Source organism: Dokdonia sp. PRO95, assembly GCF_000355805.1.
Classification (GTDB): domain Bacteria; phylum Bacteroidota; class Bacteroidia; order Flavobacteriales; family Flavobacteriaceae; genus Dokdonia.
In genome coordinates, this window is sequence record NZ_CM001837.1 from 1451127 (window position 1) to 1508797 (window position 57671).

The 57671-nt window shown below is 38.2% G+C and carries 42 protein-coding genes and 1 tRNA gene (1 of these 43 only partly in view); 19 read left to right on the forward strand and 24 right to left on the reverse strand.

Annotation, left to right across the window (positions count from 1 at the left end; genetic code table 11):
- The 7 genes from D017_RS15365 to D017_RS06500 all read left to right on the forward strand — a co-directional run.
- Window positions 1-1442: gliding motility-associated C-terminal domain-containing protein (locus tag D017_RS15365; protein ID WP_035335450.1), on the forward strand; the 1442-nt coding region annotated here is incomplete at its 5' end.
- Between the two features lie 55 nt (window positions 1443-1497).
- Window positions 1498-2445, forward strand: a complete 948-nt coding sequence (locus D017_RS06475; protein WP_035335452.1) for a type IX secretion system membrane protein PorP/SprF — start codon at window positions 1498-1500, stop codon at window positions 2443-2445.
- 35 nt (window positions 2446-2480) lie between these two features.
- Window positions 2481-4430, forward strand: coding sequence for an OmpA family protein (locus tag D017_RS06480; protein WP_035335453.1), 1950 nt, complete (start codon window positions 2481-2483; stop codon window positions 4428-4430).
- 437 nt (window positions 4431-4867) lie between these two features.
- Window positions 4868-5227: a BlaI/MecI/CopY family transcriptional regulator gene (locus D017_RS06485; protein WP_035335455.1), complete on the forward strand. Its 360-nt coding sequence runs from the start codon at window positions 4868-4870 to the stop codon at window positions 5225-5227.
- 2 nt (window positions 5228-5229) lie between these two features.
- Window positions 5230-6618: a M56 family metallopeptidase gene (locus D017_RS06490; RefSeq protein ID WP_051583823.1), complete on the forward strand. Its 1389-nt coding sequence runs from the start codon at window positions 5230-5232 to the stop codon at window positions 6616-6618.
- A gap of 47 nt (window positions 6619-6665) precedes the next feature.
- Entirely contained in the window at window positions 6666-7868 is a 1203-nt protein-coding gene (locus D017_RS06495) for a tetratricopeptide repeat protein (protein WP_035335456.1), read from the forward strand.
- Between the two features lie 53 nt (window positions 7869-7921).
- Complete coding sequence (locus D017_RS06500; RefSeq protein WP_035335458.1) at window positions 7922-8413, forward strand: hypothetical protein; 492 nt, start codon at window positions 7922-7924, stop codon at window positions 8411-8413.
- Window positions 8414-8439: 26 nt separating this feature from the next.
- On the opposite strand, the gene D017_RS06505 is transcribed toward D017_RS06500, so the two are convergent.
- Entirely contained in the window at window positions 8440-9576 is a 1137-nt protein-coding gene (locus tag D017_RS06505) for a glycosyltransferase (RefSeq protein WP_035335459.1), read from the reverse strand.
- Window positions 9576-10538: a lysylphosphatidylglycerol synthase domain-containing protein gene (locus D017_RS06510; RefSeq protein ID WP_035335460.1), complete on the reverse strand. Its 963-nt coding sequence runs from the start codon at window positions 10536-10538 to the stop codon at window positions 9576-9578. Before D017_RS06510 ends, D017_RS06505 begins: the two co-directional genes overlap by 1 nt.
- Before the next feature lie 43 nt (window positions 10539-10581).
- On the opposite strand from D017_RS06510, the gene ruvC reads away from it, so the two are divergent.
- The 6 genes from ruvC (at window position 10582) to pbpC (ending at window position 21647) form a co-directional block, all read left to right on the forward strand.
- Window positions 10582-11136: a crossover junction endodeoxyribonuclease RuvC gene (gene ruvC, locus D017_RS06515; RefSeq protein WP_035335461.1), complete on the forward strand. Its 555-nt coding sequence runs from the start codon at window positions 10582-10584 to the stop codon at window positions 11134-11136.
- A 16-nt stretch (window positions 11137-11152) separates the two neighbouring features.
- Window positions 11153-12286 (forward strand): radical SAM family heme chaperone HemW, encoded by a 1134-nt coding sequence (hemW, locus tag D017_RS06520; RefSeq protein WP_035338058.1) that lies wholly within the window; start codon window positions 11153-11155, stop codon window positions 12284-12286.
- 81 nt (window positions 12287-12367) lie between these two features.
- A complete protein-coding gene (locus tag D017_RS06525; RefSeq protein WP_035338059.1) occupies window positions 12368-13126 on the forward strand; it encodes a cyclase family protein in 759 nt (252 codons plus the stop codon).
- Window positions 13126-13440 (forward strand): antibiotic biosynthesis monooxygenase, encoded by a 315-nt coding sequence (locus tag D017_RS06530; RefSeq protein WP_035335463.1) that lies wholly within the window; start codon window positions 13126-13128, stop codon window positions 13438-13440. The genes D017_RS06525 and D017_RS06530 overlap by 1 nt, the downstream gene beginning before the upstream one ends.
- 216 nt (window positions 13441-13656) lie before the next feature.
- Window positions 13657-19272, forward strand: a complete 5616-nt coding sequence (locus D017_RS06535) for an MG2 domain-containing protein (RefSeq protein WP_081804649.1) — start codon at window positions 13657-13659, stop codon at window positions 19270-19272.
- Window positions 19273-19277: 5 nt separating this feature from the next.
- Window positions 19278-21647, forward strand: a complete 2370-nt coding sequence (gene pbpC, locus D017_RS06540; protein WP_035335464.1) for a penicillin-binding protein 1C — start codon at window positions 19278-19280, stop codon at window positions 21645-21647.
- A 12-nt stretch (window positions 21648-21659) separates the two neighbouring features.
- On the opposite strand, the gene D017_RS06545 is transcribed toward pbpC, so the two are convergent.
- The 4 genes from D017_RS06545 to D017_RS06560 are packed head-to-tail and all read right to left on the reverse strand — an operon-like array spanning window position 21660 to window position 23554.
- Window positions 21660-22127 (reverse strand): CYTH domain-containing protein, encoded by a 468-nt coding sequence (locus D017_RS06545; protein ID WP_035335465.1) that lies wholly within the window; start codon window positions 22125-22127, stop codon window positions 21660-21662.
- Window positions 22128-22150: 23 nt separating this feature from the next.
- The gene (locus tag D017_RS06550; RefSeq protein ID WP_035335466.1) at window positions 22151-22528 is read right to left on the reverse strand and encodes a VOC family protein; all 378 of its coding nucleotides are present in this window, start codon (window positions 22526-22528) and stop codon (window positions 22151-22153) included.
- A gap of 5 nt (window positions 22529-22533) precedes the next feature.
- Window positions 22534-22902 (reverse strand): VOC family protein, encoded by a 369-nt coding sequence (locus D017_RS06555; protein WP_051583824.1) that lies wholly within the window; start codon window positions 22900-22902, stop codon window positions 22534-22536.
- Window positions 22886-23554 (reverse strand): NAD(P)H-binding protein, encoded by a 669-nt coding sequence (locus D017_RS06560; RefSeq protein WP_035335467.1) that lies wholly within the window; start codon window positions 23552-23554, stop codon window positions 22886-22888. The genes D017_RS06555 and D017_RS06560 overlap by 17 nt, the downstream gene beginning before the upstream one ends.
- Window positions 23555-23611: 57 nt before the next feature.
- Here D017_RS06560 and dinB point away from each other — a divergent pair, with 57 nt between their 5' ends.
- Window positions 23612-24724 (forward strand): DNA polymerase IV, encoded by a 1113-nt coding sequence (gene dinB, locus D017_RS06565; RefSeq protein ID WP_035335468.1) that lies wholly within the window; start codon window positions 23612-23614, stop codon window positions 24722-24724.
- Here dinB and D017_RS06570 read toward each other — a convergent pair.
- The 7 genes from D017_RS06570 to D017_RS06600 all read right to left on the reverse strand — a co-directional run bounded on the left by D017_RS06570 (window position 24721) and on the right by D017_RS06600 (window position 33305).
- Window positions 24721-25155 carry a nuclear transport factor 2 family protein gene (locus D017_RS06570; RefSeq protein ID WP_035335470.1) on the reverse strand — a complete coding sequence of 145 codons (435 nt, stop codon included), beginning with the start codon at window positions 25153-25155 and terminating at the stop codon, window positions 24721-24723. The genes dinB and D017_RS06570 overlap by 4 nt on opposite strands.
- Before the next feature lie 52 nt (window positions 25156-25207).
- A complete protein-coding gene (locus tag D017_RS06575) occupies window positions 25208-26311 on the reverse strand; it encodes a DUF4407 domain-containing protein (RefSeq protein WP_035335472.1) in 1104 nt (367 codons plus the stop codon).
- 214 nt (window positions 26312-26525) lie between these two features.
- On the reverse strand, window positions 26526-27797 hold the full coding sequence (locus tag D017_RS06580) for a mechanosensitive ion channel domain-containing protein (protein ID WP_035335473.1): 1272 nt from the start codon (window positions 27795-27797) through the stop codon (window positions 26526-26528).
- A gap of 85 nt (window positions 27798-27882) precedes the next feature.
- A complete protein-coding gene (locus tag D017_RS06585; RefSeq protein WP_035335475.1) occupies window positions 27883-30501 on the reverse strand; it encodes a M56 family metallopeptidase in 2619 nt (872 codons plus the stop codon).
- Window positions 30498-30869 carry a BlaI/MecI/CopY family transcriptional regulator gene (locus D017_RS06590; RefSeq protein ID WP_035335476.1) on the reverse strand — a complete coding sequence of 124 codons (372 nt, stop codon included), beginning with the start codon at window positions 30867-30869 and terminating at the stop codon, window positions 30498-30500. The genes D017_RS06585 and D017_RS06590 overlap by 4 nt, the downstream gene beginning before the upstream one ends.
- A gap of 263 nt (window positions 30870-31132) precedes the next feature.
- Window positions 31133-31813: a hypothetical protein gene (locus D017_RS06595; protein WP_035335478.1), complete on the reverse strand. Its 681-nt coding sequence runs from the start codon at window positions 31811-31813 to the stop codon at window positions 31133-31135.
- Between the two features lie 103 nt (window positions 31814-31916).
- A complete protein-coding gene (locus tag D017_RS06600; RefSeq protein WP_035335480.1) occupies window positions 31917-33305 on the reverse strand; it encodes a dipeptidase in 1389 nt (462 codons plus the stop codon).
- A gap of 290 nt (window positions 33306-33595) precedes the next feature.
- Between D017_RS06600 and D017_RS06605 the strand changes: the two genes are divergently transcribed.
- Window positions 33596-34981, forward strand: coding sequence for a cell wall anchor protein (locus tag D017_RS06605; protein ID WP_225969337.1), 1386 nt, complete (start codon window positions 33596-33598; stop codon window positions 34979-34981).
- Window positions 34982-35158: 177 nt separating this feature from the next.
- Window positions 35159-35240 (forward strand) — tRNA-Leu (locus tag D017_RS06610).
- A 145-nt stretch (window positions 35241-35385) separates the two neighbouring features.
- On the opposite strand, the gene D017_RS06615 is transcribed toward D017_RS06610, so the two are convergent.
- Both D017_RS06615 and D017_RS06620 read right to left on the reverse strand, forming a co-directional pair.
- On the reverse strand, window positions 35386-36330 hold the full coding sequence (locus D017_RS06615; protein WP_035335483.1) for a carbohydrate kinase: 945 nt from the start codon (window positions 36328-36330) through the stop codon (window positions 35386-35388).
- Window positions 36323-37669: a sugar porter family MFS transporter gene (locus D017_RS06620; protein WP_035335485.1), complete on the reverse strand. Its 1347-nt coding sequence runs from the start codon at window positions 37667-37669 to the stop codon at window positions 36323-36325. The genes D017_RS06615 and D017_RS06620 overlap by 8 nt, the downstream gene beginning before the upstream one ends.
- 190 nt (window positions 37670-37859) lie before the next feature.
- Between D017_RS06620 and D017_RS06625 the strand changes: the two genes are divergently transcribed.
- The 3 genes from D017_RS06625 (at window position 37860) to D017_RS06635 (ending at window position 41992) form a co-directional block, all read left to right on the forward strand.
- The gene (locus D017_RS06625; protein WP_035335487.1) at window positions 37860-38900 is read left to right on the forward strand and encodes a LacI family DNA-binding transcriptional regulator; all 1041 of its coding nucleotides are present in this window, start codon (window positions 37860-37862) and stop codon (window positions 38898-38900) included.
- A gap of 57 nt (window positions 38901-38957) precedes the next feature.
- On the forward strand, window positions 38958-39635 hold the full coding sequence (gene pgmB / locus D017_RS06630) for a beta-phosphoglucomutase (protein ID WP_051583825.1): 678 nt from the start codon (window positions 38958-38960) through the stop codon (window positions 39633-39635).
- A 62-nt stretch (window positions 39636-39697) separates the two neighbouring features.
- On the forward strand, window positions 39698-41992 hold the full coding sequence (locus tag D017_RS06635) for a glycoside hydrolase family 65 protein (RefSeq protein WP_035335489.1): 2295 nt from the start codon (window positions 39698-39700) through the stop codon (window positions 41990-41992).
- A 13-nt stretch (window positions 41993-42005) separates the two neighbouring features.
- On the opposite strand, the gene D017_RS06640 is transcribed toward D017_RS06635, so the two are convergent.
- The 9 genes from D017_RS06640 to D017_RS06680 form a co-directional block, all read right to left on the reverse strand.
- Complete coding sequence (locus D017_RS06640) at window positions 42006-42611, reverse strand: DUF4230 domain-containing protein (protein WP_035335490.1); 606 nt, start codon at window positions 42609-42611, stop codon at window positions 42006-42008.
- Between the two features lie 170 nt (window positions 42612-42781).
- The gene (locus tag D017_RS06645) at window positions 42782-43351 is read right to left on the reverse strand and encodes a pentapeptide repeat-containing protein (protein ID WP_035335491.1); all 570 of its coding nucleotides are present in this window, start codon (window positions 43349-43351) and stop codon (window positions 42782-42784) included.
- Between the two features lie 7 nt (window positions 43352-43358).
- Complete coding sequence (locus D017_RS06650; protein ID WP_035335492.1) at window positions 43359-44252, reverse strand: GyrI-like domain-containing protein; 894 nt, start codon at window positions 44250-44252, stop codon at window positions 43359-43361.
- An 11-nt stretch (window positions 44253-44263) separates the two neighbouring features.
- Window positions 44264-45619, reverse strand: coding sequence for a vanadium-dependent haloperoxidase (locus D017_RS06655; protein ID WP_035335493.1), 1356 nt, complete (start codon window positions 45617-45619; stop codon window positions 44264-44266).
- Window positions 45619-48858, reverse strand: coding sequence for a VCBS repeat-containing protein (locus tag D017_RS06660; RefSeq protein WP_035335494.1), 3240 nt, complete (start codon window positions 48856-48858; stop codon window positions 45619-45621). The genes D017_RS06655 and D017_RS06660 overlap by 1 nt, the downstream gene beginning before the upstream one ends.
- Before the next feature lie 3 nt (window positions 48859-48861).
- Window positions 48862-52200 (reverse strand): VCBS repeat-containing protein, encoded by a 3339-nt coding sequence (locus D017_RS06665; protein ID WP_035335495.1) that lies wholly within the window; start codon window positions 52198-52200, stop codon window positions 48862-48864.
- A gap of 5 nt (window positions 52201-52205) precedes the next feature.
- A complete protein-coding gene (locus D017_RS06670; protein ID WP_225969338.1) occupies window positions 52206-55490 on the reverse strand; it encodes a VCBS repeat-containing protein in 3285 nt (1094 codons plus the stop codon).
- 82 nt (window positions 55491-55572) lie between these two features.
- A complete protein-coding gene (locus tag D017_RS06675; protein ID WP_035335496.1) occupies window positions 55573-57201 on the reverse strand; it encodes a RagB/SusD family nutrient uptake outer membrane protein in 1629 nt (542 codons plus the stop codon).
- Window positions 57202-57219: 18 nt separating this feature from the next.
- Window positions 57220-57671, reverse strand: partial view of a SusC/RagA family TonB-linked outer membrane protein gene (locus D017_RS06680; RefSeq protein WP_035335497.1) — the 3' end only. The gene runs 2671 nt beyond the window's last position; the window shows 452 of its 3123 coding nt (coding positions 2672-3123); the start codon falls outside the window, past its right edge; the stop codon is at window positions 57220-57222.

The following is a 57671-nucleotide window of genomic DNA, read 5'->3' on the forward strand; positions in this document are numbered from 1 at the left end:
GAACAGTAACAGTTACAGATAACGATGGTGCACCAACAGTGACAATCGAAGATGTAGTTGTAGATGAAGATGCTGGAGAAGTAACAGTTCCTGTAACCTTAAGTAACCCAAGTGATGAGGATACAGTTATTGAGATTGTAACAACAACTGGTACAGCTGGTGAGGATGATTACACAGAGACTATTGTAACGGTAACAATTCCTGCTGGAGAGACTACTGGTGAAGTTGTGATTCCAATTACGGATGATATGCTTGATGAAGAAGATGAGATCTTCACAGTAGACGGAACAGTAACAAGTGGTAACACTGATAACACAGATCCAAGCGGAGATGTAACGATTATTGATAACGATGATGCTCCGGTTACAACACCTAATTTAGATCTTGTTAAAGTGGGCGTTTTAAATGACTCAAATGGTAATAACGTAGTTGATGCTGGTGATACTATCACTTACACTTTAACAGTTGTAAATAATGGAAACGAGGAGCTTACTAATGTAATCGTAGTAGATCCATTAATCGTTATCAATGAAGGTCCAGTCGCGGTATTAGCAATAAGTGAAAGTGCTACTTTTACTGGAACATATACAATCACTCAAGATGATATTGAAGCTGGAGGAGTTGTAAACGTTGCAACTGCAGAAGGAACTGATCAGGTAGGTAATACAATTACAGATCAATCTGATGATCCAACTGATACAACAAATGTAGACGTTGATGGTGATGGAGATTTTGAAGATCCTACGGTGACTATATTAGATCAGTCTCCAAATATCATGATTACTAAGGATGGAGTATTCCAAGATTTTAATCAAGATGGATTTGCAAATGCAGGTGACCAGATTCTTTACACATTTGATGTTGTTAATACGGGTAACGTAATTTTAAATGACGTTATAGTAACAGACGAGATGGTAGAAGTGATTGGTGATGCAGTTAGTTTACTACCTGGTGAATCAGTTACATTTACAGCAGTGTATATCATAACTCAGCAGGATGTTGACAATGGTGAAGTTGTAAATACTGCCTTAGCAATCGGATTAACTAATGATGGTCTAGAAATCACAGATATTTCTGATGACGTAACAGACACTACTAGTGATGATGATCCTACGGTTACTGTATTAAGTCAAAGTTCAGGACTTATCTTTAATAATGGTATCTCTATGAATGGAGATGGTCGTAATGATTCATTTAGAATACAAGGAATAGAGAATTTCCCAGAAAATAAACTGAGAATATTTAATAGATGGGGTGTAGAAGTATATAATGCAGAAGGATATGGATCTGATGGTAAAACTTTCATAGGATTATCAGAAGGTAGAACCACTATATCTCAAGATAAATTCTTACCTGTAGGAACGTATTACTGGATATTAGAATACGTGAATTCAGTTGGGGAGACTATCAATAACTCTGGATATTTATACCTTACTCGATAAATAATTTTAAATCGTTGAGTGCATTAAGCACTCAACGATTTTATTTGACCTACATATGAAAAATATAATATTAACAGTTGCTTTTTTTGGAATACTAGTACTAAATACATTTACGATAACTGCCCAGCAAGATCCGCAGTATACTCAGTATATGTATAATACAGTAGCTATTAATCCAGCCTATGCCGGAAATAGAGGTGTGACGAGTATTGTGGGGCTTCATAGAAGTCAGTGGGTAGGCCTAGAAGGTGCACCTAGAACACAGAGTTTAAGTATCCACTCACCCATAGGAGAAGGTAAAGTAGGATTGGGGTTATCTATCGTAAATGATGCCCTAGGTCCAGCTCAAGAAACATATATTGGTGCAGACTTTAGCTATACCATAAATACTTCTAATAGTGGGAGATTAAGTTTTGGATTGAAGGCGGGAGGTCATGTTTTAGATGTAGACTTTTCTAAGTTGACATTGTTTGATGTTTCTGATCCTAGATTTTCACAAAATATAGATAATAAAATTTCTCCAGTAATTGGTGCTGGTTTATATTATCATACTGACAGATTCTATGCTGGTCTGAGTGCTCCAAATTTAATTCAAACAGAGCATTTTGATGAAAGTAATAACAGTAACTCAGCTAGCTTTATTGCAGAGGAGCGTATCCATTATTATGGAATAATGGGATATACTTTTGATATAAGTGACCAACTCAAATTTAAGCCTAGTACGCTTGTCAAATTAGTTGGAGGTGCACCACTTCAAGTAGACCTAACAGCAAATTTTTTGGTAATGGAAAAATTACACCTAGGGGCAGCTTATAGATGGAGCGCAGCCTTAAGTGGTTTAGTAGGTTTTCAAGTGTCAGATAGTATGCTTATAGGCCTTGCTTATGATCGTGAGAGTACAGATCTTGGAGAAACTGTTTATAATGATGGGAGTTTCGAAGTGTTTCTTCGTTTTGAACTCTTCAATGAGTATGATAGAATGCTTACCCCTAGATTCTTTTAATACGTATACTTTAGCAGTATATCTAATTTGATTACATGATGAAAAATATAATTTGTTTTTGCCTGAGCATCCTATTCTTGGGAGTTCTTACCCTAAATGCTCAAGAAGGAAAAATTGATAAAGCAGATAAAAAGTTTGACCAGTATGCCTTTGTAGACGCTAGAAAGATTTATCTGGAAGTTGCGGATAAAGGATATAAGTCTGCAGATCTTTTTCAAAAAATAGCAGATAGTTATTATTTCAATGCAAAATATGTGGAGGCAGAAGTTTGGTATAATAAACTTGTAACGAACTATGCAGAGGAGATAAAGCCAGAATACTATTTTCGTTTCGCTCAAACACTACGTGCTTTAAAAAGCTATGACCGTGCAGATGAAATGATGGCTAAGTTCAACGATGTTAATAGCGATGATTTAAGAGCTGAACTTTTTACAGAAGAGCCAAATTACCTAAGCAAAATTGACTACAAAAAGAGTAAGTATACTATAGAAGATATACGCAGTATGAACTCGAGATATTCAGATTTTGCCCCTACAGAATATGAAGGTAAATTAATTTTTGCATCCTCACGTGATACTGGTGGAGCAACAAAGAAAATTCACAAATGGAATAATGAGCCTTTCTTAGATTTATATGAATCAAAGGTAGGTGAGAACTCAGGGTCTTATACTAAGCCAAAATCTTTTAGCAGAGAACTAAATTCTAAATTTCACGAGAGTACTACTGCATTTACAAAAGATGGTAACACAGTGTACTTCACTAGAAATAATTTCAACAAAGGAAATTACCGTAAGTCAAAAAACGGAACTAATAAGCTTAAAATCTATAAGTCTAAAAAAATAAATGGAAAGTGGTCTACTCCCGTAGAAATGCCATTTAACAGCGATGAGTACTCTACAGCGCATCCTACGCTTAATGCAGATGACAGTAAATTATATTTTGCCTCAGACATGCCTGGGACGGTAGGACTTTCAGATATATGGGTTGCCACTATAGATGAAACAGATTCAGTAGGAACCCCTGTGAATCTAGGACGACCAATAAACACAGAAGGAAGAGAGACTTTTCCTTTTATGAGTTCGAAAGGAGTGTTGTACTTTGGATCTGATGGCCATCCTGGTTTTGGAGGTCTGGATGTCTTTGCAACAACGCCGAGAACAAATAGTAATGAAAAAGAAGTTATTAGCAATATAGGTGAGCCTATTAATAGTTCTTTTGATGACTTTACATTTATATTAAATGAAGATACGCAAGTAGGTTACTTTGCTTCAAATCGTAAACGTGGTCAAGGAAGTGATGATATTTATAAGTTTTTAAAGGAAGAAATACCATGTGATATCAAACTTGTAGGTGTAGTAACAGATAAAGATAGCGGTAATCCTATTCCAGAAGCAACAGTGCAGCTTATAGATAGTGAAGGGACGGTTTTAGAGGCTGTTCAAGCGACAGCAGCTGGTGCTTATGCATTCGAGGCATCATGTGTAACGCAATACGTTATACGAGCTTCAAAAGAAGAGTACAGCACAGCAGAGGCTATCACTACAACACCAGATGTTACAGGCACACTAACCAATGATTTGGAGTTAAGCCTTCTCAAAAAACCAATCAATGTAGGTGATGATCTCGCAAAGGTTTTAGAACTTAATCCTATTTACTTTGATTTCGATCGATTCAATATTCGTCCAGATGCAGCACTTGAATTAGAAAAAGTAATCGCAGTAATGCGCGAGTATCCTAATATGGTATTAGATGCACGATCTCATACGGACAGCAGGGGTAAGGATTCTTATAACCTAAGTCTTTCAGATAAAAGAGCAAAGTCTACTGTTGCATATATAATTAATCAAGGTATAAGCTCATCTAGAATTACTGGACAAGGTTACGGAGAAAAGCAGCCTGTAAATTCTTGTTCTAATGGAGTTCAATGTTCAGAAGAAGAACATCAACTTAACAGACGTTCGGAGTTTATAGTAATAAGTAACTAGCACTTACCGTCTTTATAAAATATGAAGCCTCCTTTTCTATTGAAGAGGAGGCTTTTTTATTTGTTCGCTTTCGCGAAAGCGTTATTTTAATTTTTCATCTACCTCTCAGATTGTTTTACTCAATGCAAGAGCATTGGTATTAATACGCCTAAATTAAATGTAAAGCCATTTAAGGGTGTTTTGTGACGACTCTCTACATATTGAGCAAATACCGTTGGCAAGTCCTTAAAAACCATCTAGATTGTCATAGAGAAAGAAGTACTTAGACCACGGCCATAATTGCGCTTTCATATCTAATTTACTCCGAGTTGATGTAAAAGTCTCTTTAAAATATTCAAACTAAAACATTAGTTTAAACTAATGTTTTAGTTATATTTGGGTAATTAATACGAATAAGGATTATAATTTTGTAATTCAGAGGAATATAAAGCTCGACTATGAAACAACTTACAAAGGCAGAAGAAGAGGTGATGCAGCTATTATGGGTAGCCAAAAAAGCAAATGTAGCAACACTCATTGAGCAAATGCCTGAGCCTAAGCCAGCATACAACACCATCTCAACAATCATAAGGATATTGGAGAACAAAGGTTTTGTAGGCCATGAGAAAGAAGGAAGAGGATACCTCTACTATCCCTTAGTTACAAAAGAGGTGTATAGCAATGATTCTATGCACAAAATGATGGATAGCTATTTTAATGGAAGTTTTAAAAGCATGGTAAGCTTCTTTGTAAAAAAGAATGACGTAGGTGTGCAAGACCTAGAAGCCATACTTAAGGAAATTAATAAAAACGACTAGTCATGATAGCATATGTAATTCAAGTCATCTGTTTTCAAGCAATATTCTTAGCAGTGTATTATCTCCTATTAAGAAAGGAAACCTTCTTTGTATATAATAGAATTTACCTTCTATTGACACCTGTCATAGCACTCTTATTGCCATTTGTAAAAATTGCAAGTTTACAAACCGTAGTTCCCGTAGAGGTGATGTCTGTCATGTTACCAGAAGTAGTAATAGGTGAAGCAACTACGAGCCAATCAGAACAAACAAGCTCCTTTATCATTCCGTGGTTGAGTATTTACTTCGTAGGTGTTGCAGTAAGTGCATTACTTCTTGTGATAAAAATCAGAAGTTTCATTAACTATTTATCGTTTAAACGACGTGGTGAACACATCATTAACGTACCTAACAGTACAGAAGCTTTTACCTTTTTTAAGTACATATTTATTGGAGAGGATATAGATACGCTTTCGCGAAAGCAAATCCTTACCCACGAACAGATACACGCAAAACAGGGGCATACTTGGGATCTTATCTTTTTTGAGATTATGAAAATCATCTTTTGGTTCAACCCATTGATATATTTCAATCAAAAACTGATAAGTACAGTTCATGAATACTTAGCCGATCAAAAAGCAACAGCAGCCTCATCAAAAAAAGCATACTACGAAGAGTTATTAAATACTGCCTTTGGCACTAATAACCTTTCTTTTACAAATACATTTTTCAATCAATCATTAATCAAAAATCGAATTATTATGTTACAAAAATCAAAGTCAAAAAAGAGTGCGTTAATCAAGTATGCCTTTATTGTTCCATTAGTTTTAGGAATGTTAGTCTATGTTTCATGTAGTGAGGATAATGAGCTGGTAGAAAATCAATCACTAGAGGAAAAAATAAGTGAACTACAATTGCTAATAGAGCAAAAAGAGAACCTTTCAAAAACAGAATCTCAAATGATCAATGATCTAAGTATGACATCAGCCAAAAAAACAAAAGGAACATCTGTGCATACTTTTAATATGAGTAAAGATGACGACGAATTAATAGAGGTTGTAGAAGAAGAGGTTGTATATGATGTCGATGAGAACGGAAATATCCCATTTACAGTCATAGATGAAGTTCCAGTATTTCCTGGATGTGAGTCACTCACTTCAAATGAGCAACGTAGAGATTGTATGTCACAGAAAGTAGGTGTCTTGGTGAATTCTAACTTTAATGTTGCATTAGGCAAGGAGCTAAATCTCAAGGGTACTAACAGAATTTTTGCAAGTTTTAGAATTGATAAAAATGGATACGTCACAAATCTAAGAACTCGCTCACCACACCCAGATCTTGATGCAGAAGCACAGCGTGTAATTTCTATGTTGCCAAAAATGAAACCGGTAAACACAATGGTGAAGAAGTAGGAGTCCTTTATAGCTTACCTATTACGTTTAAAATAGCAGAGTAACCTATGAGAAAACTAATTATACTTTTAAGTATCATAGCATTTTCAAAAGCCGGTGCACAAGCTCCGGCTTTGGCTATTGCAGATAGTTTATATGCTGTGGGAGATTATACACAGGCAATTGCTCAGTATGAATCTATAAAAAATCCTTCGGCTAGAACATATTTGCAAATAGCAAGAGCCTATAACGGTAAAGGAGTGAAAACTGACGCGCTTTTGTATTATAAAAAGTCGTTAGAGCTTAATGACAGGCAACCCATAGCTCAAACAGAGTACGGTAGATTATTACTGTCAAAGTCAAAGCATCATCTTGCAGACTCAATTTTTTCTGATTTAGCAAAGAGATTCCCTACCAATCCTGAGTATTACTATCAATGGGGGCGAGCGCTTAAAAAGACTGCGGTCAAGGATACCTTAGTTTTAAATAGAAAAGTAGATAATGAAAAGATAGACACTTCAGAAAAAGCTTTTGCCAAGGCAGTGCAGCTAGATTCTACTCACCAAAATGCCATGTATGAACTTGCAAGGCATCATCTAGGATTAAAGGAATATGATATCGTAGAAAAGATATCAGAGAAAGCACTTGAGAGTTATCCAGAGAATATTAAGATAATTAATATTCTAGCTCAAAACTATTATTATAGAGGATGGTGGGTTGAGGCTATAGATTGGTTTAATAAACTTTTAGATTTAGGGCTGGATACTGCTTTTGTAAGAAATAAACTAGGGCGTGCCTATTACGAGAAAAGAATGTATCCAGAAGCTATAGAAGCTTATGAGGCAGTACTAGAATATGATGACGAAGACTGGGGTACCCTTATTACGCTCGCTAGGCTATATAACTTTAACAGAGAATACGATAAGGCCGTTAATTATTCGATTAAAGCGCTTAGGTATAAAGATTTGCCGCTTGATGATGTGTACTTTACATTAGGTAGAGCTTACGAGTTTAAGAAAGAGTTCACTAAGGCAATGAAGCATTATCAACTAGCAGTTAAAGAAGATCCATATAACCTTGATGCCGTATATGCCATTGCCGTAGCAGCCGATAATTATTATGAAGATAAGGAAGAGGTTGTCCAATTGTATGAGAAGTTTGTGGCTCAATCTGAAAAATCAAAATCAAAGCCATATTTGATAAGAATAGCTAAGGAGAGAATTGTAATCCTCAAAAGAGAAATTTTTGAATCAAAAAAAGCGCAGGACTAACCCATTTACAGCACTTTTAAACGAAATTTAAAAATCGTACTTTCGAAGTACGTATGAGAGGCTTATTATATCGTGGTTTAGTAATGATTACAGCAATAGCTGTAATGACTTCTTGCGACCGTATAGAAACAAAAAAGATCTCATCTTCAGAGTATCTTTCAGAAAGTTGGAAGGCCATAGATCTCCATAAAGTGGACGGCTATCCTACTTTTGATACATGTAGCTCACAAGCAGAAGGGGAGGCGTTGAGAGTTTGTTTTGAAGAGACAGTAACGAGTACGTTTTATGGGTCTTTTGGTAAACACACGATTGTTGTAAATAGGGAGCTCAACGATACGCTTGTAGTCAATTTTGTGGTAAATGAAAAAGGTAAATACTGTATTGATACACTCGCCATTACACCAGAAATACGCGCAGAAATCCCAAAACTAGAGCAGTGGATTCATGAAGCGGCCAAACAACTTCCTCAAGCTAAAGCAGCCACAAAACAAGGGGTTCCTGTAAAGACAAAATTTAAAATTCCCGTAGTACTTAAGGTGGAGTAAATAAGTTTAGATAGTGTTATAGGCTATTATTTCGTGTAGTTCCTACCTTTCCATTGGTAACTACTAGTAAGCGATCTTACGGCTATATAAGTACTTAAAAACGGGTAACAAATCATCACGATTGGATACCATTTTAAATAACTTTTTCGGTTATAAAAAAAAGCTTCGGTGGCAATGAGGATAACATCAACTACAAGTTTTATGACTAAGCCCATTAATATGATGGATTGGGTTTCCGCTTTCGCGAAAGCGTAATAAAGAACTCCCACAACACTTAAAAGATTAACACCCAAAACAAGAATCCCCATTAGTTTTGAGAACCAAAAGGTATAAGCACTAGACTTTGCCGCCCAGCGTGTGCGCTGTGCTATAAATATATTCCACTGCTCTTGAGGCTGTGTGGTTACAATCGCATATGGAGAGCGTAAATAGCTTATCCTATTTTTAAACTTCTCTTGAAATTTCTCGAGTAAAAAATGATCATCTCCACTAGCGATGTGATTATTATTTGCAAAGCCTTGAACGGCTGTAAAGGCTTCTTTATCATAAGCGAGATTTGCTCCGTTACATAAAAAGGGTAAGCCCATATAAAAGCTTCCGGCAGTAGCGCCCATAAGACTTAAAAAATCCAATTGCTCATAGGCAGTTAAAAATGAAGGCTGAACCGTGGAAGCGATGGCAACGGGCATAATCACCATAAGTGGTGATTGTTGCTGGATGATAGCGTCTAATGTGTTGAGCCAGTTTACGGGCACGGTACAGTCGGCATCTGTGGTCACAATCCACTGGTGTTTACTGGTATGGATGGCGGTCTGGAGTGCATCTTTTTTTGGTGAAGCAGAGGTGCGCACGTTGTCTATAACATCAATGTTTGTAAGCGCACAACGCGATATACACTTATTTATGACCTCGAGAGAGTTGTCTGTAGAGGCATCATTTACTAAGATGATTTGCCAGCTGTTTTGTGGATAGTCAACTTCGGCTAGAGATTGCAGCAAGTTAGTAAGATGCGCTTCTTCATTTCTAAAGGGTACAATAACGGTAAATGTGGTAGTTGTAGCGTCACAAGATTGTGAGAACGTACCAGCGCGATTGATCTCAAGCGCAAAGCCGAGGATGATAATTCCATAGAGTAAGAAAACAAAAAACAGCATCCAGATCATTATACTGTCTTTATGGTGCTAGTAGGCTTTTGCACGAGCAAAAAGTAGGCGCCAGGTAATAGCGGTACTACTACATTGAGCAGCCACATTAAAAGTACAGTACTTAATACAATCTCTTCGGGTACATTAAACCAGCCAAAAATGAGAACAGCCACACCACCGCGCACCACTACATCTAGTAACTGCATTACAGGTATAAGCGAGCTTACAAGGTAGGTAGCACAAATGCAAGCCATTACAAAAGGATAACTTGTGGTAGCTCCTAGCAGGTAGAGAATGAGGTAAAACTGATGTGCAAAAATGATATATCGTATAAAGGAAAACAGTCGCACCTTCTTTTTGATGGGTACAGCAATAGATTTCCAGTACTTCTTGATTTTATACCAAGGATTTCCCTTGAGTGTCCAGTGTACACTTCGTAGTATTTTAGGAAGTATCTGGTACAGCACGAGTGCCATAAATATGCTCAAACTCCAAAAGAATATCGCTGTCCCACTAGTGAAAAAGGCAATAACTCCTAAGCCAATGCTCCCAAAAATAAGCGTTGCCAGCAGCTGATACATATTGCCTATAAAGTTTAAGAAGAGTATCTGCTTGCGTTGCTCTTTTGGGTAATAGAGCGCCTTTGCACCATAGTCTCCAGCTTTTGCAGGAGTTACAAACCCTACGAGGTGAGCGGTGAGGGTTTGTATTGCGCTTTCGCTAAAGCGTACTAATCTGTATATACTCACTAGAGTTTGCCATTTCTTGATTTCAAAAAACCAGTTGGCAGTAGTAAATAATAGTATAATTATAATATAGAGATATAACGATGATGTACTAATTTCGGAAAGCTGAAATTGTAGCGACCGTAAATCACCGCGATCTAGTTTGTCATAAATAAAATAGCCAGCCAGTAGTACAATGAGAATCTTAAGAGTCGCCCAGAGTAATTGCGTAGCTTTGTGAGATAATCTAGGCATTCATTTCTTTGTTAAGGATGAGCACAAAGTAACAATAAAAGCATTGGCAGACGAAAAAATCATATTAGGTATTGATCCTGGAACCACAATTATGGGTTTTGGACTTATCAAGGTTGTGGGTAAAAAGATGGAGTTTATGCAACTCAATGAGTTATTGTTACAAAAGTATAATGACCCTTATGTGAAGCTCAAGCTCATTTTTGAGCGCACCATACATCTTATAGATACGTATCACCCAGATGAGATTGCGATAGAGGCACCGTTTTTTGGTAAGAATGTACAAAGTATGCTCAAGCTAGGTAGAGCACAAGGAGTGGCGATGGCAGCAGGTTTATCTCGAGAAATCCCTATCACAGAGTACCTCCCTAAAAAGATTAAAATGGCAGTTACTGGAAACGGTAATGCAAGTAAGGAGCAGGTGGCAAGAATGCTACAGTCTTTACTAAAACTTAAAACCTTGCCTAAAAACTTAGACTCCACAGATGGTCTTGCCGCAGCAGTGTGTCACTTTTATAATTCTGGAAAAGTAGAAATAGGTAAAAGCTACTCAGGCTGGGAGAGCTTTGTAAAGCAAAATGAAAAACGAGTTAAGAAGTGATATTTCTTTAGAACATATGGCATCCATCTACATCCACATACCATTTTGCAAGCAGGCGTGTCACTATTGTGATTTTCACTTTTCGACTACAATGGGTAAAAAGGAGGAAATGATAACGGCTATCATAAGCGAACTTGAGATGCGTAAAGCCGAGTTTGAAAATGAAGAGGTGTCTAATCTTTATTTTGGCGGTGGGACACCTTCTGTCTTAAACACTGCCGAGATTGAACAAATTATAGATGTTTGCTACGCGCATTACAAGATTCAAGAAGATCCGGAGATTACCCTAGAAGCAAATCCAGACGATCTTACTGAGCAAAAAATAAGAGAGCTCGCAGCATCGCCCATTAATAGATTGAGTATAGGCGTGCAATCATTTTATGAAGAAGATCTCAAATTAATGAACCGTGCTCATAATGCTCAAGAGGCAATAGATTGCCTGAGATTAATAAGAGCAACCTTTCCTAACAGTTCGCTAGATCTTATTTATGGAATCCCTGGGATGAGTAATGAGCGCTGGGAGCAGAATATAGATAAAGCGCTAGCGCTAGACCTCCCTCATATATCTGCCTACGCGCTTACGGTAGAGCCTAAGACGGCCCTAAAAAATTTAATTAAAAAAGGAATTGTACCTCCGGTAGAAGATGAGGTGGCACAAGAGCATCACGAGCTATTAATACGTAAGATGGAAGCTGCTGGTTATGAGAATTACGAGTTTTCAAACTTTGCAAAACCTGGTTATCATTCTAGAAATAATACGGCATACTGGCAAGGGAAAAAGTACATAGGGATAGGTCCCTCTGCACATAGCTATGACGGTAAGCGCCGCGCGTGGAATATAAATAACAACCCAAAGTACATAAAAGCAATCACGGCTGGAGAGCTACCTCAAGAGGTAGAAGAGCTCTCGCTCACAGACCAGTACAATGAGTATGTAATGACGAGATTGCGCACGCAGTATGGAGTTTCTTTACTCGAGATAAAAACACAATATGGCGAGCTTTTTTATAACTACTTTTTAGAACACGCTCAAAAACACATAGAGGAACATTTGCTTTTTATAGAAGAAGATAGAGTCTATGTAAGTAAAAAAGGAAAGTTTTTAAGCGATGGTATCGCAAGTGACTTATTTATACTCAACTTAAAGTAGCCTAACTCGTTGCAATGAGTTTAAGTACTCTAGGTAAATCAATAGAGTATTTTTATCTTTAGTTTTCTTTTGAATTACGCTATGCTTGCAACTATAACTCATAATAAAGAAACTTTTAAGGTCAATCTTTCAAAACCCATTGATCTCTCGATTCCCCTTACTTCTAAGAAGAATCCGCTGGCTTGGTATATTGACCCGCCTAAGTTTGAGACAGTCACAGATGGCGAGTGGGTAGGTAGTGTGCGCAAGGGAGGCGATGTAAATTTTACTACCATCACCTTTAACCCACATTCTCACGGCACGCATACAGAGACCGCTGGTCATATCACAGAAAAGGTGCATAGCATTAATAAAAATCTCAAAACATTTTTCTTTATCGCAGAGGTGGTGACGGTCATACCAGAGCCGCTTGATAATGAAGATGATGATTTTATACTAAGTGATAAGCAGTTTAAAAACCTACTTAAAGATAAATCACCAGAAGCTTTGGTGATACGTACATTGCCTAACGCACGCGAAAAGAAAACAATGAACTGGTCTAACACAAACTGGCCATTTGTAGATGAGAGGGCGATGGTACGCTTTCGCGAAAGCGGTATAAAACACCTTCTCATAGATTTACCTAGTGTAGATAAAGAAAAAGATGGTGGAGAGCTCAAGGGGCATCACGCGTTTTGGGATGTAAATGGTGAGATACGACTAGATGCAACTATTACAGAGATGATCTATGTACCGCATAAAATTCCAGACGGGACGTATCTTCTTAATCTCCAGATTGCCTCTTTTGAAAATGATGCCACACCTAGTAAACCCATTTTATATAAAATCGAAACAGAATAATGCAACCACCTTACTACGCTGTAATCTTTACGTCTACACAAACTAGTAGCACAAGAGGCTATAAACAAGCAGCAGATCTTATGGAGGAGCTGGCCGCAACAATGCCTGGTTTTCTGGGAGTAGAGGGAGCTAGAAATGATAGTGAGCACCTAGGGATTACGGTATCATACTGGCGCTCGCTAGAAGATATTGCAAGATGGAAAGCCCAGGCAGAGCATCAAGGCGCGCAACGTATGGGAAAGTCAGACTGGTACGATAACTATACTGTGAGAATATGCAAGGTGGAAAGAGAATATAGCTTTGATAAAAGTTAAATATCTGCCAAATGTTAAATAGAAACATACGATGTTTTTTAACATTTGCGTTGCAATTATAACCACACCTCCCAAGGTAATATTTCACGTTTATAAATCATCAATGTGTTTAAAATCAGCTATTTTTAGCTTGTCTGAGAACACCCTTATTTTAGATTTATTTTTAATGTCATACGCACATTGATCTAAAGTAAGCACCTAACACCATCACTCAAAATGCCTAACTATCATCTCTCATCCTCCTGTATCAAAAAAACGATTATAACTAGGTATGCATACGTCCTGCTGGCTTTGCTTACCATAACTATTTCTTGTAAAGAGAAGAGCACACCTACAGACAATCTTTTTAAGTTTAAAGATTACATTTCTTACACGACAGAGGGGCGACAGTCTGTTATGAGCCCTATACGTGTGGAGCTTGCACAGCCACTCACGCAGTTTGAGGTAGACCAAGTGCTACCTAATGACATTATCAAAGTGCGTCCTAAAGTTTCTGGAGTGTTTAGTCTTCATAACAGTAGACTCTTAGAGTTTATACCAGAAGAGCCTCTCAAACCAGACACGGCATACGAGGTCACTCTTATGCTTGATAAACTGTATGATGATCTTGACACAGGGAAGGAGCAATTTACTTTTGGCTTCAAGACCATTACTCCAGATTTTAAAGTAGCGATGGGAGCTTTGCAATCATATAGTAAGGATTATAATTATCTAGAAGGACAAATAGAAGCGAGTGATGATATCGCTTTCGCGAAAGCGCAACAACTCATAAACGCCTCTCAAAATGGTAATGCACTAGCTGTAAAATGGTTTGATAAAGATGGGGTGTCTAGATTTCATTCATTTAGAATAGATAGCATCTCCCGCACTAAGGCAGATTCACAAATTAGGGTTGCCTGGGATGGTAAAGCGATAGGGGCCAGAGACACAAATGGTAAGAACACCATACAAATACCGGGAAAAGATAATTTTAAAATCATAGGTATACATCAAGAGCGCGGCGCAAACGCCTCTGTGATTATAAATTTTTCTGACCCATTAAAGGATAACCAAAACTTTGCTGGACTCGTGACAATTGCGCGTGCAGGAAACCTTCGCTTTGAAGTAAATGGAAATGTACTACAGGTATATCCAGAAAATAAGATAGTAGGTAATGCACTGGTTGAGGTTTTTCAAGGAATAAAAAGTACTGATGACTATAAGTTGAAACAACCCTTTAAAGAGACCGTAAGTTTTGAGCAAATAAAACCTGCCATACGGGCTATCACAAATGGAGTTATTCTTCCAAAATCTACGAGTACTCCTTACTATTTTGAGGCAGTAAATCTTACACACGTAGACGTGAGAGTCATTAAGATTTATGAAGATAATGTACTCGAGTTTTTACAAGAGGGATCGCTTAATAATACGAGTAGTTATAACCTTAAAAAAGTGGGTAGGCGCATAGCAAAAAAAACGATTGAGATTGCAAAACAAGGTGATCTTAACACCGGCCAGTGGCAAGCTCACGGCGTAGATCTCTCAGCTATTTTTAAAGCAGACCCTGGAGCATTGTATAGAGTAGAGATAAGCTATAAACCTTCTTATGCTATTTATGAGTGTGATGATGCTGTTGCTGGTAGTGTAGAAGAAGATAGTTATGAGGACTATTATGAAGATGCATATACCGAGGCAGAAAGTCCAGATGAAGATGATAGAGAGGAGCAGTACTGGGATAACCGTATTTATAGATGGCGTAAGCAAGTGTACGACTGGAGACAAGAAGATAACCCTTGCCACCCTGCATACTATCAAGAGTCAAAATTTGTAAATAGTAATTTACTAGGGAGTAATCTAGGGGTGATTGTAAAAAAAGGAAAAGACAATTCTTACTTGTTTGCAACATCAGATATTGTGACTACTACGCCAGAGGCAAACACAAAAATCACATTATATAATTACCAAAAGCAACCCATTGCAACAGTCACTACAGATGCCACTGGAATAGCTCAAGTAACACCAGATGGCTACCCAGTATATGCTGTTGCAGTAAAAGATGGAAACTATGCTTACTTAAAACTGCAAGATGGGCATAGTCTCTCTATGAGTAAATTTGATATTGCGGGTAATCAACTTGAGAAAGGGCTTAAAGGTTTTACCTACTTAGATAGAGGTGTGCATCGCCCTGGTGACACCATCCATCTCACTTTTACACTTAATGATAAGGCAAACCCACTGCCAAAAGATCACCCAGTAAAGCTGGAAGTGACAGATGCACGAGGTAAACTTATGTATAGAAAGGTAGCGTCTGGATCAAAAGGAGGATCTCAAAATGGGAACCAAGCGCTTAATAACTTTTATTATTTCCCGGTTCCTACAGAGCAGGACGCTCCTACGGGTAACTATAATGCTACCATCTCTGTGGGAGGTGCCACATTTAACAAAACGCTCAAAGTAGAAACCATAAAACCTAATCGCCTCAAAGTAGATCTCACTTTTAAAGATGAGATACTACAAGCAAGCGGAAATCTATCGGGAGGTGCCACTGTAAAATGGTTACACGGAGCGCCTGCCAGAAATTTGAAAATTAAAACAGACGTGACTATACGCAAGTCAAGTAGCGGGTTTAGCAAGTTTCCTGGATATAATTTTTATGACCCAATTAGGGAGTTTGATGAGGTTAGTATGGATGTGCTAGACGGCACTCTGGATAATGAAGGCAACATAAAGATTAATAAAAAAATAGATTTGAGTAAGCGAGCACCGGGTATGCTCAAGGCAACGTTTGTTACAAAAGCCTATGAGGGAGGAGGTGACTTCTCTCTAGATGTGGTAAGTAAGGATGTCGCACCGTTTGATCACTTTGTAGGTCTGCGAGCTCCAAAAAGTCGTGCCTACGGTAGTTATTACACAGATCAAAATATCGAGTTTGACCTAGCTACTACAAATGCTCAAGGCACACCAGCTGCGGGCCGTAAGCTTCAAGTAAAAGTATTTAAAATGTCTTGGCGCTGGTGGTGGAACAGGAGTAGAGATAATTACTCTAGTTATGAAACAAGTACCGTACATACACCGGTACAAAACTTTACAGTCACTTCTGGTTCTAACGGAAAAACAAGTTTTAATATCAATATTCCGGAGAAGGAAAGCGGGCGTTATCTTATACGTGTTATAGACCCAGAAAGCGGTCACGCTACAGGCCGTATCGCATATTTTTATAGAAACTGGGGTGGTTTTCAAAGAGACTCAGAAAGTGCAAAGATGCTCGTGTTTTCGGCAGATAAAGATGAGTATAGTGTGGGAGATAATGCCACCATTACGTTCCCATCTTCGGCGGGAGGTAGAGCGCTAGTGAGTATTGAAAATGGTACAAAAGTACTCGAGAGTTATTGGGTAGAAACCCAGCAAGGTAAAACCAATTTTTCTTTACCTGTTACCTCCGCAATGGCGCCTAATGTGTATGTGAATATTTCGCTATTACAACCTCATAAACAATCTGTAAACGACCTTCCTATTAGGCTTTATGGTGTAATTCCTTTGATGGTAAAAGATAGGCAAACAGTGTTAGAGCCGGTAATCACTATGCCAGATGTATTAAAGCCAGAAGAGCCATATACTATCAAAATCACAGAAAAAAATAATAAACAGATGACCTATACTATCGCTGTGGTAGATGATGGTTTGCTGGATCTTACAAGATTTCAAACACCAAAAATCCATAAGCATTTTTATAGCAGAGAAGCACTAGGTGTGAAGTCTTTTGATATGTATGATTATGTGATAGGTGCATATTCTGGCAGTGTAGATAACATTTATGCAATAGGAGGTGGTGATGCTGCGAGCGCTGCCAAAAATAGAAAGGCAGAACGCTTTAAACCTGTAGTTACTTATTTGGGTCCTTTCGCTTTAAGCGAAAACGAAACAAAGTCACACACGGTAACAATGCCTAACTACGTAGGCTCTGTGAGAGCAATGGTAATTGCCGGAGATGCCACAAAAAGCGCCTATGGATCTGTAGAAAAGACAGTACCTGTGCGTAAACCGCTTATGGTTTTAGGTTCGCTTCCGCGAAAATTATCTCCGGGAGAACACGTGACTTTACCAGTAACAGTGTTTGCAATGGAAAAGAACATCAAGCAGGCTAAGATTACCGTCAAAACATCTGAAGCTTTTAAAGCATCTGAAGGGAATGTAAAAACGGTAAATTTCACGCAAGTGGGAGAAAAAATAGTTCCTTTTGAGTTTGATGTGCAAGCTGCTACAGGAGTGCAAACCGTACAAATTATTGTAGAAGGTCACGGGGAGCGTGCAACCTATGATGTTGAGATAGACGTAGAAAACCCAAATCCTATTACTCAAAAAGTAACCGATTACGAACTAGACCCTAGCAGTAACCTTACTATTGATTATGAGACGTTTGGTGTGGCAGGGACTAATGAAAGCGCTTTGGAGTTTTCGACACTGCCACCTATGGATTTTACTAAGCGTATGCAGTATTTAATACGTTACCCACACGGTTGTGTAGAGCAAACTACCTCTGGAGTTTTTCCGCAACTGTTTTTAGATGATGTTTTTGATCTTACCTATGAGCAAAAACGGGATGCACAACAGTATATTAAAGACGGTATTGCGAGGCTAGGCCGTTTCCAAAACACAGACGGAGGTCTAGGTTACTGGCAGGGAGAGATAGAAGCAGACCTATGGGGTACCACCTATGCTGGACACTTTATGATAGAAGCCCAGAAAAAGGGATATGCATTACCGCTCACTTTTATGAATAACTGGTTACGTTTTCAGAAAAAGGAGGCTCGTGAGTGGAGATCTGGACAACAAAGTTATAATGCAACGCTAGTACAAGCATATCGCTTATACACGCTCGCACTTGCGGGACAACCCGACCTTGCAGCGATGAACCGTCTTCGTGAGAATACAAATTTAAGTAATGAAGCAACCTGGAGGCTTGCGGGAGCTTATGCACTAGCAGGTCAAGACAAAGTAGCTGGCCAACTTACCGCTACGGCAAATATTGATTTTACTCCTAAAAAGTATGACTACCATACCTATGGCTCGGTATATCGCAACAGGGCAATGGCGCTAGAAACGATGGTGCTTCTTAATGATAGCAAGCAAAAAGAACTTGCTGTAAGTATAGCCAAAACGCTAGCTTCAGACAGGTGGTTAAGTACTCAAGAAACCAGTTATGCACTGCTGGCTATGGCAAAAATGGTTGTAAAGAACGGAGGTAAAGCAATGCAGTTCTCTTATACAAAAGATGGAAAAGAGTACAGTGTAGATACACAACAAGCTATCGCTCTACGTGACATAAAAACGCAAGACGGAGCAAATGAGATTATTATAAAAAATGCTAAAAATAGTACCGTGTTCATACGTCTTGTGCAAAGTGGTAAGTTACCATTAGGCAAAGAGCTTGTAGATCAAAAAAACCTACAGGTTAAAACAACCTTTTATAACCTCGCTGGTGAAGTGATGTCTATCAATAATCTCCAGCAGGGAGAAGAGTTTACCGCAAAAATTACGGTGAGTAATACGAGCAGAGATTATGTAGATAATGTCGCGCTTACACAAATCTTCCCAAGCGGTTGGGAGATTGTGAATACACGTTTTACAGATGCTCAGGGAGGTACAGCAGGAAGCGCCCGATATACAGATATAAGAGACGATCGTGTGCAGTTTTATTTTGATATGAGTAAGACCAGTACAAGAACATTTACGGTTCGTCTTAATGCAAGTTACTTAGGTGATTACTATTTGCCAGGTACTCAGGTAGAGGCTATGTATGATGCGACTTATTATGCCAGGTCAAAAGGAGCTTGGATAAAAGTTAAGAACTAACAGCGATGTACAGCCGCCTCCTACATATCATAAAGCGCCATAAATTCAAGTTTATACTTGTGGTGTTATTTATGTTGTACTGGGCTTTTTCTATACCGCAGCAGGTTTTTAAAGATCCTCACGCTACCGTGGTTGAGAGTGCGAGTGGTGAGTTGCTGGGCGCCCGCATTGCTAGTGACGGGCAATGGCGTTTTCCGGTACTAGATAGTGTTCCTCATAAGTTTGAAAAGTGTATTCTGTTATTTGAAGATGAGTATTTTTATACCCACCCAGGATTTAATCCCGTGGCGATGGGGAAGGCAATATGGGGTAATATCACTACAGATAAGCGTCGTGGTGGGAGCACCATTACACAACAAGTAATTAGACTTTCTAGAAAAGGAAAACAACGCTCCTATACAGAAAAAGTAGTCGAACTTATAAAAGCTACACGTCTCGAGGCAGGCTATTCAAAAGATGAAATTCTTGGTATGTATGCTACCTATGCGCCCTTTGGCGGTAACGTAGTAGGGTTAGAAACTGCCGCTTGGAGATATTTTGGACTCCCGGCGTCACAGTTAAGTTGGGGGCAAATGGCGGCACTGGCAGTATTACCTAACAATCCTAGTATGGTGCGACCGGGTAAAAATGAGATTACGCTTTCGCGAAAGCGTAATAACCTCCTTAAAAAACTTTGGGAAACAGGAGAGATAGACAAAACTACCTACGAGCTATCGCTGCTAGAAAAACTACCCGGAAAACCCTATCCATTACCACAAATTGCTCCTCATCTAGTTGATAGAATTACTAAAGAATCTCGTGGAAAAAGAGTTCAAACCACGGTACAACTTCCTATACAGCGAGACCTTAATAGACTTGCCAAAGAGCATTATGGCCTGTTAAAGCAAAATGAAATTTACAACCTAGCGATAGTGGTTATGGATGTAAATACAAAAGAGGTTTTAGGCTATGTAGGAAACGCACCAACAGATGCAGCACACCAAAAAGACGTAGATGTTATCACAAAATACCGCAGCACAGGAAGCACGTTAAAGCCATTGCTTTATGCGGGAATGCTAGATGAGGGACTCATACTGCCACAAACATTAGTCCCAGATATACCTACAAGTATCAATACGTATAGACCACAAAATTTTGACAACGAGTATCAAGGCGTAGTTCCGGCAGATGTGGCTCTTGCAAAATCGCTCAATGTACCTGCAGTGCGATTACTACGTGAGTACGGGCTAGATAAGTTTTATAAAAATGTGCAAGAGATGCATATGGGAGGTATAAATAAACCCGCCTCTCACTACGGACTTGCAATGATATTAGGAGGTGCAGAGAGCAGTCTTTTTGAGTTGACAAAAACCTATGCAGGGATGGCAAACACCCTTAACACATTTAATAGGTCTAGTAGTGAGTACACTTTGGAGTCTTTTAGCGATTATCACTATGTCAAAAGAGATAATCTGGCTTCTGTAAAAAAGAGTGTCACGTTGCAAAGCGAGTCCGAGATATTTTCGGCGGGAGCGATTTATAAAACGCTTGAGACACTGCAAACTGTAAATAGACCAAGCGGCGAAGAAAACTGGCAGTTTTATGAAGATGCCCAGCCTGTGGCTTGGAAAACAGGGACAAGTTTTGGTTTTAAAGATGCGTGGGCAGTAGGGGTTACGCCTCAATATGCAATAGGAGTGTGGGTAGGTAATGCAGATGGAGAAGGAAGACCAGGGATTACAGGAATACAAGCAGCAGCGCCATTGTTTTTTGATGTCTTGCGTAGCTTGCCAGTAAATGGCTCTTGGTTTGACACTCCATACGATGCACTCGTGGAGACCACGGTTTGCACAAAAAGCGGAATGAAAGCGAGTCCATATTGTGTAGAAACACGTAAAGAGCAAATACCTCACGCGGGAGAGCACACAGCTTCTTGCTCATATCACAAGCAAATGTACCTCTCTGCAAATAAGGAATATCTAGTAAACTCAGATTGTTATGAGCTTGATGAGATGACGGCTGTCACCTATTTTACGCTACCTGCTACAATGGAGTATTACTATGCAAGCAAGCATCCAGATTATAAAGAATTGCCACCATACCATCCAGATTGTAGCTTTTCTGGAGAAATGCCTATGGCATTTATGTATCCTAAAAATAATGAAGGTGTTATTCTTCCCAAGGATTTTGATGCAGCAGTAAACGATGTTGTGTTTAAAGTCTCTCACCGTAACCCTGAGACTAAGATTTTCTGGTATCTAGATAATGAGTTTATAGGAGCTACAGAAGATTTTCACGAGCTAGCTGTTACGCCAGAGGTGGGAAATTATACACTCACTGTAGTAGATGCAGCGGGTAATGAAATCAAGAAAAAAATTGAGGTTTCTAGGGGTTAAGAAAAACAACTTTTACCAATTTTTAAAAGGATTCTCAGATAGCTGCGAGTTGTAATATTTGTTATCTCCAGTCACTTCGCTGCCTATCCATTCTGGTGTTGTAAAATCTTCTTCTTCAGCGTTGAGTTCTATTTCGGCGATGGTTAGTCCTTCGTTTTCTCCATAAAATTCATCTATTTCCCAAGTGTGATTACCTGCGGTATACTCGTAACGCGTTTTATCTATGACTCCGGGAAGGCATAGTGATAGAAGCGTTTGCGCCTTATCTACTGCGATTTCTTCTTCTACTTCTACGCGCGTAGTACCGCTATCGTTTGATTTTCCTTTAATGGTAAGAAAGCCTTTCTCGCCTTTAATTCGCACTCTTACAGTTCGCTCAGGATCTGTGCTTAGATAGCCTTGGGTAATACGAGTTGCCTTTTGAGCAACTTCTTTAAAAGCCGCTGAGGTTACTAGGAATTTTCGTTCTATTTCTAACATAATGTTGCTGTTATATCTAGCCTTTAGTTAATGCGCCACGGCGGATTTTTGCGATTATCACCAGCATAGTAAAGAATTATTTGATTTCCATCTGGATCCTTAAGTCTTGCCTCTCGCCACAACCACGACTGGTCTGTGGGCAATAGGTCAAAAGTAACATTCTCCCCTTGTAATCGTGCCACTTCTTGCTCTAAACGCTCTGTTTCAAAATATACCGTAACTCCAGCTCCTGCAGGTAACTCATCTACAAGATGTATAGAAAACGTAGCATCTCCCTCTGGGCACTCAAAGCGTGCATAATGTGGCAAGGCTTTTACAATAAGACGCAATCCCAGTTGCTCATAAAAAGCAATGGAAGTTACAAGGTCTAGTGAAGGTACGGTGATTTGGTTGAGGTTCATAGCGTTTATTTTTGCCAGGGAGTTATGGTCGTAGGTGTGTTCTTTTGGTAAAGCACCACATTATTCCCATCGGGATCTTGTAGTGTTAAGTCCTTGCCACCCCAGTCTCTGTATATGGTGGGGATGAGTACGCTTTCGCGAAAGCGTAATTCAAACACCTCAATACCGTCTGTTTCAAAGTAAACGGTTACGGGTTGTTCTGGAAGTTTGAGATTATAATAAGCTGTAAAAATGACTTCGTGCTCTTTATTTTCAAAATGTGCGTGATGCTGAGGCTCGTGCTCAATAAGTTCCATACCAATGCCTGTATAAAACGCAATCGCCGCTTTAAGGTCTTGGGAGGGAACGGTGATGTGGTTAAACGTGGTAGGCACTGCTTAGTTCTTTAATCTCAATATTTGTGATGTCTGTGTGGGTTACTGTTTGTTTTGCAAGCTGTGCCATTGCTCCAGCAATATCTTTTGCTTGTGTAGACTTCCATTTTTTGAGCGGTCCCACCATAAAGAAGTCCATAACGGCCATCATCATTTTGAGAGCTTTCTCGCCTTTGCGAGCGTCATCTGGGCGACCATTTATAAAAGCAGGTTTAAGAATGTAGGTGTTCTCAATTCCCACCTTACTCAAGTCGCGCTCCATCTCACCTTTTGTACGCACATAGAAAAACGGACTCTTAGCCGAAGTTCCCGCAGAAGAAATGACCATATAACTTGCTATCCCTTGTTGCTTTGCTAGTTGTGCCGTTTCAACAGGAATGCCGTAGTCTATAGCGCGATACTTATCTCTATCTGGTGTTTGGGCCTTCGTTGTGCCTATGCAGCAAAAAATAACATCACCTGTAAATTGCTCCTTAAAGGTGCTTGTGTCTAGTAAATCACAAATAATCTCTTCCACTTTCTCGTGTGTAAAAGAGGTAGGCCGCCTTGTAAAAATTTTCACTTTAGAAAATGCTGGGTCTTTTATGAGTAACTCTGTTAAAAGTCCGCCAGTAAGACCTGTGGCGCCGAGTATGATTGCTGTTTTAGACATACTCAAAGTTACGATTTATAGTACAAAACCTTCTGAGTACTTTGTAACTTGCATACAATGTCTGAGCTGCCTATAAAAAAGATAATTCACGTAGATATGGATGCATTTTATGCATCTGTAGAGCAGCTGGACAACCCAGATTTACGAGGTAAAGCTATTGCTGTAGGTGGCGGAGGTGAGCGTGGTGTGGTAAGTGCAGCGAGTTATGAGGCTCGTAAGTATGGCGTGCGGTCTGCTATGGCGGGTGCGCTTGCGCGAAAACTGTGTCCCGACCTCATATTTGTAAAGACTAACTTTGAGCGATACCGAGAGGTCTCTGCTCAGATACGCTCCGTTTTTCACGAGTTCACAGATCTTGTAGAACCCTTATCACTAGATGAAGCCTACCTAGATGTCACCGAAAACAAAGTAGGAATGCCTAGTGCAACCGTTATTGCCTCTTGGATACGACAACGCATAAAAGAAAAAACAGGACTCAATGCCAGTGCAGGAATAAGCATCAATAAGTTTATTGCAAAAGTTGCCAGTGACATTAATAAACCCAACGGTCAGAAAACCATACCGCCAGAGGAGGTAATCACCTTTCTTGAGGAGCTAGACATCAGAAAGTTTTACGGCATAGGAAAAAAGACTGCCGAAAAAATGTATCTACACGGCATTTTTACAGGGATGGATCTCAAATTAAAATCAAAAGAATATCTGAGTGACAACTTTGGAAAGAGTGGAGCCTACTATTATGATATTGTGAGAGGCATACAACATAGCGAAGTGAAGCCTAACCGCATACGCAAGTCACTTGCAGCGGAGCGCACTTTTAGAGAAAACATCACTTCGGAGATTTTTATGCTTGAAAAGCTAGAACACATAGCCGAAGAAGTGGAGAGAAGATTAGAAAAAAGCAAAGTAGCAGGTAAGACTATTACTCTCAAAATAAAATACTCAGACTTTACACTCCAGACCCGCTCAAAAACGCTAGACTTATACGTGAGGTCTAAAGACATCATACTAGAAACCGCAAAGGATTTACTGTATCAAGAAAAAATGAAAAATAGCGTGCGTCTTTTAGGCATCTCACTATCTAACCTCAATACCGAAGACCGTAAAAAGAAGGATGCAGCAAAAGCTGTAAAAGAAGAAGAGATCGATGTACAGATGCGCTTTACCTTCTAGCAAGACATATCTGCTACAATTTTCCAGGCGCCGTTTATACGCTTAAAGATGATGATAAAAACACCGTCTGCATTTCCTACTTTACGTTTGAGATGATATTCTCCCATCACGTAATAAGCGTTTTCTTCTATGAGTGTCATATCATTTATTACGAATTGCAACTCACCTGTGTGATCTAGCGTAGGGTATCCTTTTTTATAATTTGCTAGTGTGTTTTCCCACCCATAGGTAAGGCCTTTACTTCCATAAAACTTTAAGGAATCACTCTTCCAGTAGCCTTGCATAAAAACTTCTAGATCTCCCTGTGACCAGGCTTGTTGTTGTGCTTTTAAGACAGCGGTAATGGCTGCCTTATCGTGAGCAACTGTAGGTTGTTGCTCACAGTTTATTAATAAGAAACTAGCAAGCAGGAGCGTGATAACGATTTTCATAATAGGCCTATTTCCTATAAAGATACATTATAGCACATAGGACTAAATGTGACTATCCTAAAATTTTAGTCTGCCGCCTGTAGAAGGCATCTTGCTGTCGTTTTAAAATCTCTTTTGCCATCTTCTTCTTGTAGTTGTATAGCTCTTCATCTTGAGCGATATCTGTATACACCCGATCATTTACTATATGATCTGTCTCGGTAAGTATCTTGCGTTGTAAGGCTTTTTGTGCACTCCATTCTTTTATGGTGAGCTCGTGGTCTGCAAGTTTTATATCATACTCACCCATAGGCGAGATGAGCTTAGAAAATATAGGTGCCGTCTCTATGGCAAGAAAGAGTAAGAAAATAAACAGCGAGGGTAGCCACGGGAGTTCTTTCATCGCATCTATGCGCGCCATTAATCCGTCAAAGTTATTTATAATGGGCTGACTCGTACTTACAGCAGTGTTGAACTCATCGCGCAGTTGTATTTTTTGCGCTTCGGCTTGAGCTATTTTTTCTGCGTTTGTGGCTTTGAGAGTAGTGAGTTCTGCAAGAGCGGCATCGTGTTTATCTCGCTTTTCTTGATAGACTGGGCCTTTGCCTAGTAGCTCAGTGCCAGCAGTACCTTCTGCCTCATCTATGTAGATTTCATATAAGTTATTTACTTCTGTCTCTTTGGTAACGACTTCTTGTTTTGCGGCAGCTATTTGGGCATCCAGTTTATTGATTTCTGGGGTGTATTGTGCGAGTATCTCGCCTTGATTTTGCACGGTAAACTCATTTTTTTGACTGAGCATCACGCGGTCTATCTCTTTCTCAAATATTTTAAGCTCTAAGGGTTTTGAAATCACCACAGCAATAATTACCGCAAGAATAAGGCGGGGAATTGCCATTCCAAATTCTTTCCACCAGTTGTTTCGCTTTTTGAGCGTAGAAACAATAAAACGGTCTAGATTAAAAATAACTAGTCCCCACAATAAACCAAAAAGTATGGCTCTATACACATTATCAAAAACGGTAAAAAGCGCATAGGTTGCTGCGATGGTGGCTAATACGGCTGTAAAAAATACGGTAGCTCCTATGCCAGCATATTTATTCTTTTCTCCGCGAGAGCAGGTGTCTAAAACGTCACGATCTGCACCAGAGCAGAGAATAAAAAAGGATTGAATCATAATACGGTTCGTTTAGTTAGTTTTTTGAGTGGGTGGTTGTTATGCAACCGTCTGATTGATGAGGGTGTGGAGTACTACAACGACGGTTTTCTGCTTTTTCGTATGTATTACACAACAAGGTACAGGCGTAGGTGAGTCTCTTGCTTTAAGAGACTCATAAAATATGAGATTGTTGCAGTTGTGTGTGTTACGCTTTCGCGAAAGCGTAAAAAACCTATTGAGAAACGTCTATAAAATTATCACGATTAGGGCTACTAGGGTACTCAAAGAGTTCAAGGTCAAAGTAAGGTACGGCGGCCAAAAAATGGTCAAAAAGATCTGCCATTATGTACTCGTAGTTTTCCCATTTTTTGTCTTTACTAAAGCAATACACCTCTAGTGGGATACCTTGCGCAGTAGGAGCCAGCTGGCGACACATAAGAAGCATTTCTTTGTGTATGGCGCTGTGGTTTTGAATATAGGTCTCCATATATTTTCTAAAAAGACCTACGTTAGTCAGGTTGCTACCATTAATCTGGATAGACTTATCAGAATCATCTCGCTCGTTAATGCGAGCCAGTTTTTCCTCCATATTTGTGAGGTAATCTGTGATGAGTCCTATCTTCTTAAAGCGTTGTATATCCTCGTCTGTAAGAAACTTTATGCTGTCTTGTTTTATGTATAAGGAACGTTTTATACGACGACCAGGACTGTCTGTCATACCACGCCAGTTCTTAAAAGAATCTGAGATAAGGGCGTAGGTAGGTATGGTGGTGATGGTCATATCAAAGTTTTGAACCTTTACCGTTGCGAGGTTAATCTCTACCACATCACCATCTGCTCCATACTTTTCAAAAGTGATCCAGTCGCCTATGCGCACCATATCATTAATAGCAACTTGAATGCTTGCTACAAACCCAAGAATAGTGTCTTTAAAAATGAGTAATATAATGGCTGAAGCGGCACCAAAAGTTCCCAAGGCTTGCCCTAGAGATACTGGTGTGAGAAGACTAATGGCATAGAATATAGTAAACACCCACGCAAAAATCATAAAGACCTGTATGTAGCTATCTATAGGTTTATCACGTAAACCTGGTACTGTTTTAAAGTAATCTCTAAGGGTGTGTAAAAGTGCTCTTATAATACGTAGCGCAAGAATGACTCCTATAAGATTGAGTATGACACTAAAGACGTGCTCAATTTCAAGAAAATCGTCTAGTACAAATGGAAGCGCTCCTATAAGTAAGTATAACGGGAGTATGTGTGCTAGTCTTCTAGGTACTCGGTTTTTGATGAGGAGATCATCAAAATTTGTTTTTGAACTTTTTGAAATATATGCAGCGAGGTTGCGCAGTACTTTACGCACGAGCATATCTGCCAGAAAAACCAACACTAGCACAATAATACCTAGTATAAAGGCATTGAGATACTTAGAGAAGGTTTCTGATAGTCCCCAATCAATAAAATGATCAAAGAAAAAACAGCTTATTTCCTTTTTATAATCCATTGCCGCAAAGCTACATATATCTGTATTAATGGCTTTGCTATTGGCTTTGTTTTAAGAAATAAGCTGTGTGAAGTGTAGCTTGTAATTATTCTTTGATTTTTACAAATTTGAAAGATGGTTTCTCTTTGTTAGAACCTTTTGAAATGAGCTGCATAGTATACAAAGGGTTTTCAAATAATTCAATCATCTCGTCGTCTGAGAGTAACTTGTCATTATAGTAATAAAGTACTTTTTGTTGAAGTAGATCCTTATGGATAATCATTTTATTATGTAAGGTAGAAGTCTGCGTGCTAATATTAGGTTCCTTAGATTTAAGTATCGCTTCTTCTTTTGAGATTTCTTTTCCTTCAAATTCAAAAGTACCGCCTTTTAGGGCGTGCTGTTCAACGTCTTTTGATAAAGAACCATCTTCATCATAACTTGCTTTAACTTCAAAATGTTTGCTTTTTGGGTTTATTGGATTAGGCTGATTTTTATCCTTCTGTTCATCATTCATATCATCATAAATAATTTGAATTGTTTTTAAATCAGCAGCAGGAATTTGTTCAATAGTTTTGTTTTTATATTTTGATGTGAGGCGATTGTAAATTTCTAATTGGCGTCCATCAACTCCTGCATTTTCAGGAAGCTTATCTATAATAACTCCATTCTTGTTATTATTCATCACAGCTAGTGCCTTTTGACCAGTTTCAGTTACAGTGATTGTTAGAGTATCACCTTTTTTAATTGCTGGTTTTTGTGGCACATTATTATCCTTGCTTCCTATGAAAGTTTTGGGCGGGTTGCTGTAAGGATACGGTGTTTTAATTTCTGTTACACCACCTTTTGCAAGACGCACAGCTTCTTCATAGGTTACTTCCTTTCCATTATGGATAAAGAGGCTACCCAGTTTGTGCATTTTAAGTAAATGTTCTTCTGGAGATGGCGGTGGTGGCGGTGGAGGAAGCTCTCCGCTAGGTGCTGGTGGAGCAGGAGGCGCTGGCGGAATAAGGCGTAAACTGTTATTTGCCTTATACAATTGCGTTTGTCTAAAAACAGCTTCGGCTTTATTTATAAACTCTTTTGAGTTGCCCTTAAAAATCATAGACCTCACAGGCGCTGCAAACTCCTCTTTTGTCCACTGTGCGGTGATGTTATCTACGCTTTCGCGAAAGCTGTCAAGCGGACTGTATTGTCCATTTATATAGATACTATCATTTCGCACCTCTATAACTAGTGCGTTTTTACCATTACGTGTTGCTCCTTCTATAAACTGTGTGGCGTAGGTTGAGGTTTGAGGTGCCTTGGTAGTTAGGTGTTTTTGACTTTGCCAGTACGGACTAGTCCATACATCTACTCTGTATCTACCATTTGTGCGATCGCCAATAGCGTAGTAAGGGAGATCATCTGGATGATAATCTAAAATTGTTTTATTTGAAATTTCCTCGTTGTCTAAAAATATGGCAAACAACGAAGTGTTTTGCCACTTAACAAGGTCTTCATAGTTTGGTTTTTTTGATTTTACAAAATTTGCTTTTACAAGTGCATTTGCCTCAGGATCAAAAATTGCATTTTGGTCATCAACTAAATTTGAGGTGCAAAAAGTAACTCTACTAAAGTTCCATAGCTCTGCTACGAGTAGTTGCTTTTCTCTCCCTAACTTGCTAGATATTCCTGGTCTACCTTGAATAGTTAAGTAGTCGTAAACCGTTTCCTTAATAAGGTTCTCGATGCCTTTTAAAGAGATAGGTTTTAGTTTGTAATAGAAATTACCTTCGGTGTCTAGTTCTAGCTCTAGAGTGTTTGTTGCACTATTCTCGTATGACATAATACCAGATACAGCATTTGGTCCCGATTGAGCAACAATAGCTTGATTAAAAAAGAGAACACACAAACCTATGATAGGAATGAGTAGTAATGCGCGCAGCACTACTTTTTTACGACTAAATGATTGTGATAACATAACGATTCGTTTTTTGGTTAATGAATAATTAAAAGGACTCTCGAGCGCAGTGTGATGAGTACTACTTGCATAACTTAAGAGTATGTTTTGATATATAGCAATATTACTTTTATCTGCTATAGCACCTTGATCTGCTAGAAATTCGTGGTTTAATTTTATAGAACTTTTAAAGAGCCACACCAGCGGATTAAACCAGAAAATGACCTGTATAAACTCTATCGCAATAATATCTAGGGAGTGCTTTTGGCGTACGTGAGTTGCCTCGTGAGCAAGTACTTCTGGAGCTATTTCCTGTTGTGTGTATGATTGTCTGTTTACAAAAATCCACTTAAGAAAAGAGTGTGGAACCATCACTTGCTCTAATAGGGCAAGCGTAAAGTGTGATGATGGGTGAAGCTCTGCCTGATGTATCTTTCGCTTTAAGCGCACAAGATTTACAATAAAACGTGTTCCAAAAATGAAAACTCCTAGAAGGTATATTCCCCAGTTAGCGGTGTTTGTGTAATCTACTTCGGTAACCTGAGGCACTTGGTTTGGCGCAGAAACTGTCTCTACATATTCTTGAAATATGGGAGTAATCTGTGGTGCTTCTGCTGCTTGGTATGTAAAGGTGATAAGCGGTATGGTAAATGAAAACACAAGACTTGCCAAGAGGTAAAACCTTTTAAAGTGGTGCATCGCTTTTCCTTCTAGCGCTAGCTTATAAAAGCCAAATAGGATGCCTAAACATAAAGCGCTTTTTAAGAGATAGATGAGTATCATTTCTTTTTGGCTTTAAGTTGGTTATCTATGATTTGTTTTAACTCCTCTAGTTCTTGCTGTGAGAGATCTGTCTCACGGGTAAAGAATGAAGCAAACTGCCCAGCGCTATCATTAAAGAAATTTTTAATTAGCCCATTTACGTGTTTTGAGAAGTAGTCTGTCTTTTTTACTAGAGGGAAGTATTCCCTAGAACGGCCGTACTGTTTATAATCTACAAACTTCTTGTCTTGCATACGCTTAAGTAGTGTTGCGATTGTCGTGGTCGCTGGCTTTGGGTCTGGATATGCTTCTATGAGATCTTTCATAAAAGCCTTTTCCTGTTTCCAGAGCATTTGCATAAGCTGTTCTTCAGAAGTGGATAGTGCCATAATGTTCTACAGTGTTAGAATGTACTCTACAAATGTAGAATAATATTTTAATTCTACAAGTGTAGAGTTAAAATATTTTAAGATAAGTGTCTGTAAGTGTGTCTTGTTACGCTTTCGCGAAAGCGTAATTACCCTACTTCGTATCAATAGGAGATAGGCTTCTGTATATTGTCTGGCTTCGTTTTTTGAAAAATATTGGATTCAAAAAAGGGTAGTGCTTAAAGTTATTAAACACTACCCTTTATTTTTCTTCGTTATTAGAATTACAGACTATTTGAGAAATCTATAATTGCTTTGATTTCACTCGCGTTGCGAACCTTATTTTTATTTTCTTTTAAAAATACTTTAAGCTTTTGACTATGTGATTTAGGAAACAAATCAAAAATTGATTTTTTATTGACTTTAATTAATTTTATGGAGTTTTCATCTTTTAGCATATAATACTCCTTTATACTTATTTTTCCTTTTCTATTTTTTTCTAAAGTAGTTTTTGCCTTTTGTGGAAGCCTTAAGTCGGCTTCGTATCTCGCATATAAAGTACCCTCTAAAATCGATCCTAAAGATTCTATATATCCTAGTTTTCTAGAGCTGTCTTCGGCTAGATAGGAAGCGTAGGTAAACTCAGAATTATTAATCTTTACCGAAGTAGCAGAGGCCTTATTTAAAAATGTTGTAGCAGATTGTGATAATGATTCTTTTATTTCGAATACATCGTTTAGGACATCATATCTTACGTAAGCCTGGAATGTTTTTTTGCTGAGGTTGTCACTAATTACTCCTAGTTGAAAATCATTGTCGAGATATTTTGACCCATTAAAATCTTCAAGCTTAATATTGAGCTCTTTTTTTTTGTAAAATTCTGTATTGGTAGGTAGTGTCTGAGCGAGGGTTACTTGCTGCACTGCGAAGACCATAAAAAGTATAGAGAGTGTCACTTTATACATAGAAAATGTTTTGGAATTAAAATCAAATATTGTGCCAGTAAATATAAAACGCCCTGGTATTTAGAATTTTACAGGGCGTTGTGTGCAATGCGTAATTACGAGTCTACCTATGCATCTCTGTAAAATACTGGTAGAAATAAGGGATGGTTTCTATTCCTTTTAAGTAATTCCATACGCCAAAATGTTCGTTTGGTGAGTGTATTGCATCACTGTCGAGACCAAAGCCCATAAGGATTGTTTTACTTTTAAGCTCTTTCTCAAAAAGCGCCACAATAGGAATACTACCTCCACTACGTTGCGGGATAGGTGTTTTTCCAAAAGTTTGCTCATACGCCTTTTCGGCAGCTTGATAAGCCACATTATCTATAGGAGTAACATAACCTTGACCTCCGTGATGTGGTGTTACCTTAACTTTTACGCCTGCTGGAGCAATACCCTCAAAATGCGTTTTAAATAGTTCTGTGATTTCTTCCCACTCTTGGTGTGGGACTAGTCGCATTGAGATTTTTGCATATGCCTTGCTTGCAATCACTGTTTTGGCTCCCTCTCCAGTATATCCTCCCCAGATACCGTTTACGTCTAGGGTAGGGCGTATAGAGTTGCGCTCGTTTGTAGTGTAACCTTTTTCTCCGTAAACAGCGTCTATGTCTAGCGCTTTTTTATACTCATCTAGTGAGAAGGGTGCTTCACCCATTTTATCGCGCTCTGCCTGTGTGAGTTCTTCTACCTTGTCATAAAACCCTTTTACAGTGATGTGATTATTATCATCGTGTAGTGAAGCGATCATTTTTGATAAGACATTAATAGGGTTTGCAACGGCACCACCATAAAGACCAGAGTGAAGGTCGCGGTTAGGTCCTGTAACTTCAACTTCTACATAGCTCAAGCCACGTAGACCTGTTGTAATAGAAGGAATATCATTTGCAATCATCCCCGTGTCTGAAATAAGGATGACGTCATTTTCTAACTTTTCTTGGTTACGCTCTACATACCAAGCAAGGTTTGCGCTTCCTACTTCTTCTTCACCCTCTATCATAAACTTTACGTTGCAAGGTAGCTTGTCATTTGCAACCATATACTCAAGCGCTTTTACGTGCATATACATTTGCCCCTTGTCGTCACAAGCACCACGAGCAAAGATGGCACCCTCTGGATGCTTGTCTGTTTTTTTTATTACAGGTTCAAACGGTGGTGAGTCCCATAGATCAATAGGATCTGGTGGTTGTACGTCATAGTGACCATACACAAGTACTGTAGGTAAGTTTTTATCTATAATCTTATCTGCATACACAATTGGGTAGCCTGGTGTATCACAAATTTCTACGGTATCGCAACCAGCATCTCGCAGACTTTGTGCTACAGTTTCTGCTGTTTTTACAGTAGATGTTGCATAAGCTGGGTCTGCGCTTACACTTGGTAATTTTAATAATTCAATTAGTTCGTTTAAGAATCGATCTTTATGTTGGGCTATATATTCCTTAGAATTTTTCATCAAATAGTAATTTATTCAAAAGTACAAATTAGGGTAGTTCTTTGATAGCGTGGAATATTTTAGATCATAACATTTTTAGATATATCATCTATTTTGTTTAAAATATTACTAGTAACAAATCAATAAAAAAATGCATTTATAATTGAAATATTAAAATATTATGTATTTCATCGATTAAATAGTTAATTTGAACGGTATTTGTATTGTTAAATTTTAATTTTGAAAAAAAATTTATCATGAGATATATAATTACTTTTCTGTCTTTTGTGACTTGTTTTTTAACATTGAATATGACAGCGCAAGTTGGGATTAATACCACTAGTCCGGATCCATCATCTGTACTTGACATACAATCTGAAGTAGGAGGTTTGTTAACCCCGAGAATGACGACAACCCAAAGATTAGCCATTTCAAGTCCTGCGCAGGGGTTACTAGTTTACGATACTGCACTAGATGCCTTTTATTACTTTGGAGCAGGATGGGAGGAAGTTAGCATTAATAATACTAGAGATAATTATAAACTAGTTAAGGATATTTCTGATCTAGCAGAAGAGCTTGCTGCTGGTGGTGGATCTACTTATTTATTGAGTTCAAATTTTCTATATGAAATCAACGGATCTATCGTTTTTAATGCTCCTATAAATATGAATGGTGCCTATATTGAAGGCGTAAATTCTTCTCAAGATATATTAGTTAATGCTTCTGGAGTAGCGCTCTTTCAAGGATCGCCAGGTAGAATGAGAAATCTCACAATATCCGGTGGGTCGGCTCCTGTTTTTGATATTACAGGAACAGGGTCAGATTTATTAGTTGTTAATAGTACTATATTTACTGGAGCTAGTACTATGGGAACATTACATTCCCTAGGAACGGCTTTTTTCAGTATTACACAATACGTGAGTGTGAATGATGGTTTTAAGTTTTCTGATATTGGCTCCTTTTTTATGAATAATGTTTTTTGGACTACTTCGAATTCAGGAACGTTTGCAACAGTGTCTGGAACGTTCAATAATTTTCAAATTGCTAGTGGTAGGATAGAGGCAGATGCTGGTGAAGTAGGTATAGATGTAAGTGCAGATCCTATAATTGTGAATGAAGCTAGTTTAAATGGACTAAGCTTTGTAGGTGCTGGGACATTAGTATCTGGATATACCACTGGAAGTTATACAGATTTTAGCTTTACTACAGATTGGAACGTTAACTGTTCAGGTATTCCAACAGAAACTGATGATCAATCTACAGCCAATTTTTATAGTACCTCGACAATAACTACTGGCTTTACTCAAAGTATAACAAGCGCTGCAGCGGTTCCAATTGTAGGAAATGGAGCATTTGATAATACGGAATTATTTCGTTTTAGTTCAAATGCAGCAAATAATAGATTGATATATGAGGGCAAGAAAGTCAGGAATTTTCAAGTTAGTGCATCATTATCCGTTCGCGTTTCTGGCGCTGCAAGTAACTTTTATAGTTTTATAATTGCAAAAAATGGTACTGTAGTAGATGATTCAGATGCATTGGTTCTCATTGAAAGTGACACTCAAATACAATCTGTATCTATTAATACTGTTGTTACTATGGAGAGTGGTGACTATATAGAAATTTATGCTCAACGATTAACGGGAAGTGGTACAGATACACTTGTCGTCTTTTCGGAAAATTTGACTATTAGGTAATTTTTTTAGCAAAGGCTTCATTGGTTTTATAATCAATAAGATAGCTTTTTGTGTTGTTAGTTTACTTCATAAAAAGCGAATTTTTTTTTAATTTCTTTAAAATATTATTTTGAGATTGAAAAAAAGTATTATATTTGCACCCCGTTACGAAGTTATTACGTGACGATGTATTGAAATGCGGGCGTGGTGGAATTGGTAGACACGCCAGACTTAGGATCTGGTGCCTCACGGTGTGGAAGTTCGAGTCTTCTCGCCCGTACAAAGACCTCTCAAGAAATTGAGAGGTTTTCTTTTGCAATAAACTCTCGCTTGTAGAAGCAACAAAGCCAACTTAAAAAGTTGGCTTTGTTGTTATGTATGCGTACTAAGTATGTTGAATTCAAATTTTCGCGAAAGCGTAATTACTATATATCATCAAGTAAGTCATTTACCTCATTATTATGCACCACTGGGTTTGCACCAGCTTTACCAGCCACTAAGCTGCCCATAGCGCAAGCCACTTCAAGTGCATCATCTGCCGTTTCTCCAGATAGTAGTCCAAAGACTAGCGTTGCTAGAAAACTATCTCCAGCACCTACGGTGTCTGCCACTTTAGTTTTGAAACCTACTTGAGTGTGTATGCCACCTTTATGTAATAACATCGCTCCCTCTGCTCCTAGCGTGACACAAACGGTAGGAGTCTCAGTCATTGCACTAAGCATTTTAAGTTCATCCTCGAGTGTCTCTGCCTCTATACCCATAGCTAGGACAACTAGCTCTAGCTCTTCATCATTGAGCTTGATCATATCTGCAGCTTCCATGAGTCCTACTACCACTTCAAGGTCGTAATGTGGGGCACGAAGATTCAAGTCAAAAACCGTAAATTTAGATCGTTCTATCAGTACTTCTATTGCTTCTAGATTTACTGGAGGCGTAATTTCTTCTTCTAAGTCCAGTTGCATAGCGTCAAAATTTACGCTTTCGCGAAAAACTAGACTTCCTATAATCAGAGCGTCTGCATCAGTCACAGCTGCGACATTAGCTTCAGTCCATGCAATATTGTCCCAAGCAGCATTGTCTCCTATTTCATAAGAGGCGACACCTTTTTTATCAAGTGTAACGTTTACTTGCCCTGTGGGTTTGTCATTGCGTTGAATAAATTTAGTGTCTAATCCTAGTTCTTTTATCTTAGCAAGTGCCTCTTTACCTAAAGCGTCATTTCCTAAAGATGAGATCATAGATATATCTACCCCAAAGGAGTGTAAACGTAGCGCAACATTAAGTGGCGCGCCGCCTAGTCGTTTCTCATCTGGGAAAACATCCCATAATATCTCGCCGTAACTGGCTATTTTAAGTGGTGTATTAGGCATCTGTAACAAGGTCTTTTTCTAGTTCTTCTAGGGTACGTCCTTTGGTCTTTGGCATAGCGATAATTGCCCATAATAGTTGGAGTACCATCATTCCTGCAAAGAAATAATAAATATTCCAAAGATGGTCTCTCATTATGCCTTCTTTATCATCTATAAAAAATGGAGTTACAAGCGTTATGACGGCTGCAAAAACCCAGTGTGTACTCGTACCCCAAGATTGCCCATAAGCGCGCACGCGATTTGGAAAAATTTCTGAGATAAAAACCCATATAACAGCACCTTGTCCTATAGCGTGTGACGCAACAAAGGTACATATGAAAGTAAGTAAGAGTGCCGGGTTTAATTGCATCTGGAAACAAATACCTACCATAATAAGGCTCACAATATAGCCTACAGACCCTATTATTATAAGTTGTTTTCTTCCTAGCTTGTCTAGTAATCGCACGCCTATAAATGTAAAGATGAGGTTGACAATACCTATCGCAATAGCGTTAAAGAGCGACTCAGACCCGCCAAGACCTGCTTGTTCTAATATTTGTGGAGCATAATAGAGCACAAAGTTGATACCAGATAACTGATTGAAAAAAGCAATAAGGAAACCTAGCCATAGTACTTTTGAATATTTCTTTTGGAAAAGATTTTCTGAGGATTTAGTTTGCTGTAAGTCTAGTTTTATTTCTTCTAGTCTTGACTGTGCGGCCTCAACTCCTTCATATATTTTTTGTAAAACAAGCATTGCGCCGGCATCATCTTTTTTCTGTAGTACTAGCCACCTAGGGCTGTTAGGCACTCTCATCACCATAAGAGTATATATAAGCGCAGGTATAGCTTCTACACCTAGCATCCATCGCCAGTCGTTTGTGCCATCTACACCTTTAAGCAGCCAGTTTGACACAAATGCAATGAGGATACCAAAGACGAGCCAGAACTGATAGAGACCTCCCAGTTTACCACGGTTAGACTCAGAGCTTATCTCAGATATATAAATAGGTGCCGCCACAGATGAGACTCCCACACCAATGCCTCCTATAAATCTAAAGGCAGAAAATGAATACGGATCTTGTGCTAGCGCACAGCCCACGGCAGAAATAAAAAAGAGGATTCCTATCCAGAAGAGTGTCTTTTTACGTCCTAATTTTTTAGTAGGAAAACCACCAAGTAGAGATCCAGCCACGGTCCCCCATAATGCCATACTCATTATAAAAGTACCGTGCATAAAAGGCGATAAATTCCACAATTCCTTTATGGGTGAGTTTGCACCACTTATAACTACAGTATCAAAACCAAATAAAAATCCAGCGAGGGCTACGGTAATACTCCATTTTGTAATTTCTTTCATAAGTGATTTGCAATTGTTTATTTATTTGATTTTCGCAAGATTGCTCTCTATAAGGACGTCAAAACTTGGTTATGGACAGAATTTTAACTTTAAATATAATAACTTATTAAGAATACATCGTTTTCGTACCCAAAAGGATTTGTTTAAATTGTACTATAGCTTTTAGTAAGCCTATTTTTACGATACCATTATGAAAAGAAAACTCACCTTAAAATTAATTGCCAAAGAACTTGATGTTTCTATCTCTACTGTCTCAAAAGCACTGCGTGATAGTGCAGAGATAAGTGAAGACACACGTCAGAAGATTAAAGCCTTTGCAAAGCTGTATAATTATAAGCCTAATAATATCGCGTTAAGTCTTAAAAACAGGAAGACACGCACCATCGGGATTATTATACCGCAAATAGTGCATCACTTTTTTACCACGGTAATACGTGGAGTTGAGCAAATGGCGAGAGAGCATAATTATAATGTGATTATCACTCTTTCTAATAATGACTTTGACAAGGAGGTCCTTAATATGGAGCTACTTGCAAATGGTAGTACAGATGGATTTATCCTTTCTTTATCAAAAGAAACAATGCAAAAGGACGACTTTAGACACCTCACAGAGGCTATTGATCAAGGAATGCCTGTTGTAATGTTTGACCGTATAGTAGATGAGATTCCTTGTGATAAAGTGCTTATAGATGATCGCGAGGGTGCAAAATTAGGTGTGAATCACTTAATTAAAACTGGCTGTAAGAAAATAGCCATCATCACTACCGAGGATTATATAACCATAGGTAAACTAAGAACAAAGGGCTACATAGAGGCATTAGAATCTGCAGGTATAAAAATAGATCCAAATCTTATTTTAAAATTAGATGCTATAGATGAGCTCAATGATAAAGCAAAAGCGCGTATCAAACATTTCTTAAAAGGGAAGGACATAGACGGCGTGTTTACGATAAATGAGATTTTTGCTGTGACCGCTGCCAAATATGTTATGGAGGCAGACAAGAGTATTCCTGAGGATGTAAGTATCGTGAGCTTCTCAGATGGTGAGTTATCTCAACACTTTGTGCCTAGCCTCACTACAGTAAGCCAGCACGGAGAAGAGATGGGTCGTAAGGCGGCAGAGTTGCTTATCAATAAACTAGAGCGACCAGAAGAAGAGGTTGAAGAGTACACAACGGCTTACATAGAAACGAGTCTTGTAGAACGCGAAAGTACCAAGCGAATTAAATAGTATCGCTTTCGCGAAAAATTGAATACAAACACATCGCGTTATAACTAAATAACTCTTATGACCGAAAACATATTAAAATTGAAAAAGAAAGCATTCCTTTTTGACCTAGACGGAGTTATAGTAGACACTGCAAAATTTCACTATCTCGCCTGGCGTAACCTTGCCAAAGAGATGAATTTTGACTTCACAGAAGAGCAAAACGAACTTTTTAAAGGGGTAAGTCGTGTGCGATCGCTAGAGATACTACTAGACCTAGCTTCATATGATGCAACTCAAGAACAAAAGGACAGGTGGCTCATCCAGAAAAATGAAGAGTATCTTAAGTACATCAAAGGGATGGATGACAGCGAGATTTTACCAGAGGTAGTCAGAGTTCTCGATTTTCTAGAAGAAAAAAATCAAGGTATTGCACTAGGTAGCGCAAGTAAAAATGCACGACCTATCTTAACTAAGCTTGATTTATTAGATAAATTTCAGGCGATTGTAGATGGTAATGATGTGACAGCAGCAAAGCCAGATCCAGAAGTATTCTTAAAAGGAGGAGAAGCTTTAAAAATTGAACGTACAGATTGTATCGTTTTTGAAGACTCTATTGCGGGTATACAAGCTGCAAACAGCGCAGGTATGATAAGCATAGGTATAGGAGAGCAAGACGTGCTACACGAGGCAAACTACGTTTTTAAAGACTTTACAGAGATGAGTAATGCTTTCCTTCTAGAACTTATAGAAGCATAAATTTAATCTAACTACAACTATCATCAAGTATGAGGTAAGCTCATACGTAAGACTACCATAATATGCATATAGATTATATCACTCCAAATGATTGGTCCATTATAGAAGATGGATGGAACCCAAATAACGTAAAATCATCAGAGAGTCTTATGGCGCTAGGTAATGGTGCAATGGGGCAACGCGCAAATTTTGAAGAAGATTATAGTGGCGCGACCTTTCAAGGAAGTTATATAGGAGGTGTGTATTACCCAGATAAAACCCGCGTAGGCTGGTGGAAAAATGGGTATCCAGAGTACTTTGCAAAAGTGCTCAATGCACCTAGCTGGATAGGCATAAAAGTCACAGTAAACGGAGAGAGTCTAGATTTACATACCTGTAAAGAGGTAAAAGATTTTCGTCGTGAGCTTGATATGAAAGCTGGTGTATTGTGCAGAAGTTTTAAAGCCACCCTACAAAATGACGTTGAGATTGCAGTAAAAGCAACACGTTTTTTAAGTATGGAGATGGATGAGGTAGGTGCCATTAAATACGAAGTCACACCTATCAATGTAGACGCAACAATAAGTTACGAACCGTATTTAGATAGCGGTATAACTAATGAAGATTCAAACTGGGACGACAAGTTTTGGAACACGCTAGAAGTTTCAGAAAATGATGATATGGCTTTCATCACCGCACATACTATGAAGACGGAGTTTCACGTATGTACGATGATGCAAAACAAGCTTTTTATAGATGGTGATGAGATTACGCTTTCGCGAAAGCGTTCTCAAAAAACTGCAACCTATGTAGGTCACGAGTATGAGACAGATGTTGCCAAAGGAGAAACCTTTGCCATACAAAAAATAGGAGGTTATGTAAGTAGCCTTAATCACGATAAAGATGGTCTCGTAGCAGTAGCAACAGATGTACTAAATAAAGCAACAGGCTTAGGATATGATGCTTTGCTAGCTTCTCAAAAAGAAGCCTGGGCAAAAACCTGGGAGATGTCTGACATCACAATTGAGGGTGACACAAAAGCACAGCAGGGTATACGTTTTAATATCTTTCATCTTAATCAAACCTACACGGGGCAAGATAGCCGTCTCAATATAGGTCCAAAAGGGTTTACTGGTGAAAAATACGGAGGCTCTACCTACTGGGATACCGAGGCTTACTGTATTCCATTTTATATGGCTACCAAAGATCAAAGTGTTGCACGACAGTTACTCACTTATAGGTATAACCAGCTTGATAAGGCTATAGAAAATGCTCAAAAACTAGGTTTTACAAATGGAGCGGCACTATACCCTATGGTTACTATGAACGGTGAGGAATGTCACAATGAGTGGGAAATCACCTTTGAAGAGATACACCGTAACGGCTCTATGGTTTATGCTATATATAACTACGAGCGTTATACAGGAGATACGAGCTACATTCCAGAAATGGGGCTAGAAGTTATTATAGGTGTAGCGAGATTCTGGAGACAGAGGGCGACATTTTCTAAGGCTAAGAATGCTTATGTGATTCTAGGGGTTACAGGTCCTAATGAGTACGAGAATAATGTAAATAATAACTGGTTTACAAACTACATCGCAAAGTGGTGTCTAGACTATGCTTTTGAACAAGCAGAGTTGCTAAGAGATACTGCCAAAGAAGATTGGTCACGTATTTCTGGAAAAACGCATCTCTCTTATGACGAGATGCTTTCTTGGAGATCTACTGCAGAGCAGATGTACTTTCCATACTCAGAAGAAAATGGAGTGTACCTACAGCAAGATGGTTTCTTAGATAAGGAATTAATCACCGTAGCAGATTTACCAAAATCAAACCGACCTATTAATCAAAAATGGTCTTGGGACCGCATACTGCGCTCACCATACATAAAGCAAGCAGATACGTTACAAGGGTTCTACTTTTTTGAAGACCACTTTACTAAGGAGCAACTAGAAAAGCATTTTGACTTTTATGAGCCATTTACGGTACATGAAAGTTCGCTGTCACCATGTGTACATGCTATACAAGCAGCTAAGCTAGGGAGAATGGATCAGGCATATGAGTTCTATCTACGTACATCAAGGCTTGATCTAGATGATTATAATAAAGAAGTAGAAGAAGGTTTACATATCACGAGTATGGCGGGTACCTGGCAGAGTGTGGTAGAAGGCTTTGGAGGGATGCGTGTAAAGAATGACACCTTATCTTTTGATACTAAAATACCTAATGCTTGGAAGGGTTACAGTTTTAAAGTAAACTTTAGAGGCCAGATTTTAAAAGTAGAAGTGGCTAATAATGCAACCAACTTTACACTGGTGAGTGGAGAAGGTCTAAGTATTCTTGTAAACGGAGAAAAGAGAGAGGTATTACCAGCTTAAAGAGCTGGTAAGCCTATAATTTTATAGGTGTACTATCTGTAACTGCATTCCCATTATATTCAAGTGTCCACCCTAGTGAGTTAGTAAGAAAGTAAATTTTAGAAAGTTCTGAGATAAGTCTGTTTTGTGCATTTGAGTAAAGAGTGGAGTTTTTAACTTCCTTTTCAAGCCCTTTTTGCACGCGTGATTTTATGATATTATAATCTTGAGCATTAAACTGGTTGAGGTAGTCTTGTTGCACATCATAATATTCTATATTAGGATTAATCTTCAACTCAGGTTCTGGGATATAGGTAATGCGCACTGTCTTTGTGAGTTCATCAATTTCTGTAGCAACCTTAGAAAGATCGTAAGCGATAGTTGCTTCGGCATTTACGACTACTAGTGCCTTTTTTGTAGCAGAAAGTACATCTACATAAAATTTTTTTGAATCTTCATAGGTAAAAACTTGGGCATAGTTACCTTCTGTAACGATGAGTTTTCCCACGTTTTTTATTTGTTTCTCAATGAGCGCGCTGTTTGCTCTAAGTTGCTCACTTTCATCTTTTGTGTGTTCACAATAACGTACACCAAAAACAATCACAAGTGCAAGAGCTGCCCCAAAAAGTATTTTACGCATAATAGATATTTCTTTGACTAAAGTACGTAAAATAAAAGGCCACACTTGCGTGTGGCCTGAATGAGTTTATAAATCCCCCAATTTAATCCCTCATTGATTATTGGTGTAAATATAGTTTGAGGGATAGCTTTTTAGTAGGGGCATTTACCCTATTTTCTGTATTACAAATCTCACTTAAGATTGAGTTGTAAGTGTATTACGAGTCCTTCTAAGTGGTCTTTAGAAAATATGGCCCCTTTCATATTGTTATTCGTAGTGTCAATAGTAAAATCGATTGCTCCCATAAAATCTGCCTTAGTAAGATTTGTATTATCAAAGATGGTTTTACTCAATGTTGATCCAGTAAATGTGGCCTGTGATAAATCTGCACTAGTAAAATCTACCTCTGTAACTTGGCAAGAATTAAAAGATGTTCCTTTTAAAGGTAATTGAGTGAAATTTGCTAGCTGTAGTATGCTTTCGCGAAAGCGTATATCTAACATAAATGGCTCGCAAACGCTGAAGTCTGCGCCTAGTAATTTACACGATTCAAAAGTGACTTGGTTAAGCGTTGCACCACCAAATTTTACATTAGTAAGATTGCAATCTATGAATGTACATTCAAGAAAGCTTGTATTTGAGACATGAAGATTTTCAAAATTACAGTCTGTAAATGTGCAATTATCATACTCACCTTTTTTAAAGTATTGTAAGGTGAAGTCTATGGAAACAAATTCTTCATCATCATAAAAATCAGACATATTGGTACTAATTTATTATCGGCATGAAGATTTCTGCTTTCCAATTACTTGCGTCTCCACCCATATTAGGATTATTATAGAAAACTTCTGTGGGCCTAGGATCTATTTTTATATTGTTAGTTTTTGCGTAATTAAGTAAGGCGTACCAAGCGCGATCTGATGTAAGATAGTTTCCATTGTAGGTAGCTTTAAGAACTTTTTGATCCTTAGTATTTCCATATTGTATATCTGCTACTTGAGGAAGTGAGTCAGTGGGTATTATTGGAAAACCAAACTGATATTTAATGCTATCGGTTTCACGATTCCAATAGGTTATTTTGACAAATGGAGGTCCATCTAATGTTGTATTTGATACGGCCATTGTGTTTTGTAGATAGGTGATGTCTTTCATCATACCTGTCACTTTGTAAGCTTGTAGTCCCTCATATTGGGTATATGCATAGTGCTTTGCAGGTAATGTGGTAATACCATCTATAGTAATAGTAATGTCCTTAAGGTGCTGTTGTAATGTTTCGTTATAATTTAGGATGGTCTGTCTAGCGCTTTTTTCAAAGCTAGTTTGTTGCCATAGTCCTTGAAGTCTATTCTGTAAGCTATAAGCACTGTCTGTTACATGTACTTTTATTTCAGAAACAGTATCATTTATTCTTTTTATATTCCAGTTGTAAAGGTGTACTGAATCTTGTATCATATATTTTTGATCAATCTGAGTACGATTATTCTTTTCTAAAACGGAAGCAGTTGTTACAATATTGTCATTCCAATTCTTCGTAAACTGCTCGATAGTTCCTAGGTTCCCTTTGGCTTTAATTATTGCAGTAAAGTCTCCCGGTTTCAAAAAGAAATACCAGCCTGCAGCTGCAATCAAGACGATTAATAAAACAGCGATTACTTTTTTCATTATTTCAAAACTTAGTTAGTTGCAACCATTGTTTCATTTTTCATTTCTAGTGTAGAAACAACAAACTTTCCTAGTTTTTGACCTTGTTCTAGTCCTACTGCTACTGCAGCACGATAGTGTATTCCTCCATACATACGACTTACAGCAGCTTCCTCAGCCGCGGCTTGAAAAGATGTGAAGCTACGCACCGGTAGTCCGTATGCTATTTCTGTATCATCATCAAAAGAAAAGTCATCACCAAAAATGCTAGTCAATGTCTCAGATGCTGCACCAGATACTACAGAGTGTCCACTCACATATTCTGGAAACGGAGGTGTTTGTAATATAGGTTTCCACGAGTCGTCTATGTGATTGTTGATGAGCGTTTCTGGGCGTATCAGGTTAGAGCGATATTTTTCATCCCAGCAAGAAATAAATGCATCGTTCATGGCGATAGATGTTTTTGCATAAGCATGTAATGTATTCATTACATCAAAACCTGCTTTCTTTGAAGCAATCTTTGTAATACCTATCCAGTGACCTCCTGGAGTAATCTTTTTGGTTGCAAACATTAAGTGACCGCGAGTAACAGATACGTATGGATTACAATCCCAAAACTGAGCAATCGCAATCTCTTCTGAGGTGTCACCATCTTTTGTGATTTGCTTGCTTATATCATAAACCTCTTTAAGCTCTTTATAAAAATCTGAATCTTCTTCTAGTGAGAATGCAGGAGGAGGTACAGGCTTAAACTGGTCTGCAGATGTAAGTGTAAATGGTCTTATTTTATTCCAATGTGGTTCTATGCCGTCCATGTATGCTGGAGGCGTAGGTTGCCAGCGAGAAGGCTCATCTGCATACACAGAAAATTTAGGCATTGTACGCGTCTGTTTATAATTATCTCCATCCATCCATTGTGCTATATGGCTTGCAACCTTTAGCCCATAATCTCTGGACTGTACAAAAACATCTTCATTGCGCTCTTTCCATGTCATGTAAAGGCTATCTCTATATGTCTCAATTTCTTGCTCAGAAAATATGAGGCGCTTGCTCATTTCCATGTGAGCAACCAGTGCTGCAAGCTCAAAGTTTATAGTTGTGTCCTTTGATGGAGTTGGAATACCTTTAAGACCTGCAAGCTGTCCAGCAAGAGAGTTAAATTCAGTATCATTTACAGCTAGTATTTCATAAGCTGCAATATTAGGATACGCATAGATACGACTCGCAACAGGCGGTGAGAAAATGTCGTGTATAATAACTTCAGTAACCTTGTCTATCGCATTATGGAAATGCTCGGGAGTTATAACAATAGGCTCATCTTTTGTAGCGCATGAAGTGATGCATGCAGTAATAAGGACTACTATAAGAAAGTGGTATGCTGTTTTCATTAATCAGGGATTTGTATGTTATAAACTTGTGCTGCTTCATTATTAAAAGTAACGAGCAAGTATGAAATATTGTTTACGGTTATAATATCTAAATGTCTTATCGATTTCTGTGCAAAGTCTAGCCCTAGTTCATATCCTAAAACCACCTCGTTTTCTGATGCTATTAGTGCCCCAGAAAACGAATCTAGCCTACCGTGATATGGTTTTGTGCCAAAATAATTTCCTCCAGCTATTGCTTCCTCATTGCCATCGCCATTAAAGTCGTAAACCACGAAATCCATAATAGGAGCTACTTGCAATGCACCCGTGAAAGGTACAAAAGTAAAAATTCCTTTTTCATTTTTTAAATATCCGGAGGTCAGGGTGTTTACTTCAAATCGTTGAGCGGCTCGGAGTGCTTTTTCTCCAAAAATTTGGGATACAGTGTCTCCCGCAAAATCATTATTATTTGCGTATTTCTTTTTAAGAAATACGAGTTGAGCGCCTAGCTCTTGTAGATTTTGAATAGGGTAGTAGTTTCCGTCTTTTGCCGTAGTAACAATAGTTTCTGTTTGCCCGTTATTATCAAAATCTGAGTAATACATTGTCATGGGAAACGCTGTAGATGCCGTAAACTTACTGTTTGTTCCCCAGTTCCCAAGCAGGTAATCCATATCACCATCATGATCTATATCAAAAGGTTGTATGCTTTGCCATAAACCATTAAGAGTGGCGTCTAGCCCTTCTTCTTTTTTAAGAATACCATCTTCATTTTTATAAAAAAGTGGCTGCATCCATTCTCCTATGACAATTAAATCAGTGGCGCCATCAGCATTAAAATCTGTCCATACGGCATCTGTAACCATTCCTATCTCGCCTAGAGGGTTGTCTTGATCCTCTACAAACTTACCTCCGTCATTCTTTAAAAGAAATGATGCTGGAACTTTTCCAAAGTCGCCAGTTACGGCGTGATTACCCACAAAGAGATCCTTGTCTCCATCATTATCATAATCACTTGTGATAATGATTGAGGTGTTAGCTCGTATGCCTGACATCTCCATGGTTAAGGTGTCTGATACTTTTAAATAATAGTTTTCTAAAGCCTCGTTCATTTCGGAAAAATCACCACCTGCTGTACCTACAATAATTTCATTGTTAAGGATAGTAGCTGTCACATCCTCTGTTTTTAAAAGTGATTGTAATGGTTTTGAGTACGCTTTCGCGAAAGCGTTATTTCCTCCAGTATACACAGCCGAAGGTATAAACTTAGAACTGCCGAAATAGATGTCGTCATGACCATCACCATTTATATCGCCAATTGCCGTTGCAGGACCACGGTCAGATATTTGATAAGGAATTAGTTGCTGCCTATTGAAATCTATATACGCATCTTCCTTGTGTATATAGTCTATTCCTAAATTATTTGGTTCTTTAGAAAATAGCGGCTTGCTTTTTATTTGAAGTAAACTATAGTCAAAAGTAGTTGTGTTTTGCGGAGATAAGGACAATGTTTGATTTGTAGGGATATCGTATAACACTTGCTGCTTGTTATCTGGCCAAATAATGCGAAGTGAGTCTATTGAAGTATTCTTTTTAAAACCAAAATGAACAACCGGCTCAGAGGATGCTTGAAATCCTCGGGCAGTATACATTTCCTTGTATTGTAATGTTCCATTTTGATATGCAAAAACCTTAGTGCCTATACCGAGCGAATTAGCTTTAGAATATTTAAACTTTAATTTTAAAAAGGTTGCTGTAGTGTCTGTTTGGTTCACATAAATAGTTGCCTCTTGATTTATGTTATTTACAACAACATCAAGGTCCCCATCATTATCAAGATCTGCCAGCGCAGAAGCACCAGACACCGTAGGTTTTTTGTCAATCCACACTCCAGATTGATCTGTAAAGACGAGATCTTCATTTCCTTGATACACGTAGTTGTGTGAAGCACCATCAGGCATAAGATTAAGAGCTTCGTTATCTAGAAGTCTTGTCTCGTTGAGCCTGTTTTGAATCTTACCGCTAGAAATAAAATTAATAAAATCAAGATTATTAGGTCGTTTTGGGATACCATTTGAAATAAATAAGTCTTGATTGCCATCTTGATTAAAATCTGCAAAGAGGGCACTCCAGCTCCAGTCTGTTGCCGCAACTCCAGAGGAAAGGGCACGTTCTTGAAATTGATATCCCGGCTGATTTACAAATAGCATATTACGGGTAAACTGGTAGTGATACCCAAAACGTTCTGTACGCAGTTTTTGCGTTTGGATATTATCATCACCTTCGGAGGCTTTTAAAACATTCTCGTCTTCTGGTAACATATCGAGTGACATGAGATCAGGGAAACCATCATGGTTAAGATCTGAAGCGTCATTACCCATTGAAAATCTTGAAGTGTGTGGGAATTGTTCTTTTAAGCTTTCGCGAAAGCGTAATCCTCCTTCATTGATATAGTAATAGTCATCCTCATGAAAGTCATTACCTACGTAAATATCTGGATAACCATCCTGATTGAAATCTGCAATAGAAATACCTAGGCCATACCCATTGATACCGCCAAAAATGCCCATTTCTTCACTGACATCTGTAAAGGTATTTCCATCGTTTCTAAGAAGCTTGTCTCCCGTTTTGTCGTTACGTTCTAAACGTAAATTTGCATGACCAAATGAGGATTCTGTATGTACAGCATGGTTGAGTAAATACAGGTCGAGATCACCATCTTTATCATAATCAAGAACGGCGGCGGTGGTTCCATAATTTTGAAAATCAAGACCAAACTCTGCAGCACGCTCTGTAAAAGTCTCATCACCATTATTTATAAAAAGCTCGTCGTGTCCTTGGAAATTATTTATCCCTACTACGGAACGCACATAGATATCTAACAGTCCATCTGAGTTTGCGTCAAACATTATTGTTCCCGTATTCCAAGAGCTTTTTCCTGCTACACCAGCACTAGCCGAGATATCTTTAAACGTAAGATCACCATTATTGAGGTAGAGCTTATTTTTCACTTGATTTCCAGAGAGGTAGATATCTGGTAACCCATCATTGTTAATATCTCCTACAGCGGTGCCACCACCATTGTAGAAGTACAAGTAGTCGAGTATGTTGAGACTATCTGTCTCTGTGAGATTGTTTGAAAAAGTGATTCCAGTACTCGTGCTGGTAGGGTTTGAAAATAGCCCAGGTGCTTCTTGTACTGGTTGATGGGTACAACCAATGAGCAGATAACACAGACTTAATAGAACTCCCCACTTCATGAATTACTTGTTTGCTGTGAAAATTCTAGGTTTTCCATCATTAATCGCTGATACGAGAAATATATTGCCTTGAGCATCTTTAAATGATTCTAGATGTTTCATTTCTTCGCGAACAAAGAAGCCAGTGTCTGTATAATCTTGCCATTCAAAATTTGCTTTACCATCACCCAGTAACACATGAGCATATCCCGCATCAAGTTGGGAGTATTGAGGTTTGAATTCAAAATTATTACCTCCCATTAAAATATCAAGATTGCCATCATTATTTACATCTGTACATGTAATACCACAAACACAAGATAGTTGTACTCGGGTAGGTAATGCTTTGATGGTAAAGTTGCCGTTTCCTTCATTTATAGCTATTACAGTCTCGGCTGTATTGACCTCTTTTATAATTGCGTTAGCTAAAATATCCTTAGGAAAAAGTTCATCAATGGATCGCTTTGCATAATCTGATGCTTTGAGATTTTTCTTTTTGAGAGAAACTATTTGTGATGTGATTTCGCTCTTTTGATGTATTGGGAAGTCTTTGCCACCCTCTGAGTAGGTTGTGATTTGTTCTATCGTACCATTTCCATCAAAGTCTGTGATAAACATTTTAAGCGGGCCATCACTTCCAGGTTTGTAATGCACATTTGTTCCATCATTACCAAGTATAAGGTCTAAGTCGCCATCATTGTCAAAATCTGCGCTTTGTATAGCATTCCACCATCCTGCATAAGATGATAGTCCAGTATCTATAACTTTAATGGACTCGCTTGTGATGTTAAATGCAGTAGGAGTTCCCCAGTCTGAAACCGTTATTAATTCTTTATTGTTGTCAGCATCAAGATCTATCCATAGCGCGTCTGTTACCATTCCAGCAGGATTAAGCTGCTTAGAGAGTAGATTGTCTTTAGTGAAATTCCCTTTTCCGTCATTAATTAAGATTGCGTGCGGCGGGTTAATACCGTAAACACCAGCAACGCTTCTACTACCAATGAATAAATCTATATCTCCATCGCCATCAATGTCGTTAGGTGCAATTACAGATGCACTTTGATGTGCAGATGGTAAACTACGTGCATCTTTAAAAGTTCCATTGCCGTTATTTATGTAAAGTCTAGAAATGTAGTAAGCCTCCGCATCTACTTGACCACCTCCAGTGGATACAATAAGATCTAAAAAGCCGTCATTATTTACATCTACAAAAGTGGCTGCTGTGTCTTCAAATAATGCAGCCTTTTCAAAAGTAATTTTACTAGATGGAATAAGATTACCTTTTCCTTTATGAATATAGAGCATGCTAGTTTGCCCTTTTGCTCCACCTATGAAGATATCGTCATTACCATCATTGTCTATATCTCCTATTGCAATTGCAGGTCCTTCTTGAGAAAGTTTCTTGGCAATGAGTCCCTCAAAATCAAAGTCACTATAATTATTCTCTTTGTGAGCAATAAGTGTAGGGTTTGTAATTTCTTTTAGTAATGTAGGCTTATTCTTTTTTACAGGAACATAGGTTTCAGATGCGTCTATGATTGATAAATTGAGCGTTTGGTTTGCTTTTACTTTTGTGAAAAGCTGTGTTTTATCATCAGGCCATATAACGCGAAGTGAGTCTATAGTTGTAGAGCTTCCTAGTCCGATAGTCATATCATGATCCATAGATGACTGGAATCCGCGAGAAGGTATAAGTTCTTGTAATACTGAAAGATTATTGTGGTAGAGTCTTACTGTGGTGCCTACTGCAAACTTGTTTTTGTCACCTCCTTTAAATGTAAGTTTAATATAGTTATGATCCTTATCGACTTTCGTATTGTTTCGGTAAATAAAGGAAGGCATATTTACATTGTTAACCACGATATCGAGATCACCATCATTATCAAGATCTGCGTGAGCGGCACCATTACTCATACTCGGTGTAGCAAGTCCCCAGTCTTTAGATTTATTTTTAAACGTGATATCTTTTTGATTATGATACGCATAATTAGCTAGTGGCTTCACTGGCATTTTATTGATTATAGAATCTACAGGATGTGTTTTTCCAGTAGCTTGACTACGCATAAGTTTATCTGCAAAGAAGTCTACAAAGTCAAGATCTGTGAGGTCATGATTTATTCCATTAGTAACATAAATATCTCTGAATCCATCATTATCCATGTCAAATACGAGTCCAGACCAGCTCCAGTCTGTAGCGTTCACCCCGCTATGATATGCGGTTTCAGAAAACGAACCATTACCATTATTTATCTGTAATGTGTTCTGTATAAATTGTTGGTAGAAATCGTTACGTTGCTTTCGTTTATAAACGTTATATCCATCAAACTCCATAACAGACTTAACGCGTTGCTCATTTTCGGGCAACATATCTGTGATAAAAATATCTTGTAAACCATCGTTATTTATATCAGAAATATCAATTCCCATCGCAGATAGGGATAAGTGAGAGGTCCATTCTTTTATTTCTTCTGTAAATGTTCCATCTTGATTGTTGATGTATAAATAGTCACGCTCAAAGAAATCATTTGAGATATAAATGTCTGGCCATAAATCTTGGTTAATATCAGTAACTACGACACCCAGCCCAAAACCTATTAAGGAACCATAAATGCCTGCCTCTTCACTTACGTCTGTAAATATTCCGCCGTCGTTGCGCATTAGCAAGTCTCCTACGCCTCTAAACTGGCTGCCTACACTTTCCCAGTTTTGGGCACGTTTGTCACGTTGTCCCTTATTTCCTAAGCTACTTACGGGAACGTTACTATTGTTAAGAATATAGACATCAAGATCACCATCTTTATCATAATCAAAAAAGGAAGCTTGGGTTGAAAATCCTGAAGTCGCTAGGTTGTATTCTTTTGCTTTTTCAGTAAAGGTTAGGTCGCCGTTGTTTATATACAAGTCATTGTCATGACTATCTTCTTCGAGGTTTCCTGCATTACTCACATAAATATCAAGAAGGCCATCTGCATTTACATCTGCCATTGTTACTCCTGTAGACCAAGGCTTGTTTCCTTCAATTCCTGCAGATGCTGAAATATCTTCAAATTTAAAATCTCCTTTGTTTAAAAAGAGCTTGTTCTTACCCATATTTGCCGTTAGGTAAATATCTGCTAGGCCATCATTATTAATGTCACCTATAGCAACGCCACCACCATTATAGAAGTTTCGGTATTTAAAAATATTGAAGTCAGATTCATTTTTAATACTATTTATAAAATTAACGCCAGTACTGTCTGAGGGCATCTCCGTAAATAGCGTATCGCTCTCTGACTTTTGGGTTGGGCTAGACTGCTCATCACAAGAAAGTAATAATAGGGGAAGGACTATTAATAAAAGCCCATATTTTTGTAGTGTTTCCATAAAGTTTAGTCGTCTTTTCTTATGAATAATGGGGTGTCATTATTCCTTCCTATAAGGTAATAGGTTGTTCCAGAAATGGTAATTGTTTGTATGCTTCTGGAAGCTCCTAAAATATTAAATTTTGGTTGTTTTTCTATGCGGAAGAAGCCCTTTTTATCGTTGATAAGGAGAACGCCTTGTGATCCATCTAGTCTTCCTAGTTGAGTGCTTATTTCATAATCATTGCCTACTAACAATACATCTTTATAACCATCGTCATTTATATCATCTACTAGAATGTCATGAACAGATGAGATTTGAGAAAGTAGTGGTAGCTCATGTGCTGTAAATGTATTGTCTCCGTCGTTTTCAAAATACATGGAAGCAAGTTGTGTGACAGACTTTACTTGAGCATCCCTTAGTTTATCTTGAGGTAGTATTTCTTTAAATTTCGCTTTCGCGAAAGCGTTATAAGACAAGTATTTCTTATTGAGTTGAGGTAGCTGTTTTACGAGTTCATCTTTTGTTGCAATGGTAGTTTCTTCTCCTTGATAATAATACGTTACAATAGGGTCGTGAGTTCCATTGCTGTCAAAATCTTGAATATATAACTGTAATGGTTGGTCTGCAGAAGCAGTAAGTCTTGAATTAAGTCCCCAATTTCCAGCAATGATATCTAAATCCCCGTCATTGTCAAAGTCTGCTACTTTTAATGAATTGAACCACCCTTTAAACGCTTCTAATCCGTCATTATCCTGCTTTGAAAGCTTGGTTCCATCATTAAGAAAAACTGCAGGAGGCATCCAGTGCCCTATAACTACAGCATCCTTATAGCCGTTGTTATCTATATCTATCCATTGAATATCTCGGACGTTTCCTATACGTTGAAACAATGTGCTGTACTGAGTTGTGACATCCTTAAAAACACCTTTCCCATTGTTCTCAAGAATATATTGCAGTGGAGTAGTGCCAAATTGTTGAGGAATCACGTCACTAGTTATAGATATATCGAGATCCCCATCGTTATCGATATCAATGGCTTTTACGGTGGATGCGTTTACTGCTATATCTGAGAATGCAGTCTCGTCGTAGGATAATGATGTTCCATGATTAATATATAATCTTGGTTGAAGAGGCTTGCCAGATTTTATTTCATTCCCACCGCTTACTATAATTAAGTCGTTTAAGGAATCGCCATTTACATCTGCAATGACACCATCAATGTCCTCATGTATTTGATGTTTATCATTTTCCGGGAGATGTACTTCGTTAAATGTACCTGAGGATGTCTGTATGTAAGTTGTAGATTCTTCTATTTTAGAACCAAGAGCAACCATGTCATCAAGTCCATCATTATTTAAATCTCCAGCAACAATTGCTTTACTAAGGTTAGTAGATGCATAAGGTACAAGGGGATTCCGGCTGAATTCTAGCGTGGCGTTATCTATATGTTTGAAAGGTATAATGCTGTCAGTTATTTGTGCTTTTAATGTTTCTTTTTGGCTAGAAGAAGCCGCAGAAGATGTATCATATGCTAGAGTAATAATTTGATCTGCTTTTATGTTTTTCAAGGTTTGCTTCTTACCGTCTGCCCACATAATACTGAGAGAATCGATACTCTTCTGTTTGCCTAAACCAATTGATAATTCAGGTGCTATAGAAGACAAGTATCCCCTAGTAGTATAGTTTTCAAAATATTGATAGTTTGTTGCGGTGTATACATGAACTTGTGCTCCAATACCCAAGGTATTTTGAGGAGATCCTTTAAAACGAATCTTCAGATAATGCATACTATCCTTTAATTGTTGGGTTTTGTTTTCTAGTAAATAAGCCTGTTCATTTACATTATTTACTATGATGTCTAGATCACCATCGTTATCTAAATCTGCATAACTACTTCCGTTACTAAAGGAGGTACTACTCTCTATCCACGATTTTGAGGTGTTCTCAAAAGTTCCATTACCATTATTTGAGAAGAAATAGTTTTCTGTTTTCTTCTGTGGTATTTCGTCTAATAGCGGAAGTTCCTTGTCAGTCATGCGACTGCCTATCCTCTTTTGAATATTTTCATTGGATATAAAATTTATAAAATCCATATCATTTGTAGCTCCTACGATGCCGTTTGTGATGTATATGTCTTTATCACCATCGTTGTCAAAATCGGCAAGTAGGGGAGACCAGCTCCATTCCGTACTTGAAATGCCGCTTAGAAAAGCCGTCTCAGTAAATTGCTCTTTCCCTTGATTAATATGTAAGGTGTTTTGCATGAATTGAGGTTGATATCCTTGACGTAACTGATTCTGGAAAATAGGGAAATTAAATTCCGTTCCAGATGATTTTAAGGTTTCTAAATTCTCTGGTAGCATGTCTACAGATAGGATATCGGTAAACCCATCATTATTGATGTCTGCAATATCATTACCCATAGAAAAATGGCTAGTGTGACCTAACTTTCCTTCTGTAGTATTGACTTCTTTAAAGGTTCCATCAGTTTGATTTATATATAGATAGTCATCCTCAAAGAAATCATTACCTATATAAATGTCAGGATAACCATCGTTGTTTATATCACTTATGGCAAGTCCTAGTCCGTAACCTATTCTAGATGAAAATATATTCGCTTTCGCGGAAACGTCTATAAAAACACCATCTCGATTTTCTAATAGTTTGTCTCCACTGATGCTATCCACCTTTGTGCGCTGACTTCCTCGACCAAAATATGCATTAGGATATAAAGAATGCCCCATGATATAGGCATCAAGATCGCCATCATTATCATAATCAAAAAAGGCAGATTGAGTAAACAATCCAGATAGATCTAATTGGTATTTTTTTGATTCTTCTTTAAAGGCCATTTGGCCATTGTTGAGACCTTGATTTACGTAGAGAAGATTATGCCCTTTAAGTTTTAAATGCCCAGCTACTTTAGATATATAGATATCTAGTAGTCCGTCATTATTAATGTCTACAGTAGTTACACCTGTAGTCCACCCAGTATCATTAGAGATGCCTGCTTGTATTGTAATATCTTTAAAAGTAAGATTAGCTTGATTGCGGTAGAACCTATCTGGTCCTTGATTTGAAGTAAAATAAATGTCTATTAATCCATCATTATCAAAATCTCCAGTTGCTATTCCTGCGCCATTATTATAGTACAGATAGTTTAAAATATTCAAATCTGAGTCAGGAGACAATTCATTTTTGAATGTTATACCTGAATCTGTTTTAAGTTTAAATCTTACATCTGTTTTCTGGTCCTTACATGAAATTATAAAGAACATAAAAGCGATAAATGTAAAAATCTGTTTCAAGGTAGTTTGCTTGTAAGTTGTATATATAAAAAGAGGGCTAGATAACATCTAACCCTCTTTTAAGCTAATTAAATTACCAAGTTTAGTAGCCTGGGTTTTGAGTAAGATTAGGGTTTAGTAGTAATTGTGATGCAGGTATTGGAAATAAATTACGACTAGTATCTCCTACAGCAGAAGGGCTTTTTAATGTCCAATCATTTGTGTATTGTCCAAATCTAATCAAATCATTCCTTCTCCAGAGTTCAGCATATAACTCGCGTCCTCTTTCATCAATTATATCTTGTGCTGTTACCGATCCAATTGGAGTAGCTTCACGTAATACTCTTAATTCATTTACAAGTGCTGTTGCAGATCCAGTATCACCAGCTCTAAAAAGGGCTTCTGCTTTCATCAAGTGAGCATCAGAATATCTGAAGTAAATTTCGTGATTTGTAAAGCCTCCGTCAAACATTGGACTATATTTAGTAACTCTAATTCCAGTAGTTTCATCATTCCCGATAAGGCTTGTGTTTCCTTGAGCGTCTTGAAATTCCCTTTTAAAAGTCAGTGGGTTACCTACTCTATCACTAAGAGCGGTGCCATCATCTGCATATTGTTGTCCAATTAAAAATCCTCTTCCTACTGATGATCCATCGATAAAACCGTCGCCATTATCGTCGCCATTGGCTCCAGCTACAGAACCTACTGGTAGACCTTGTAATGGAACCATACCTCTACGCTCTTCTTGGCCACTTCCAGCAACATTGATGTTTGGATCTCCTTCAAAAAGATCGTAGTACTCGGCTAGTGTGGAGAATCCATTCCATCCTCCCCCAGAAGTAATTGTACTGTTGTAATGAAGACCATTATATATTCTATTTCCAACTCCAGTTTGTAAGAACCAAATAGTTTCATTGTCAAGTTCAGGTCTGAAAATATCGAAATAGCCTCCAACTAAGTCATAACCCTCGGCATTTATTGCGTCGACTAGTGTTACTACTTGAGCCATATCAGCTGGATCAGGTTGAGTTCCTAAATAAACATGTTTGTTAAGAAGGACTTTAGCTAGAAGATATCTCGCCCCAGCTTTTTCTGGTCTTGTATTTCCCGATCCTGGTCCTGCTAATGGTAATCCATTTATCGCATCAGTTAAGTCGGATACGATTAAATCTACTGCCTCAGCGCCTCTTAATACAATTGGATCATCTATTGGTGATCCTGTAACGTCGCGTATTGGAACTTGACCATAGTTGTCTAAAATAACCCAAGTACCTAACGCTCTCAAAAATGAAGCATTCGCCTTCAACTCAGGTGACGCTTCTGTGAGGTCAGATAACACTTGTGAAGCTTGAAATTGTAAACCATTCCATTGGTTCCAAGTGCCTAAAATAAAGTTATGATCTGTAGGCCAAGTCTGTTCATGTAGTTGTCTCCATTGACCATTATCTCCCCAATCTGCTCCTCTTGTAGGAATAAGTGCGGCATCTGTAGTCACCTCACTTAATGCAAATAAATTGGTTTGATCACCTATAAATCCATTTATACTGTTATAAACTCCATCTAAAAAGGAAGAAGGATCTTCAATTCCTTGGAATGTTGAATCATTAGCATCTAGAAAAATTGAGTCTGTTGCTTCAATCTCTAGGTCTGTACAAGAAGTTAAAAGGACTCCTGAGAGCACCCCTAGTGCTAGGAGTCTTTTAAAATTATTTACTGTCATTTTTTGTTTCATAATTTTCCTTTTTTTTTATTAAAATCTTGCATTCACACCTAGTGTGAATGTCCTTGCTCTTGGAAATTGTAAGTAATCAATACCTCTTGAAGGTATGTTTACGTTCTGATCAAGATCACCAGTATTAGTAGAAACCTCTGGGTCTAGACCACTATATCCAGAAATAAGGAATAAGTTTTGTCCGGTAAGATTAAACCTAAGAGAATCAAAGAATCCTTCTCCACTCAATGGAAAATTATACCCTATTGATGCAGAAGTTAATCTCACAAAATCACCTTTTTCCAGAAAACGAGTTGAAGGATCTGCAGTTGCAGATGCAGCTTCGTCACTTTGGATTACTGCTTGCGTAACGTTTTTATTATTACTTAACTGTCCTTGATTGAATAGAGCATTTGCTGTAAGGTTGTATACAGAGAATCCAAATTGACCATTGAAATACGTTGATATATCAAAATTCTTATAACGTGCTG

Bases quoted from the DNA above. Each gene is read 5' to 3' on its own strand.
- D017_RS06475 (WP_035335452.1), top strand. From the start codon at position 1,498: ATGAAAAATATAATATTAACAGTTGCTTTTTTTGGAATACTAGTACTA.
- D017_RS06480 (WP_035335453.1), top strand. From the start codon at position 2,481: ATGATGAAAAATATAATTTGTTTTTGCCTGAGCATCCTATTCTTGGGA.
- D017_RS06485 (WP_035335455.1), top strand. From the start codon at position 4,868: ATGAAACAACTTACAAAGGCAGAAGAAGAGGTGATGCAGCTATTATGG.
- D017_RS06490 (WP_051583823.1), top strand. From the start codon at position 5,230: ATGATAGCATATGTAATTCAAGTCATCTGTTTTCAAGCAATATTCTTA.
- D017_RS06495 (WP_035335456.1), top strand. From the start codon at position 6,666: ATGAGAAAACTAATTATACTTTTAAGTATCATAGCATTTTCAAAAGCC.
- D017_RS06500 (WP_035335458.1), top strand. From the start codon at position 7,922: ATGAGAGGCTTATTATATCGTGGTTTAGTAATGATTACAGCAATAGCT.
- D017_RS06505 (WP_035335459.1), bottom strand. From the start codon at position 9,576: ATGATCTGGATGCTGTTTTTTGTTTTCTTACTCTATGGAATTATCATC.
- D017_RS06510 (WP_035335460.1), bottom strand. From the start codon at position 10,538: ATGCCTAGATTATCTCACAAAGCTACGCAATTACTCTGGGCGACTCTT.
- hemW (WP_035338058.1), top strand. From the start codon at position 11,153: ATGGCATCCATCTACATCCACATACCATTTTGCAAGCAGGCGTGTCAC.
- D017_RS06525 (WP_035338059.1), top strand. From the start codon at position 12,368: ATGCTTGCAACTATAACTCATAATAAAGAAACTTTTAAGGTCAATCTT.
- D017_RS06530 (WP_035335463.1), top strand. From the start codon at position 13,126: ATGCAACCACCTTACTACGCTGTAATCTTTACGTCTACACAAACTAGT.
- D017_RS06535 (WP_081804649.1), top strand. From the start codon at position 13,657: ATGCCTAACTATCATCTCTCATCCTCCTGTATCAAAAAAACGATTATA.
- pbpC (WP_035335464.1), top strand. From the start codon at position 19,278: ATGTACAGCCGCCTCCTACATATCATAAAGCGCCATAAATTCAAGTTT.
- D017_RS06545 (WP_035335465.1), bottom strand. From the start codon at position 22,127: ATGTTAGAAATAGAACGAAAATTCCTAGTAACCTCAGCGGCTTTTAAA.
- D017_RS06550 (WP_035335466.1), bottom strand. From the start codon at position 22,528: ATGAACCTCAACCAAATCACCGTACCTTCACTAGACCTTGTAACTTCC.
- D017_RS06560 (WP_035335467.1), bottom strand. From the start codon at position 23,554: ATGTCTAAAACAGCAATCATACTCGGCGCCACAGGTCTTACTGGCGGA.
- dinB (WP_035335468.1), top strand. From the start codon at position 23,612: ATGTCTGAGCTGCCTATAAAAAAGATAATTCACGTAGATATGGATGCA.
- D017_RS06570 (WP_035335470.1), bottom strand. From the start codon at position 25,155: ATGAAAATCGTTATCACGCTCCTGCTTGCTAGTTTCTTATTAATAAAC.
- D017_RS06575 (WP_035335472.1), bottom strand. From the start codon at position 26,311: ATGATTCAATCCTTTTTTATTCTCTGCTCTGGTGCAGATCGTGACGTT.
- D017_RS06580 (WP_035335473.1), bottom strand. From the start codon at position 27,797: ATGGATTATAAAAAGGAAATAAGCTGTTTTTTCTTTGATCATTTTATT.
- D017_RS06585 (WP_035335475.1), bottom strand. From the start codon at position 30,501: ATGATACTCATCTATCTCTTAAAAAGCGCTTTATGTTTAGGCATCCTA.
- D017_RS06590 (WP_035335476.1), bottom strand. From the start codon at position 30,869: ATGGCACTATCCACTTCTGAAGAACAGCTTATGCAAATGCTCTGGAAA.
- D017_RS06595 (WP_035335478.1), bottom strand. From the start codon at position 31,813: ATGTATAAAGTGACACTCTCTATACTTTTTATGGTCTTCGCAGTGCAG.
- D017_RS06600 (WP_035335480.1), bottom strand. From the start codon at position 33,305: ATGAAAAATTCTAAGGAATATATAGCCCAACATAAAGATCGATTCTTA.
- D017_RS06605 (WP_225969337.1), top strand. From the start codon at position 33,596: ATGACAGCGCAAGTTGGGATTAATACCACTAGTCCGGATCCATCATCT.
- D017_RS06615 (WP_035335483.1), bottom strand. From the start codon at position 36,330: ATGCCTAATACACCACTTAAAATAGCCAGTTACGGCGAGATATTATGG.
- D017_RS06620 (WP_035335485.1), bottom strand. From the start codon at position 37,669: ATGAAAGAAATTACAAAATGGAGTATTACCGTAGCCCTCGCTGGATTT.
- D017_RS06625 (WP_035335487.1), top strand. From the start codon at position 37,860: ATGAAAAGAAAACTCACCTTAAAATTAATTGCCAAAGAACTTGATGTT.
- pgmB (WP_051583825.1), top strand. From the start codon at position 38,958: ATGACCGAAAACATATTAAAATTGAAAAAGAAAGCATTCCTTTTTGAC.
- D017_RS06635 (WP_035335489.1), top strand. From the start codon at position 39,698: ATGCATATAGATTATATCACTCCAAATGATTGGTCCATTATAGAAGAT.
- D017_RS06640 (WP_035335490.1), bottom strand. From the start codon at position 42,611: ATGCGTAAAATACTTTTTGGGGCAGCTCTTGCACTTGTGATTGTTTTT.
- D017_RS06645 (WP_035335491.1), bottom strand. From the start codon at position 43,351: ATGTCTGATTTTTATGATGATGAAGAATTTGTTTCCATAGACTTCACC.
- D017_RS06650 (WP_035335492.1), bottom strand. From the start codon at position 44,252: ATGAAAAAAGTAATCGCTGTTTTATTAATCGTCTTGATTGCAGCTGCA.
- D017_RS06655 (WP_035335493.1), bottom strand. From the start codon at position 45,619: ATGAAAACAGCATACCACTTTCTTATAGTAGTCCTTATTACTGCATGC.
- D017_RS06660 (WP_035335494.1), bottom strand. From the start codon at position 48,858: ATGAAGTGGGGAGTTCTATTAAGTCTGTGTTATCTGCTCATTGGTTGT.
- D017_RS06665 (WP_035335495.1), bottom strand. From the start codon at position 52,200: ATGGAAACACTACAAAAATATGGGCTTTTATTAATAGTCCTTCCCCTA.
- D017_RS06675 (WP_035335496.1), bottom strand. From the start codon at position 57,201: ATGAAACAAAAAATGACAGTAAATAATTTTAAAAGACTCCTAGCACTA.